This window comes from Bradyrhizobium cenepequi, assembly GCF_020329485.1.
In the GTDB taxonomy this organism is placed as follows: Bacteria; Pseudomonadota; Alphaproteobacteria; order Rhizobiales; family Xanthobacteraceae; genus Bradyrhizobium; species Bradyrhizobium cenepequi.
Genome location: NZ_JAGKJI010000044.1, coordinates 1 through 55,381 on the forward strand (window position 1 = coordinate 1; position 55,381 = coordinate 55,381).

At 63.4% G+C, this 55,381-nt stretch carries 56 protein-coding genes, 1 tRNA gene and 2 pseudogenes (1 of these 59 cut by a window edge); 28 read left to right on the top strand and 31 right to left on the bottom strand.

From position 1 onward, the window contains the following. Window positions 1-289 (top strand): annotated as a pseudogene (locus J6497_RS31615) (IS4 family transposase); the annotation flags it as partial. A gap of 133 nt (window positions 290-422) precedes the next feature. Here J6497_RS31615 and J6497_RS31620 read toward each other — a convergent pair. The 7 genes from J6497_RS31620 to rpmH form a co-directional block, all read right to left on the bottom strand. Beyond that, on the bottom strand, window positions 423-1,409 hold the full coding sequence (locus J6497_RS31620) for a DUF1036 domain-containing protein (RefSeq protein WP_225708189.1): 987 nt from the start codon (window positions 1,407-1,409) through the stop codon (window positions 423-425). A gap of 155 nt (window positions 1,410-1,564) precedes the next feature. After that, window positions 1,565-2,458: an acetylglutamate kinase gene (gene argB, locus J6497_RS31625; protein ID WP_225708138.1), complete on the bottom strand. Its 894-nt coding sequence runs from the start codon at window positions 2,456-2,458 to the stop codon at window positions 1,565-1,567. 77 nt (window positions 2,459-2,535) lie between these two features. Then, the gene (locus J6497_RS31630; RefSeq protein WP_225708139.1) at window positions 2,536-2,913 is read right to left on the bottom strand and encodes a DUF423 domain-containing protein; all 378 of its coding nucleotides are present in this window, start codon (window positions 2,911-2,913) and stop codon (window positions 2,536-2,538) included. Then, window positions 2,910-3,563, bottom strand: coding sequence for a ribosome biogenesis GTP-binding protein YihA/YsxC (gene yihA / locus J6497_RS31635; protein WP_225708140.1), 654 nt, complete (start codon window positions 3,561-3,563; stop codon window positions 2,910-2,912). Before yihA ends, J6497_RS31630 begins: the two co-directional genes overlap by 4 nt. 168 nt (window positions 3,564-3,731) lie before the next feature. Beyond that, window positions 3,732-5,588 (bottom strand): membrane protein insertase YidC, encoded by a 1,857-nt coding sequence (yidC, locus tag J6497_RS31640; protein WP_225708141.1) that lies wholly within the window; start codon window positions 5,586-5,588, stop codon window positions 3,732-3,734. A gap of 19 nt (window positions 5,589-5,607) precedes the next feature. Then, the gene (gene rnpA, locus J6497_RS31645) at window positions 5,608-5,988 is read right to left on the bottom strand and encodes a ribonuclease P protein component (RefSeq protein WP_225708142.1); all 381 of its coding nucleotides are present in this window, start codon (window positions 5,986-5,988) and stop codon (window positions 5,608-5,610) included. A gap of 26 nt (window positions 5,989-6,014) precedes the next feature. Further along, window positions 6,015-6,149: a 50S ribosomal protein L34 gene (gene rpmH, locus J6497_RS31650; RefSeq protein ID WP_008542748.1), complete on the bottom strand. Its 135-nt coding sequence runs from the start codon at window positions 6,147-6,149 to the stop codon at window positions 6,015-6,017. A 374-nt stretch (window positions 6,150-6,523) separates the two neighbouring features. On the opposite strand from rpmH, the gene J6497_RS31655 reads away from it, so the two are divergent. Both J6497_RS31655 and J6497_RS31660 read left to right on the top strand, forming a co-directional pair. Beyond that, window positions 6,524-8,002 (top strand): ATP-binding protein, encoded by a 1,479-nt coding sequence (locus J6497_RS31655; protein ID WP_225708143.1) that lies wholly within the window; start codon window positions 6,524-6,526, stop codon window positions 8,000-8,002. Window positions 8,003-8,192: 190 nt separating this feature from the next. Beyond that, window positions 8,193-8,269: transfer RNA gene (locus J6497_RS31660), tRNA-Arg, on the top strand. A 290-nt stretch (window positions 8,270-8,559) separates the two neighbouring features. Here J6497_RS31660 and J6497_RS31665 read toward each other — a convergent pair. After that, window positions 8,560-9,084: a DUF1993 domain-containing protein gene (locus tag J6497_RS31665; RefSeq protein WP_225708144.1), complete on the bottom strand. Its 525-nt coding sequence runs from the start codon at window positions 9,082-9,084 to the stop codon at window positions 8,560-8,562. 479 nt (window positions 9,085-9,563) lie between these two features. On the opposite strand from J6497_RS31665, the gene J6497_RS31670 reads away from it, so the two are divergent. Beyond that, window positions 9,564-10,202 (top strand): class I SAM-dependent methyltransferase, encoded by a 639-nt coding sequence (locus J6497_RS31670; RefSeq protein ID WP_225708145.1) that lies wholly within the window; start codon window positions 9,564-9,566, stop codon window positions 10,200-10,202. Window positions 10,203-10,272: 70 nt separating this feature from the next. On the opposite strand, the gene J6497_RS31675 is transcribed toward J6497_RS31670, so the two are convergent. Both J6497_RS31675 and J6497_RS31680 read right to left on the bottom strand, forming a co-directional pair. Beyond that, window positions 10,273-10,422, bottom strand: coding sequence for a hypothetical protein (locus J6497_RS31675; protein WP_225708146.1), 150 nt, complete (start codon window positions 10,420-10,422; stop codon window positions 10,273-10,275). Window positions 10,423-10,841: 419 nt separating this feature from the next. After that, window positions 10,842-11,078 (bottom strand): GDCCVxC domain-containing (seleno)protein, encoded by a 237-nt coding sequence (locus J6497_RS31680; protein ID WP_225708147.1) that lies wholly within the window; start codon window positions 11,076-11,078, stop codon window positions 10,842-10,844. A gap of 174 nt (window positions 11,079-11,252) precedes the next feature. Between J6497_RS31680 and J6497_RS31685 the strand changes: the two genes are divergently transcribed. Beyond that, on the top strand, window positions 11,253-11,960 hold the full coding sequence (locus tag J6497_RS31685; RefSeq protein ID WP_225708190.1) for a cytochrome c biogenesis CcdA family protein: 708 nt from the start codon (window positions 11,253-11,255) through the stop codon (window positions 11,958-11,960). Between the two features lie 270 nt (window positions 11,961-12,230). On the opposite strand, the gene J6497_RS31690 is transcribed toward J6497_RS31685, so the two are convergent. Further along, window positions 12,231-13,010 carry an alpha/beta fold hydrolase gene (locus J6497_RS31690; protein ID WP_225708148.1) on the bottom strand — a complete coding sequence of 260 codons (780 nt, stop codon included), beginning with the start codon at window positions 13,008-13,010 and terminating at the stop codon, window positions 12,231-12,233. A 213-nt stretch (window positions 13,011-13,223) separates the two neighbouring features. Here J6497_RS31690 and J6497_RS41370 point away from each other — a divergent pair, with 213 nt between their 5' ends. Continuing rightward, window positions 13,224-13,358 carry a hypothetical protein gene (locus J6497_RS41370; RefSeq protein ID WP_283845445.1) on the top strand — a complete coding sequence of 45 codons (135 nt, stop codon included), beginning with the start codon at window positions 13,224-13,226 and terminating at the stop codon, window positions 13,356-13,358. A 79-nt stretch (window positions 13,359-13,437) separates the two neighbouring features. Here J6497_RS41370 and J6497_RS31695 read toward each other — a convergent pair whose 3' ends face one another. Continuing rightward, window positions 13,438-14,502, bottom strand: coding sequence for a ketopantoate reductase family protein (locus tag J6497_RS31695; RefSeq protein ID WP_225708149.1), 1,065 nt, complete (start codon window positions 14,500-14,502; stop codon window positions 13,438-13,440). Between the two features lie 156 nt (window positions 14,503-14,658). Next, window positions 14,659-14,961 (bottom strand): BA14K family protein, encoded by a 303-nt coding sequence (locus J6497_RS31700; RefSeq protein ID WP_225708150.1) that lies wholly within the window; start codon window positions 14,959-14,961, stop codon window positions 14,659-14,661. 521 nt (window positions 14,962-15,482) lie between these two features. On the opposite strand from J6497_RS31700, the gene J6497_RS31705 reads away from it, so the two are divergent. Beyond that, the gene (locus J6497_RS31705) at window positions 15,483-15,626 is read left to right on the top strand and encodes a hypothetical protein (RefSeq protein WP_225708151.1); all 144 of its coding nucleotides are present in this window, start codon (window positions 15,483-15,485) and stop codon (window positions 15,624-15,626) included. A gap of 261 nt (window positions 15,627-15,887) precedes the next feature. On the opposite strand, the gene J6497_RS31710 is transcribed toward J6497_RS31705, so the two are convergent. From J6497_RS31710 to J6497_RS31720, 3 genes are all read right to left on the bottom strand, one after another. Next, complete coding sequence (locus J6497_RS31710; protein WP_225708152.1) at window positions 15,888-16,043, bottom strand: hypothetical protein; 156 nt, start codon at window positions 16,041-16,043, stop codon at window positions 15,888-15,890. Between the two features lie 332 nt (window positions 16,044-16,375). Further along, window positions 16,376-16,639, bottom strand: coding sequence for a hypothetical protein (locus J6497_RS31715; protein WP_225708153.1), 264 nt, complete (start codon window positions 16,637-16,639; stop codon window positions 16,376-16,378). A gap of 161 nt (window positions 16,640-16,800) precedes the next feature. Continuing rightward, the gene (locus J6497_RS31720) at window positions 16,801-17,916 is read right to left on the bottom strand and encodes an HD domain-containing phosphohydrolase (RefSeq protein ID WP_225708154.1); all 1,116 of its coding nucleotides are present in this window, start codon (window positions 17,914-17,916) and stop codon (window positions 16,801-16,803) included. Window positions 17,917-18,210: 294 nt separating this feature from the next. Here J6497_RS31720 and J6497_RS31725 point away from each other — a divergent pair, with 294 nt between their 5' ends. The 10 genes from J6497_RS31725 to J6497_RS31770 all read left to right on the top strand — a co-directional run bounded on the left by J6497_RS31725 (window position 18,211) and on the right by J6497_RS31770 (window position 29,362). Continuing rightward, complete coding sequence (locus J6497_RS31725) at window positions 18,211-18,528, top strand: STAS domain-containing protein (RefSeq protein ID WP_225708155.1); 318 nt, start codon at window positions 18,211-18,213, stop codon at window positions 18,526-18,528. Further along, complete coding sequence (locus J6497_RS31730; protein WP_225115730.1) at window positions 18,528-18,893, top strand: response regulator; 366 nt, start codon at window positions 18,528-18,530, stop codon at window positions 18,891-18,893. Before J6497_RS31725 ends, J6497_RS31730 begins: the two co-directional genes overlap by 1 nt. Next, the gene (locus tag J6497_RS31735) at window positions 18,890-20,917 is read left to right on the top strand and encodes a chemotaxis protein CheA (RefSeq protein ID WP_225708156.1); all 2,028 of its coding nucleotides are present in this window, start codon (window positions 18,890-18,892) and stop codon (window positions 20,915-20,917) included. Before J6497_RS31730 ends, J6497_RS31735 begins: the two co-directional genes overlap by 4 nt. Next, window positions 20,918-21,388, top strand: a complete 471-nt coding sequence (locus J6497_RS31740) for a chemotaxis protein CheW (protein WP_225708157.1) — start codon at window positions 20,918-20,920, stop codon at window positions 21,386-21,388. 34 nt (window positions 21,389-21,422) lie between these two features. Continuing rightward, window positions 21,423-23,123: a methyl-accepting chemotaxis protein gene (locus tag J6497_RS31745; protein ID WP_225708158.1), complete on the top strand. Its 1,701-nt coding sequence runs from the start codon at window positions 21,423-21,425 to the stop codon at window positions 23,121-23,123. An 84-nt stretch (window positions 23,124-23,207) separates the two neighbouring features. Next, window positions 23,208-25,016, top strand: a complete 1,809-nt coding sequence (locus J6497_RS31750) for a methyl-accepting chemotaxis protein (protein WP_225708159.1) — start codon at window positions 23,208-23,210, stop codon at window positions 25,014-25,016. A 62-nt stretch (window positions 25,017-25,078) separates the two neighbouring features. Beyond that, window positions 25,079-25,564 (top strand): chemotaxis protein CheW, encoded by a 486-nt coding sequence (locus tag J6497_RS31755; RefSeq protein WP_225708160.1) that lies wholly within the window; start codon window positions 25,079-25,081, stop codon window positions 25,562-25,564. Between the two features lie 17 nt (window positions 25,565-25,581). After that, window positions 25,582-26,424 (top strand): CheR family methyltransferase, encoded by an 843-nt coding sequence (locus tag J6497_RS31760; protein ID WP_225708161.1) that lies wholly within the window; start codon window positions 25,582-25,584, stop codon window positions 26,422-26,424. Between the two features lie 105 nt (window positions 26,425-26,529). After that, a complete protein-coding gene (locus tag J6497_RS31765) occupies window positions 26,530-27,621 on the top strand; it encodes a protein-glutamate methylesterase/protein-glutamine glutaminase (RefSeq protein WP_225708162.1) in 1,092 nt (363 codons plus the stop codon). Between the two features lie 4 nt (window positions 27,622-27,625). Further along, window positions 27,626-29,362 (top strand): chemotaxis protein, encoded by a 1,737-nt coding sequence (locus J6497_RS31770; protein WP_225708163.1) that lies wholly within the window; start codon window positions 27,626-27,628, stop codon window positions 29,360-29,362. Between the two features lie 14 nt (window positions 29,363-29,376). Here the strand turns inward: J6497_RS31770 and J6497_RS31775 are convergent, their stop codons facing one another. Genes J6497_RS31775 through J6497_RS31785 form a run of 3 tightly spaced genes read right to left on the bottom strand, consistent with a single transcriptional unit; the run spans window position 29,377 to window position 32,375 of the window. Continuing rightward, entirely contained in the window at window positions 29,377-30,840 is a 1,464-nt protein-coding gene (locus J6497_RS31775) for a hypothetical protein (protein ID WP_225708164.1), read from the bottom strand. 55 nt (window positions 30,841-30,895) lie between these two features. Next, a complete protein-coding gene (locus tag J6497_RS31780; protein WP_225708165.1) occupies window positions 30,896-31,537 on the bottom strand; it encodes a NeuD/PglB/VioB family sugar acetyltransferase in 642 nt (213 codons plus the stop codon). Then, window positions 31,527-32,375, bottom strand: coding sequence for a DegT/DnrJ/EryC1/StrS family aminotransferase (locus tag J6497_RS31785; RefSeq protein WP_225708166.1), 849 nt, complete (start codon window positions 32,373-32,375; stop codon window positions 31,527-31,529). The genes J6497_RS31780 and J6497_RS31785 overlap by 11 nt, the downstream gene beginning before the upstream one ends. Window positions 32,376-32,377: 2 nt before the next feature. On the opposite strand from J6497_RS31785, the pseudogene J6497_RS31790 reads away from it, so the two are divergent. Further along, window positions 32,378-34,345, top strand: a pseudogene (locus tag J6497_RS31790) (cation-translocating P-type ATPase); the annotation flags it as partial. Between the two features lie 110 nt (window positions 34,346-34,455). Here J6497_RS31790 and J6497_RS31795 read toward each other — a convergent pair. From J6497_RS31795 to J6497_RS31805, 3 genes are all read right to left on the bottom strand, one after another. Continuing rightward, window positions 34,456-34,605 carry a hypothetical protein gene (locus J6497_RS31795; protein WP_225708168.1) on the bottom strand — a complete coding sequence of 50 codons (150 nt, stop codon included), beginning with the start codon at window positions 34,603-34,605 and terminating at the stop codon, window positions 34,456-34,458. A gap of 155 nt (window positions 34,606-34,760) precedes the next feature. Next, complete coding sequence (locus tag J6497_RS31800) at window positions 34,761-35,936, bottom strand: NnrS family protein (protein ID WP_225708169.1); 1,176 nt, start codon at window positions 35,934-35,936, stop codon at window positions 34,761-34,763. 27 nt (window positions 35,937-35,963) lie between these two features. Then, window positions 35,964-36,422, bottom strand: coding sequence for a pseudoazurin (locus J6497_RS31805; RefSeq protein ID WP_225708170.1), 459 nt, complete (start codon window positions 36,420-36,422; stop codon window positions 35,964-35,966). A 185-nt stretch (window positions 36,423-36,607) separates the two neighbouring features. On the opposite strand from J6497_RS31805, the gene J6497_RS31810 reads away from it, so the two are divergent. Beyond that, window positions 36,608-37,324: a Crp/Fnr family transcriptional regulator gene (locus tag J6497_RS31810; protein WP_225708171.1), complete on the top strand. Its 717-nt coding sequence runs from the start codon at window positions 36,608-36,610 to the stop codon at window positions 37,322-37,324. A 207-nt stretch (window positions 37,325-37,531) separates the two neighbouring features. On the opposite strand, the gene J6497_RS31815 is transcribed toward J6497_RS31810, so the two are convergent. After that, window positions 37,532-37,714, bottom strand: coding sequence for a hypothetical protein (locus J6497_RS31815; RefSeq protein ID WP_225708172.1), 183 nt, complete (start codon window positions 37,712-37,714; stop codon window positions 37,532-37,534). Window positions 37,715-37,751: 37 nt separating this feature from the next. On the opposite strand from J6497_RS31815, the gene J6497_RS31820 reads away from it, so the two are divergent. Then, window positions 37,752-38,144 (top strand): hypothetical protein, encoded by a 393-nt coding sequence (locus J6497_RS31820; RefSeq protein WP_225708173.1) that lies wholly within the window; start codon window positions 37,752-37,754, stop codon window positions 38,142-38,144. A gap of 5 nt (window positions 38,145-38,149) precedes the next feature. After that, window positions 38,150-38,290, top strand: coding sequence for a hypothetical protein (locus J6497_RS31825; protein WP_225708174.1), 141 nt, complete (start codon window positions 38,150-38,152; stop codon window positions 38,288-38,290). Window positions 38,291-38,710: 420 nt separating this feature from the next. On the opposite strand, the gene J6497_RS31830 is transcribed toward J6497_RS31825, so the two are convergent. After that, window positions 38,711-39,574, bottom strand: a complete 864-nt coding sequence (locus J6497_RS31830) for a LysR substrate-binding domain-containing protein (protein ID WP_225708175.1) — start codon at window positions 39,572-39,574, stop codon at window positions 38,711-38,713. 109 nt (window positions 39,575-39,683) lie between these two features. Here J6497_RS31830 and J6497_RS31835 point away from each other — a divergent pair, with 109 nt between their 5' ends. Then, window positions 39,684-40,604 carry a DMT family transporter gene (locus J6497_RS31835; RefSeq protein WP_225708176.1) on the top strand — a complete coding sequence of 307 codons (921 nt, stop codon included), beginning with the start codon at window positions 39,684-39,686 and terminating at the stop codon, window positions 40,602-40,604. Window positions 40,605-40,696: 92 nt separating this feature from the next. Next, a complete protein-coding gene (locus J6497_RS31840; RefSeq protein WP_225708177.1) occupies window positions 40,697-42,043 on the top strand; it encodes an NRAMP family divalent metal transporter in 1,347 nt (448 codons plus the stop codon). A 5-nt stretch (window positions 42,044-42,048) separates the two neighbouring features. Here the strand turns inward: J6497_RS31840 and J6497_RS31845 are convergent, their stop codons facing one another. Next, complete coding sequence (locus J6497_RS31845; protein WP_225708178.1) at window positions 42,049-42,360, bottom strand: cysteine rich repeat-containing protein; 312 nt, start codon at window positions 42,358-42,360, stop codon at window positions 42,049-42,051. 63 nt (window positions 42,361-42,423) lie between these two features. After that, window positions 42,424-42,648 carry a hypothetical protein gene (locus J6497_RS31850; RefSeq protein WP_225708179.1) on the bottom strand — a complete coding sequence of 75 codons (225 nt, stop codon included), beginning with the start codon at window positions 42,646-42,648 and terminating at the stop codon, window positions 42,424-42,426. Window positions 42,649-42,834: 186 nt separating this feature from the next. Here J6497_RS31850 and J6497_RS31855 point away from each other — a divergent pair, with 186 nt between their 5' ends. Then, entirely contained in the window at window positions 42,835-43,557 is a 723-nt protein-coding gene (locus J6497_RS31855; protein WP_225708180.1) for a response regulator, read from the top strand. After that, window positions 43,557-44,912: a sensor histidine kinase gene (locus tag J6497_RS31860; RefSeq protein ID WP_225708181.1), complete on the top strand. Its 1,356-nt coding sequence runs from the start codon at window positions 43,557-43,559 to the stop codon at window positions 44,910-44,912. Before J6497_RS31855 ends, J6497_RS31860 begins: the two co-directional genes overlap by 1 nt. Window positions 44,913-44,924: 12 nt before the next feature. On the opposite strand, the gene J6497_RS31865 is transcribed toward J6497_RS31860, so the two are convergent. The 5 genes from J6497_RS31865 to J6497_RS31885 all read right to left on the bottom strand — a co-directional run bounded on the left by J6497_RS31865 (window position 44,925) and on the right by J6497_RS31885 (window position 51,902). Beyond that, a complete protein-coding gene (locus tag J6497_RS31865) occupies window positions 44,925-45,707 on the bottom strand; it encodes a TIGR02186 family protein (RefSeq protein ID WP_225708182.1) in 783 nt (260 codons plus the stop codon). After that, entirely contained in the window at window positions 45,704-46,633 is a 930-nt protein-coding gene (locus J6497_RS31870) for a sulfite exporter TauE/SafE family protein (RefSeq protein ID WP_225708183.1), read from the bottom strand. The genes J6497_RS31865 and J6497_RS31870 overlap by 4 nt, the downstream gene beginning before the upstream one ends. A gap of 207 nt (window positions 46,634-46,840) precedes the next feature. Next, window positions 46,841-47,635 (bottom strand): COG3904 family protein, encoded by a 795-nt coding sequence (locus J6497_RS31875; protein WP_225708184.1) that lies wholly within the window; start codon window positions 47,633-47,635, stop codon window positions 46,841-46,843. Window positions 47,636-47,751: 116 nt separating this feature from the next. Further along, complete coding sequence (locus J6497_RS31880; protein ID WP_225708185.1) at window positions 47,752-51,117, bottom strand: tetratricopeptide repeat protein; 3,366 nt, start codon at window positions 51,115-51,117, stop codon at window positions 47,752-47,754. A gap of 197 nt (window positions 51,118-51,314) precedes the next feature. Then, the gene (locus tag J6497_RS31885; protein WP_225708186.1) at window positions 51,315-51,902 is read right to left on the bottom strand and encodes a PadR family transcriptional regulator; all 588 of its coding nucleotides are present in this window, start codon (window positions 51,900-51,902) and stop codon (window positions 51,315-51,317) included. Window positions 51,903-52,053: 151 nt separating this feature from the next. Between J6497_RS31885 and J6497_RS31890 the strand changes: the two genes are divergently transcribed. The 3 genes from J6497_RS31890 to J6497_RS31900 form a co-directional block, all read left to right on the top strand. Continuing rightward, on the top strand, window positions 52,054-52,479 hold the full coding sequence (locus J6497_RS31890) for a nuclear transport factor 2 family protein (RefSeq protein WP_225708191.1): 426 nt from the start codon (window positions 52,054-52,056) through the stop codon (window positions 52,477-52,479). Window positions 52,480-52,604: 125 nt separating this feature from the next. After that, on the top strand, window positions 52,605-54,395 hold the full coding sequence (locus J6497_RS31895; protein WP_225708187.1) for an acyl-CoA dehydrogenase C-terminal domain-containing protein: 1,791 nt from the start codon (window positions 52,605-52,607) through the stop codon (window positions 54,393-54,395). A gap of 76 nt (window positions 54,396-54,471) precedes the next feature. Next, window positions 54,472-55,381, top strand: the 5' portion of a protein-coding gene (locus tag J6497_RS31900; protein ID WP_225708188.1) for an acetyl-CoA C-acetyltransferase. Its footprint extends 299 nt past the window's final position; the window shows 910 of its 1,209 coding nt (coding positions 1-910); the start codon lies at window positions 54,472-54,474; its stop codon lies off the right edge, out of view.

The following is a 55,381-nucleotide window of genomic DNA, read 5'->3' on the forward strand; positions in this document are numbered from 1 at the left end:
CGTCATCCAACTCGTTCAAGCCCGCAATGGCGGCGAAGAATTGCCGGCCGAATTTGTGTTCACGCCGGACGAGATCGAAGCCCTCAAGGCCATCAACAAAACCCTGAAAGGCCGGACCGAGCTCCAGAAGAACCACCATCGCCCCAACACTGTCGCCTGGGCGGCTTGGATCATCGCAAAGCTCGGCGGATGGACCGGCTACGCCTCGCATCGCCCACCTGGACCAATCACCTTCCACATGGGAATGGCTCGCTTCCAAATCCTCGTATACGGCCCGGCAAACGTGTAGATGCCCTAGGGCGAACGCGGGGACCCATAACCACAGGGAAGTGTTGTAGCGCGAGCAAGCGGTTACGGCTTCGCATGTCACCAAACCCTGTGGTTATTGGGTCCCGGGTCAAGCCCGGGACGACGAACTCTCATCACGGTATCGCAAAGCGCAGCGTCTTGCCGCCGCTGGTCATATCGACTGGGGCAAAGCCGATCGTGGCAAGGCCCCGGGTGGCGCAATCGCCCTGTTCGGCGATCTCGAACTTGGTTTCGCGGGTGCAGAGCTGCATCGTGCCGCCCCAGTTCAACGGCTTGTCCTTCAGGCGGATGGTGCGGTTGTCGGCATCCACGGCTTCGGCAAACGAGAATATCTGCTTTGGCCGACTGGCGACGTCGGGGTGCAGGCATTTGCCCGGATCGATGCGGTACCAGCCGCGGCTGGTGACGGCCTTACCGTCGTCGGCCGCCACCGCCGCCATGATCTTGTGCGGCGTGTCGTTGCACCAGGTCAGTCCGGTTGCGGATGGCTTCTGCACGGCATCGATCATGGTGGTGAAGAAATTTGGCGATTGCACGACGTCGCTGGAGAGGCCGCGACTCCTGAGGAACGCCGACAGCGCTCCTTGTGTCTTCGGTCCGTCGACGCCGTCGATCGGCGCGGCATCGTAGCCGGCGATGACAAGCAAGCGCTGGATGCCGGCCAGCCGTGCCTGCTCCTCGTCATATTCCGCGCCCTCGGCGAGATAGGCGACGAGATTGCCGTCCTCGGTCTGGGTCGGTGTTATCTGCGTGAATTGCGCCGGCGTCTGGCCGCTGCGGCATTGGCGGGCGGCGGCGATGACGAAATTGTCCTGCGCGACGCAGAGCGTATCGGTGCCGTTTTGCGGGATCGGCGAGGACCCGTAGACGCCGAGCGCACGCGCATTGAGAAGCACGCGGTCGGCGGAAAGCGCGCCCTGCACCACCACGCGGCAGGCGGCGGGATCGATGCGAAACCAGCCGCGCGTTGCGGTCGCCGATTTCTCGTCGATGCCGATCGCTGCCTCGACCACGTAACTCATGCGGTTGCAGAGTTTCAGGTCGGCCAGCGCCGGCTCGGAGGAAAACAAGAACGAGAGCATCGCAGCCGGCAGCGCCATCAAGACTTGCGCGAGCACCGGGCGACGCACTCGTGCCTTGTCGTGCCGGAGCCTGATCCAGGCTTGCGCGCCCTTCCCACGATCGATAGGCGGCAGGTGGATGGCCGGAACGTATCCGGCCATGACGGCCCTCGTTCGCTCGACCGCTTTCGGCATCACTTATGGATCAGCGTGCCTGTCCCCTGATTGGTAAACAGCTCCAGCAACACCGCATGCTGCGTTTTGCCGTCGATGATAACGACGCCCTGCACGCCCTGCTCCAGGGCATAGATGCAGGTCTCGACCTTCGGGATCATGCCGCCGGAAATCGTGCCGTCAGCGATCAGTTTGCGCGCGTCCTTCACCGATAGTTCCGGGATCAGCTTCTTCGACTTGTCGAGCACGCCGGGCACGTCGGTGAGCAGCAGCAGGCGCTTGGCCTTCAACGCGCCCGCGACCGCGCCGGCAAAGGTATCAGCATTGATGTTCAGCGTCTGGCCGTCCTTGGAGGTCGCCAGCGGCGCCAGCACCGGGATCAGCTCATAGCCGATGAGCTGGTTGAGCAGCGTCAGATCGACCTTCTCCGGTTCGCCGACGAAGCCGAGATCGATCGCCTTCTCGATGTTCGAACCCGGATCGATCATGGTGCGCGTCGTCTTCGACGCCTTCACCATGTTGCCGTCCTTGCCGGAGAGGCCCACCGCCTTGCCGCCGGCCTCGTTGATATAGCCGACGAGCTGCTTGTTGACGGAGCCGGCCAGCACCATCTCGACGATCTCGATCGTCGCCGCGTCGGTGATGCGAAGGCCCGCCGCGAATTCCGACTGGATGCCGAGGCGCTTGAGCATGGTCGCGATCTGCGGTCCGCCACCATGAACGACCACCGGGTTGATCGCGGTCTGCTCCAACAGCACGATGTCGCGCGCAAAGGCCTTGGCCGTATCCTCCGCGCCCATGGCGTGGCCGCCATATTTGATGACGATGGTTTCATCGTCATATTCCTGCATATGCGGCAGCGCCTCGGACAGGATGCGGGCCTGGTCGAGCGGGCTGATCTGTGTGTCGGTCATGGAGCGGGTCTCGCTATTCCGAGAGGCAGCGTCGGGCGCGGTTCTATCTGATTGGCGGGCGACGCGTAAAGCGCGTCTCACGGCTTGCCCCGCTGCGGCCATGTCGCCGCCATGGCCAGCACCAGCCAGCTCGCGATCGATAGCGTTCCGCCGATCGGGGAGGCCAGCCGAAACAGGCCGTAGCCGGCATATTGGCGCAGGCCGAGATCGCCGGCGAACAATGACGGCCCGATGACGAAGCCGACCGCGGCGATGGTCCCGATCGCGCGGTTCAGCAGGCCGCGATCACTGAGTGCGACCGTTCCCAGCACAGCACTGGCATGAAACAGTAGCATCGACGACGCGGCTGCAAGCCGAGTGGCATCAGGGAGATGAGCCGATGCCCCGGCGAGCATCACGCCACAGGCCCCCATGATGCCGGCCAGGACGAGCAGGATTCGAGGCAGGCTGGTCATCCGCGGCGCTCCTCGAGCAGGCGCACCATCGCGGCGCGCAGCTCCGGCATGCCGGTGCCGGTGCGCGAGGAGGTCGCCAATACATCCGGAAAGGCGGCCGGGTGTTTCGCCAGCGCGGCCGCGGTTTCCTCGATGCGGGTCGTGAGTTCGGAGGCTTTCACCTGGTCCGCCTTGGTCAGCACCACCTGATAGCTGACGGCCGATTTGTCGAGTGTCTTCAGGACGTCGAGATCGACATCCTTGATGCCATGGCGGGCGTCGATCAGGACATAGACCCGCGCCAGGGTGGCGCGGCCCTGCAGGAATTTATGGATCAGCGCGGTCCAGGACGCGACCTTTGCCTTGGGTGCGGAGGCATAGCCATAGCCGGGCATGTCGACCAGACGAAAACCCGCTTTCTCGGGGCCCTCGAAGAAGATCAGTTCCTGGGTGCGTCCCGGCGTGTGCGAGGTGCGCGCCAGCGCGCTGCGGCCGGTGAGCGCGTTGATCAGGCTCGACTTGCCGACGTTGGAGCGGCCGGCAAAGGCAACCTCGAGCCCTGCCATCGGCGGCAGCGTCTCGATTGACGGTGCGGCCCAGATGAAGTGCCAGTCGCCGGCGAACAATTTTCGCCCCGCTTCGATCAGCTCCGCATCGGTTTCGGCGGTCATGTGGGAAGCTCTGACAGTAGTCCCCGTAATGAGGAGGCGGCGCGATCTCTGTCCCTCATGGTGAGGAGCCGCCAGAGCGGCGTCTCGAACCATGAGGCCCCGGTGTCCGCGGCCATCCTTCGAGACGCGGCCTGAAGGCCGCTCCTCAGGATGAGGTTCGAGACATCGCTACGTCGCCTTCTTCGCGAAGGTGGCTTTGAGGTTGTCGAACAATTCCACCTTCACCCCGTTCCGATGCATGATGTAGCTCTGCTGCAGCACCGACAACAGGTTGTTCCAGGCCCAGTAGATCACGAGGCCCGCCGGGAAGCCGGCCAGCATGAAGGTGAAGATCAAGGGCATCCAGTCGAAGATCATCTTCTGCGTCGGATCCGGCGGGGTCGGATTGAGCTTCATCTGGAACCACATCGTGATGCCCATGATGATGGGCCAGATGCCGAGCCAGAGATAATGGCCGAACACTGGGATCGTGGTGGGGTCGAACGGGATCAGGCCGAACAGGGTGAACAGGTTGGTCGGATCCGGTGCCGACAGGTCCTTGATCCAGCCGAAGAACGGCGCATGCCGCATCTCGATGGTGACGAACAGGACCTTGTAGAGCGAGAAGAACACCGGAATCTGCAGCGCGATGGGAAGGCAGCCCGCGATCGGGTTGATCTTCTCCTTCTTGTAGATCTCCATCATTTCCTGCTGCTGCTTCACCCGGTCGTCCGGATAGCGCTCCTTCAGCGCGGCGAGCTGCGGCTGGATCGACTTCATCTTCGCCATCGAGGCGTAGGACTTGTTGGCGAGCGGGAAGAACAACAGCTTCACGATCACCGTCACCAGCAGGATCGAGACGCCGAAATTGCCGAACAGGCGGAAGAACCAGTCGAGCGCCAGGAACATCGGCTTGGTGATGAAGTAGAACCAGCCCCAGTCGATCAAGAGATCGAAGTGATTGAGGCCGAGCTCCTTGTTGTAGCCGCCAAAGCCCACCAGCGGGAAATTGATGCCGACCACGCCGGCTTCCTTGGCGCCGGCGAACAGCCGCGCGTTGGCGGTGACGGTGGCGCCGCCCGCGACCGTCTGCGGCTCCAGCAGATAGTCGGTCTGGTACCTCCTGATATTGTTGACAAGGTCGGAGGAATAGCTCGCCTGCAGCTTGGCGGAGGTGTCCGGCAGCAGCGCGGAAGCCCAGTATTTGTCCGTAATGCCGAGCCAGCCGTCGGTGACGTTGAAGTTCACCCTCTTGGCGTCGTCGATCTTCTTGTAGCTGTATTCCTGCAGGCCCTGGTCGCCGAGATAGCCGATCAGGCCTTCGTGCAGGATGTAGTACCCGGACACCTGCGGCGTGCCGTGGCGCGAGATCAGCGCATACGGATAGAGCGTGACCGGCGCGCTGCCGGCATTGGTCACTTCATCCTTGATGGTGAAGAGATAGTGATCGTCGATCGCAATCGTGCGGCGGAAGGTGAGCCCTTCGCCATTGTCATATTTCAGCGTGACCGGATGCGTCGGCGTCAGTTCGCCGGAGCCCTCCTGCTGCCACATCGTGGTCGCGTCGGGCATCCGCACAGTCGCGCCGGTCCCGGGCACCCAGCCGAATTCTGCGTAATAGGGCGCCGCCGTCTGTGACGGTGAGAACAGCACGATTGGCGGGGATTTCGGATCGACTGTGTCGCGGAATTTCTCCAGCGACAGGTCGTCGATACGCGCGCCCTTCAGCGAGATGCTGCCGGACAGCGTGGGCGTGTCGATCTTGACGCGCGGGCCGCCCTCGATCGCGGCTTCGCGGCTGACGACCGGCCCGGTGGACGGCGGCTGCGTGGCCGAAGGCGCCGGTGCCGATCCCGGCTGCGGCGCGGTCCCGGGGGTCGCTTGCGGCGTCGACTTCTGCGATTCCGCCTGCTTCTGCAATTCCGTCTGCGTCTGCTGCTGTGCGCGCTGCTTCTCCATCTGCGGCACGTTGTAGAAATATTGCCAGGCGATCAGCACGAGGCCGGACAGAATGACGGCGAGGATGGTGTTGCGATTGTCGGTCATCTCTTCAATGTCTCGTCATTCAATTCCGGTTGCCGCCGCTCTTTATATTAACCTGGCTGCCGCCGGTTTTGGCCGGTTGCCGGTCGAGGCGGCGGAGCGCCGCGCGGAGGTCGTCGAGCATGGCCGCGAAGTCGCGGGTGAGTGCATCCCGGCGGCCGACTAACACATAATCATGGTGTGGTCGCATCGGTATGACGTCGAGCTGCTGCACCAGCGCGCGAAGCCTGCGCCGGATGCGGTTGCGCTCGGTGGCGGTACCGTTCTTCTTGGTGACGGTGAAGCCGATGCGGATCGGTCCATCATCGTCGCGGGCGCGGCCCTGCACCACAAAGGCTGGGCTGGTCGCCCGCGCGCCATTGGCAACGGCGACGAAGTCCGCCCGCTGCCTTAGCCGATCCATCTAGAATCTCCGGAAGACGCCCGGGCTCAGGCGCTCAGACGCTTGCGGCCACGCGCGCGGCGCGCAGCGAGGACCTTCCGGCCACCGGCCGTGGCAAGACGGGCGCGGAAGCCGTGGCGGCGCTTGCGCACCAGTTTGCTGGGTTGATAAGTCCGCTTCACGGGGTAGTTCTCCGCTGAACAGGCAATCTGCCGATGAATGAGATAGGGTGTCCGGTGATGCTGGCTGACCCAGAATGAGCCACTCGCGGCCCCAAATGAGCCGCCCCGGCAGGCCGGGCCATCGCGGACAATTGGCGCGGCTTATACGGGAGCGCCTCCTTTTCGTCAATGTCGCCCGCTGCGGCAAAAGCGGTCCTTCGAAACGTCGCAATTGCCGGAAATAGTCTGGATTCTGCGGGGTTGTTGCACGTGTGGGCCGGCTTTACTCGGCTCTCATCCGGGGTTCATGGAACCGGCTTACATTAGCGATCCGTAATTTGACCGGCAATGGTGCACGGCAGCATGCTGAACATGCGCCATAGAAAGCCTATATCGTGTCAGTGACCGATGATCAGCCGACGACGGAGAAGTCTCGGGCGCAGCCGGTGCACCGGCTTGGGCTGTCCGGCAAGCTCCTACTGCTCACGATTCCCCTGGTGATGATCGCCGGGATGCTGATCTACGTACCCGCGATCGCCAACTTCCGGATGAACCGGCTGAACGACCGACTGGCGGCGGCCAACACCGCGGCGCTGGTGCTCGATGCCGCGCCGTCAGGCTACGTCCCGGAGTCGCTGGCGCGCCAGATCCTGACCAGCATCGGCGCCCGCGCGGTGGCGATCAAGATGGGCCAGCAGCGGCGGTTGCTCGCCAGCGCCGACCTGCCGGCTGCGATCGACCATGACGTCGATATGCGCGAGATGTCGGTGTGGTCGGCGATCGTCGATGCGTTCCAGATCATGCTGGAGCACGGCGACCAGACCATCCGCGTGGTCGGGGCGGCGCCGGGGCAGGCGCAGTTCATCGAGGTCGTGATCGACGAGAAGCCGCTGCGCCAGGCAATGTACCGCTTCTCGCGCAACGTCTTGATCGTCGCGCTCTTGATCGCCGGCCTTACCGCAGGGCTGGTCTATCTCGCCCTGCATTACCTGTTCGTGCGCCCGATGCGGCGGCTGACCGCCAGCCTGATCGGTTTCCATGAAAACCCCGAAAGTTCGGCGCGAATCATCGTGCCGAGCCAACGCGGCGACGAGATCGGAGTTGCCGAGCGCGAGCTCTCCGACATGCAGCGCGACCTGGTCTCGATGCTGCATCAGAAGAGCCGGCTGGCGGCGTTGGGGCTTGCCGTCTCCAAGATCAACCACGATCTGCGCAACCTGCTTGCCTCCTCGCAGCTTCTGTCCGATCAGCTCGCAAGCGTCCCCGATCCCAGGGTGCAGCGCTTCGCGCCGAAACTGCTGCGCTCGCTGGAACGCGCCATCGCCTTCTGCCAGTCGACGTTGTCGTACGGCCGTGCCCAGGAGGCCGCGCCTGACCGCCGCACGATCCTGGTCGAGCCGGTTGTCGCTGAGGTGCGTGAATCGGCGGGGCTTGCGTCCGATGCCTCGATCACCTGGATCAGCGCGATCGAACGCGGGCTCACGATCGATGCCGATCCGGACCAGCTCTTCCGTGTGCTGCTCAACCTCGTGCGTAACGCGGCGCAGGCGCTGGAGACCCGTCCGGCGACCGACGGCGGCGCCCAGCAGATCCGTATCACCGGCCGGCGCGAGGGGACGGTCGCAATCGTCGAGGTCTCCGACACCGGCCCCGGCGTTCCCCAGAAGACCCGCGATCACCTGTTCGAGGCGTTCCAGACATCCGGGCGCCCCGGCGGCAGCGGCCTCGGCCTTGCGATCGCCGCCGAGCTGATCCGCGCCCATGACGGCGAGATCAACCTCGTCGAGGGTACCATCGGCGCCACCTTCCGCATCGCCATTCCCGACCGGCCGGTGGAACTCCAGATCGTCCGCACCGAACGCGCGCGGGCGTGAGGCGCGTCTTGGAATAGCCGGAAACCCCTGACGTTCACCGTCCTGGGCGCCTTTCCGGCGTAAATCAGCCCACCAGGCCCTATCCCAGACCTTGCCAACCGGACCCGGAGCCTGTAGCTAGAGCGCTCTTTCGCTGGTGCTTCCGAGCCCTCTCGGATAGACCCCGGGCTCAAGCCCCTCACGCGAAAACGCGCCCGTAGCTCAGCTGGATAGAGCATCAGACTACGAATCTGAGGGTCGGACGTTCGAATCGTTCCGGGCGCGCCAATTCACCCCGTAAGCTGCTATCCCTACGCCATAGCCGCACCGGCTACGCCGAACGAAATCGAAATATGTTCAGCGTTGTAGGAGCGGCGGTCCTGGGCGGCGAAAAAGTTCGAATCTTTTCGGGTGGCATGGCAGGTTCGCGCCTATCCAATAGCTCTCAAATTGAATGGCTGCTTCTGCTGATCTAGCGGTATTAGTCGCTAGCAACGTTCTCCACGTAGCAGTTCGAATCCTCTCGCCCCGCCAATTGCCGCCGGGCGCCGCCACTTCCTACTCAAGAGCCGCAGCCGCTACGCCGGCCGAGTGCGCAGCCGGCCCTCATAGTCGCGCTTGCCAAGCGGCACGCCCCGCGAGCGCAGGATGTCATAGGCGGTGACGGCGTGGAAATGGAAGTTGGGCAGCGAAAACGAGAGGATGAGGGTCTCCGACGTGAAGGCGAGCCTTCGCGGGCCGATCTGAAGGTCCAGTGCCTTGCCCGTCCAGCCGTTGACCTCGTCGGGGGTGAACGCTTCCAGCGCCGTTTCCGCCTTGCCGATCATGGCCTGCAGGCCGGCGAAGGGGACCGGGCCGACCAAGGCGGGCGGGGCGAACACGCCGGTCTTCGCGGCCTCCAGCCCCCACACCGAATGGTACCACGCCGCTTCGATCTGGAAATGGAAGGGCGCCATGTCATCGAAGAGGCGCGCGTCCACGAAATCGTCGGGGTCAGTGCCCGTTTCCGCGCAATGAATGACCGCACGGTCAAGGAAGCCTCCGACGGCCTTAACGGTCTGCAAGAAGGTCGGCACGCTAAGGTCGTAAAATGATGTCGCCATCGGCTTTCCCTTGCTTGAACCGCCTTCCCGTTGGTGCCAGGCGAACCCCGCGCTGTCACGGAAGACAAAGCACGATACCCATGCCGATCCAGTAATCTCCCATCAGCGAAACTCGGGTGAGCGCTTCTTCTGTCGTTCGAGCCCATCCGATGCGTCGCCATCCGGTCAGGCAAACTCTGCCAGGAACTTGCTCGCAACCGTCCCGCTCGCTTATGAGCCCACGAGCCAGAGTGCTCCCGTCGACTCTCCTGCATCCAAGGTGCATTCGCCTATCATAGCGCTATAGCGTAGATGTAGTGCTCATCATCATCGGGCGTGGCCCGCCATTTCCCGCCGATTGCGCGAGATTCTGCGAGGTAGCTATCCAATCACCGCCGATCGCCGTACGAGCTTCTGCGGGGCTTGACTTGAGTGGGCGCGGCTTCGCCCCGACCTTCCAAATGCCGAATAGGCAACGTCACGATTCGAGGGCAGCCATTATGAGCATAGCGAGCGACGCCCGGTTCTGGGACCGGAGTTCACGGAAATACGCTAAGGGTCCGATTGCAGATCAGGCCGCATATGAGCGCACGCTGGACCGGACCCGCGCCCTGTTGGGACCAGGCGACAGGGTGTTGGAACTGGGCTGCGGAACAGGAACAACAGCGCTCCGGCTCGCGGGTGATGTTCAAGACTATCTTGCGACGGATATTTCCGTTGGAATGATCGCGATTGCCAGTGATAAACAGGCCGCCGGCCCCATCCCGGGCCTTGTCTTCCGCACCGCGACCGCAGAAGCGCTTGCGCCTGATGCGGCGCAGTTTAGCGCGGTTCTGGGATTCAACTATCTCCATCTGGTCCGCGACCTGCCTGGCACGCTGCGCCGCATCCATGCCCTCCTTACAACGGAGGGCGTATTCATCTCCAAGACACCCTGCGTTGGGGACATGAACCCACTCATCCGGCTTGCCTTGTTGCCCGCGATGCGCGCGATAGGCAAAGCACCCTATGCAGGCGTCTTTCGGGCGGCGGACTTAAGTCAGCATATACGTGCCGCGGGCTTCGACATTCTTGCCACTGAAAGCCACGCAACGAAGGGAAACGACAACCGTCCCTACATCGTGGCTCGCAAGAGGTGACGTGAACGGCCGAGGCTGCGTCGAAACCCGTCCTGTCCTGCTTTTCGACGCAAAGCCGAGGCGTTATTCGCTATGGCGTACCGGCGGGCGCGAAGCGACGGCGGCCTTCGCAGGGCAGGCCCGCTTCAAGGCTGGTCAGCACCTCCTCGATATCGGCTGCGGTGTTGGCGGGCCATCGCGTTACTTTGCGGCCGAGGTTGATCGCTCCGACCGAGATCACCTGTCGCGCGCTGTGAAGTCCGACATGACCGGTCGGTCAGCACAGCCTATCGGGGATAGCGGAGAGGTAGCTCTCACCACGTCCTGCACGGCCTAGGGAAACCGATAGTAGCGGCTTTTGTAGGTTTAGGAAGCGAACGGCGGCGTTCGCGGCCTGGCGGCTAGAATTTCATAGTGCTCCGGCGGACGAGTAGTTATCACTTTCATCTACGCTGGGGCGCCATTTCGGCCGATAGCCTTTTATAGTGCGATGTAGTCACCGATTACCGCCGATCACTGCACGACCTGAAGGGCGCTTGCCCGCGCTGCATCGGGTTGGGGAATGACCGCGCATTCACGATGAACAGGACGCGAGCGCAACCGTTGCGGCTGTAAATGCCGTTCCACGACTCAACCGACGTCGCCAATCCAGTCGTGAGCTCAATCATCTCCAGTGCAGCAAGTCGATGCTCCGCGGCTGACTTGGACCGGCGGGCATGGCACTGTTCCGTACGAACAGAATACGCAGCAATCGCCTGGCTTGGGCTTCAGGCGAGCGCCACATGCCTTGCAATCGTAGAAGACCAGGCAGGCATCTGTCGGCATGATTTCCATCTCACGATGTCCGCAATGCGGGCATGTGACGGTGGATTCAAGAATGGGTGAATTGTCTTGCATCGCCGCATCCCGCCTGAAGCAGCCGCGCTCCGGCATTAAGGCGAAAAGTATAGCGCCAATATGATTTCCGCGGGCGCACTTTCTGGGCGATCGATTGTAATGCTCTGACCCCGTCCGAGTATCGCCCCGATTTAAGCGATCGATCGGCCGCGACCAGGACGTAACCTTGGCAGCATTGCATTGGCGTTCCTGGCGGGCACCTTGTCGACACTGTCGCCCTGCGTCCTGCCACTCCTGCCGCTGGTGCTCTGTGCGGCCGTCTCCGCGCACCACTTCGGCCCTGCCGCGCTCGCGGCTGGCCTCGCCGCCTCATTCGTGGCCATGGGATTATTCGTCGCCACGATCGGATTCTCGATCGGCCTGGACAGCGGGCTGTTCCGTGTCGTCGCGGCCGCACTCCTGGCTGCCTTCGGCGTGGTGTTGATGGCGCCAAGGCTGCCGGCGCAGTTGGCAGTCGCCGCGGGGCCTTTCGGTGGTTGGGCGGACCGCCGGTTCGGCGGCTTTGCGACGAATGGGTTTCAGGGACAGTTCGCCGTCGGCCTTCTGCTTGGCGCCGTATGGAGCCCCTGTGTCGGGCCAACATTGGGAGCGGCTTCGTTGCTGGCCGCGCAAGGGAAGGACTTTTGGCACGTCGCGGCGGTGATGATCACCTTCGGCGTCGGCGCCGCCCTGCCGCTCCTTGTCCTCGACATTGTGTCGCGGGAGGCCATGATGCGGTGGCGCGACAGGCTTCATCGCAGCGGCCGGGGCGGAAAGACTCTGCTTGGCGCGATTCTGTTCGCGATCGGCCTGCTGATCCTCTCGGGCGCCGACAGGCGGCTGGAGGCGTTTCTCGTCGAGGTCTCGCCCGAATGGTTGACGCAGCTCACGACACAGTTTTGATCGCCATCAATCGATAGCCCTCGCAGTTATGCCTCGACCGGGGAGCAAGGTTCGATTCTTGCAAAAGGAGGGCCTTAGAGGGCTATAGCGTAGACATAGTTCTCATCATCACCCGGTGCGGCGCCCCAAAGTACCAACCGCCATCCCCGTGGTCACAAGGGCTAAATTAGGGCGCTCATCATCGTTCTTTGCTCCTTTCGTGTTGTGCATGCTCCGCCTCGCCAACCCCGCGGCGATGTCGGGAGCGCGGCAATTCCAAATGTATTCACCTCATGGGCGCTGGCCGGCAGCCTCCATGATCAGTTGCGTGATTTCATCGGGTTGTGAAATCAGCGACAGGTGACTCGCTTTGACCTCTATGGTCTTGGCTCCCATGCGCTTCGCCATGAAGCGCTCGAGGTCCGGATTGATGGTGCGGTCCTCGGTCGAGACGGCGTAATAGCTCGGCCTTGATCGCCAGGCCGCGTTCGTGATCTTGCCGGTGAGCAGTGCCTTGTGGAACGGCTGCTGGACCGCATAGAGCACCTTGGTCTTCGCTGTCGGCAGGTCGCCCGCGAAATCGCGCAGGAAAGCCTCCTCGGAAAGCCGTCCTTCATCGCCGTCGAACACGATGCCGGCGCTCGCCGGCGGAGTCGGATAGGTCTTGGCGAGCGCCGTGTAGTCTTCGCCGGCATCCGGCGCGCGTGCCGCCACATAGACGAGCGCCGAAACGTTCGGATGCACGCCCGCCTCGGTGACGATCATGCCGGAGAAGGAATGACCGACCAGAACCGTCGGGCCGTCCTGCCGTGCCAGAACGCGCTCGGCTGACGCGACCGCTTCAGGCAGCGTGGTCAGCGGATTTTGCACGGAGGTCACGTTGAGGCCGGCCGTCTGCAATCGCCCGATCACCTCGGACCAGCACGAGCCGTCGGCGAACAGTCCATGCACGAGCACGACGTTGCGCGCCTTCGGCGGGGTTGCGTTTGCGGCCATGCCGCGGGTGGAGATCAGCGAGGCCGCTGCGCCGGCAAGCAGAGCGGTCGAAAAAGTTCGTCTGTCCATCATCATGATGTCTGTTCCTTTGAGCGCGAGGGGATCGTCTTGAGGGCGCGGAATGGCCGCGCGGCTTCAAGCAGATCCTTGCATCAGTGCGTCGACATCGGGCGAACGCACGATGGTGACGCCGCCACGAAGGTCTCGCGGCTGTTCTCAACGCTGTAGTGGTCGTGAAGATAGTTGACCACGATGCCGAAGGCTTCCTGGATCGCACGAAGCTAAGTGTTGCCGAGCCGGTTGATCCGCTCCAGCCGCGCAATTGCCGAGGTGAAAACGCGCTACCGGCTCGATGCGATGGCCGGTCAAGCGCACGCCATTGCTTCGATCGCGAACGAGGATCGCTGGCGTGAAATCAGATGATTTCTCGTGGCGCCTGTGGCGGCCCCGACAAATCGAGCTACCACGTCAGGCTATCGAGCGATGAGGGACTCGGCGCACGTCACAGCGCGCCGGACCCGCCCTCCACGATCTTCTCGTTGAGCTTCTGATCGACGATCTGAACCGTTCGGTCGATCTCGGCATTGGGCACGCCAAGCTGATGCGAAATCAGTTTCACCAGCAGGTCGACCCGCTCGATGAAGGGCGCTCCGCTCGCCACCGCGCGGGCCGCCGATGAGGGTTTGAGAAGGCTTTCCGCCGCTTTGGCGTATTTCTCGAAAGGCACCTGATCCTGCGGGTCGGCTCCGAGACGCCGAGCGATCGCGTCGACATGCTCATAGATCGACTTCGAGAGTTTCAGATCGGCGTGCACTGCGTCGCGGATCGGCTGCGGCTCGGTCGGCGTGATGCAGCGGTAGTTGCCGGTCAACAGCATCGACCATTTGGCCAGGGGGACGAACAGCGAGTCGAACACTTTGAGCTTCACCGGAACGTCCTGGCCGTCCATCCTCACCGCGTCGATGTCCGCTTCCAGCTCACGAAGCAACTGGTTGTGAGCCTTATCCGCAAACGCCGCTGCCTTGAAGTTTGTCGGCAGGCCGACATGCAGGACATTCGCCGCCTCGTCCGGCGGGCGGAAGGCCTGCGGATCAGGCGAGCAGAGCGACACCAGTCCCGGCTTGAACCGCTCCCACACCTGCGCATTGGTATAGGCCTCTTCCAGATCCATCTCCGCCAGCGCCGGGATCCGTTTGAGGTAGGGCAAGGGCGGCATGTTCATGATCGAAAGGCAAGGCAGCTTCGCCTCGGCGATCTTGATCATCAGAACCCGGATTGTGTGGTTGGTGTATTGCGGCTCCTGCATGGCAAGACAGACCAGATCATAACGAGAAAGGTCGACGTCTGCGGGCGGGGTCGCATCCAAGGTCCCCGGCAGATCGCGCGAAAAGATCGATCGGTGCGTCGGCTCGTCACGCAGCTTGATGCGAACCTCAGTGCCGTCGCGATTGATGAGCTCTGCAGTCTTCTTCCGACAAACCAGCGTCACGTTGTGACCGGCCATCAGCAGCTTCGTCGCAAGCAATGAGCCGTATGAGGCTCCCAGGATCAGAACGTTGCGCGCCATGCTCTCTCTTCTACGGATGTGTGCTAGCGTACCTATCTACCGCTAATTGATGGACATTACAATCACACACAGCGGTTCTAGCTTTCATCCGCATGCGGCCGGCAAGATGTCCCAGCGCTCACCGGGCCGTAGTAGAAGTTTGTCCTTGAGCTCGCATCACTCGCACCGATAGCGGCGGCCGTCACGGCCAAAGAATGTACCCGTCGCGGGATTGTACGAGCGGTGGCGCTGCGCGCAGGCGCCAATGCCGCTCGCCTCTTCGTTATAGAATTGCAAAACAGCGGGCGGCTCCGACGCCAGCCTGGCCGCGGGCGTCGGTGCGCCGCCGTTCAGGATATCCGCATTGGGATGATAGAATGCATACAGTCCGGGCTCCTGGATGGCGGCCTGAGCGAATACTGGTGTTGCGGCTGTTACCGATAGCAGCAGGGCGGCCATAAGGATCTTGAATGAGGTCATCGAAATTCTCCATCGCGTCGATGCGAGAGCTCGCTTGGCGCGCGCAAGTCCGCATGACGCATCGCCAGGCGATGCGCGCTCTCAGACGCGAGCTTCTCGTGTTTGGGGTTATCCGAATGCTCGGATATTTCGATTCGAGATCTAAGGGGCCTGCGAGCGCATCCCACTAAATTACGCTTTACGATTCTCAACTCGGGGTGACGGCGGGAGCGGCGGCCAGCGCCAACGGAATCCGCGGCGCGACTATCATCACGAAGCAGCGAAACGCGAGCAAAGCGGTTTCATGCCGTGTCAGTGACCAGCGCTTCTGTGCTGGTTGTCCAGCGTCGTTAAACGCTAATTTAGTGGGAGCGCCGAGAAAGCATCCCACCTCGTCCTTTGTGTAACGTTCCTTGTGTCACCACTCGAAAGGACAAGCCATGAAAGTCGCAATGGTAGCATTGGTCGCTGCGTCCATGCTCTCAAGCACATATGCATTTGCCAAGACGTCGCATCATGAACCGCTGGTCAGGAGCTATACGATGTACAGTGATGCTGCGCCGCGGGTCGTCTTGCATCCGAACTACGGCAATCCGAACGGAGATCCGGACGGTTCGACCACGCTGAGCGGTACCGGCGATTCGCAATTCGGCGGCTCGTCGCCCGGCACCAGCGGCTACAACTAAGTGAAAGCTGCACTTGATGGGGCTTTACCAGAAAGCCATCGTGCCATTCCGGCTTAACGACGCGCGAACCTCGCGTGTCGTTAAGCGCAGCGAGACGCGCTACATCGATCTGCTGATCGATTTTTCTTTTCCGCTTCAGCGAGCCTTCAACTGTGATGCTTCCAGAAGACAGGTTGAATAGCCGGTCTGACGGACGTCGCAGCAGTGACCGCCGCGACGCATCTGATCGCCGGCCTCAAGCCGGCTGCAAGCGACGATCGTCTAATTCTTCGCAGAATCAGCGTGTGACGTCATTTCGGCCCGCCGCTCATAGCTTTCGGCAAGAACCTTGAGACGATCCGCAATCGCCGGATCGCTCATGCTTTGCGCGACCCGGCGCAAAGTCTGCGCCGTGCTTGAATACTCCTTGCTCACCATTCTTCGGCTCCGCAACTAATGGTTTCAAATAACCATGTAGGTACGCGGTGCACGATGGTGAATTCACAAAGCCGGGAGTGAGTGATTTGTATTGGAACGATACAGCCTGCGCAGGTCCGTCCGATACGCTGCCCGCTGATCGATCGTTCGTTTCGGCAATCGCCGTGCCGGCGTGAAACACGCATAGGAGAAATATCGGAAAGAGCTACCGCAAAAAAAGCGGCCGGGACCGCAGATGCGGTCCGGCCTCTTCAACTTCGATGCAGCTTCACCGACAAGATCGGAAATTCCCGATCTTGGATGTTTGACGGCGGCCTGAGACGACCGGATCGTTAATAGCCGTAACCGTAACCGTAGCCGGTGCCAGGCTCACAGGGAACGTTGCCGTTGGTCCAGGGCTGCGACGCAAACGCGCCCACGCGCGGGGCAGGAACGCAGCCCGGTCCGCCGACATATACCTGTTCGGGATATGCCTGCTCCTGTGTCACAGCAGCATTGGCGCGAGTGACGTGTCGCGTGTGTTCGCGAGCCATCGCGGGCGTCGCAAGCGTCGCCGCGGCGACCAGTGCGATCGACAGGAATTTCACTTTTGACATTGGTGTTCTCCATCAGGAAGCGAAGCCAATGATGTGTGGGCTCCACGTCGGAAGTGCGGATCGCTACACCCTGTTTAAAGAGGGAATCCTCTCACGTTCTCTCAATGGCGCGTGAGCGCGTTCGTGAGAACTCCGGCAGGAGGTGCTTGCTCGCAATGATGTTACACAGCTGAACAGCTTGATTTCAGCTGAAACGAGACGGCCGTCGAAAGCGTGCGCATTTCGGCCTGCCACGGCGCCATCGCATGTTGCGCGGTAGCGATCGTCACGATTTCGTCCCAGCGTGACAGGAAAGCATCGACGCAGGCAGGATCGAATTGGCGCGCCCTGTTGTCCTCGAGGTAACGACGCGCGTCCGCAAGTGGCATCGGATGCTTGTAGGGACGCTTCATCGTCAGCGCATCGAAGACGTCGGCGACCGCGACGACGCGGGCTGCGATCGGAATATCGGCTCCCTTGAGCCCGTTGGGATAGCCGCCGCCGTCCCAGCGCTCGTGATGAGCGGCAGCGATCTCGGCTCCAAGCTGGATCAGCTCGCAATGGCTGTCGGCAAGGATGCGTCCGCCGATCGCGGCGTGGGTGCGCATGATCGCGATCTCCTCCGCGTTCAGCCGGCCCGGCTTGAGCAGGATGCTATCGGGTATCGCCACCTTGCCGACGTCGTGCAGAGGAGCCGCAAGATAGATCTCGCGGATGAGCCGGGATGGCAGGCCGAGCTCTTCGGCAATGATGCGGCTGTATTTTGCCACGCGGAGCGTGTGCTCGCCGGTGTCGTTGTCGCGGTATTCGACGGCGAGCGCCAGACGCAGAATGATCTCCTCCTCGCGCTCCTGGAGTTTCTGCGTGGCGCTGGCGACTTCCTGGGCGAGGTCGGCAGCGCGGTCATTCAGCTGCCGAACGGCAATGCCGAGCCGGACAAGATTTCTGAGCCGAACTCTTGTCTCCAGGGTTTGTGGATGCTTCGGCAGGAAATCGGTGGCGCCGGCCTCGAGCGCCTTCATCCGCACGTCGTCCGTCTGTATCGAAGTGATCATCACGATCGGAATATTGGCGAAGTTCTCGAGCGCGCGAAGTTCACGGATGAACGTGACGCCGTCCATTCTCGGCATTTCATAGTCCACGAGCACGATGTCGTATTGGCGCTGCATCGCCGACGTCACGGCCTGGAGCGGATCGATGTACGTCGTGACCTGTACGGTGCCATCGGCTTCCAGGAGCCGCTTGAAGAAGTCGAGGACAGAACGGCTGTCGTCAACGAGAAGCACTTGTGTGAGCATCTGACGTCCGGGTACGCAACGGTCGGTTGTACGAGAAAGAGCTACCGCGCCGGCTCTTAACGCCGGCCTAAGCTCGACAATCGCCAATGGCGTAGCCTGCCCGATGCGCGCAAATGCCCGGCGTGGATCATACCAGGCTACCTCGAATCCTCGGCACCGTAATCCTACGGTCATCTTGCCTGGAATCGAGATGGTGGTTGATTAACATCTTAATCACCATCTCTGCCGATACTTCAGTCGAAAGAGATTCGCATTCGCACTCAAAGCGAATCACTGGGAATGCGGGGACGGCGAATGGCTGAAGTGACAGAGCACAAGCGGTGGCTACAACTGCCGCCGGACTGCAGCATCGCGTCGATCCGCCAGGTCTATGAGACGATCCGCGAGGCCTTCAGCCGGAATGATCGGCTCGAGATCGACTGCTCCGCTGTCGACAAGGTCGACGTCACGTCGATCCAGCTTTTGCTTTCCACCGCCGAAACCGGCAAGGCGCAAGGCCGTCCAGTCGTCCTGACTGCGTTCTCGCAAAGCCTTCGCAACACCCTTCGCCGCGCGGGTTTCTCCAGCGAGGCGATGATCGACCAGCATTTTCACAAGAAAGATGGCGCGTGATGGCTACAGTCCTGACGGTCGATGACTCCCCCAGCATCCGCCAGATGATCAAGGTCGTGCTCGAGCCGGCCGGTCACAACGTGATCGAGGCCGGCGACGGGGCGCAGGGCCTGGCGAAGGCGCAGGCGGGCAAGCTCGACCTCGTGATCACCGACCTCAACATGCCGGTCATGAACGGCCTCGAACTGATACGGGCTCTGCGCAAGCTGCCGTCGCAGGTCGGCCTGCCGATCGTCTTCCTCACCACCGAGTCCAACGACGCGCTGAAGCAGGAAGCCAAGAGCGCCGGCGCCACCGGATGGATCACCAAGCCTTTCAAGCCTGAGCAATTGCTCGCCGTGGTCAACAAGCTGGTGCGGTCATGAGCAGCATGGACCCGACGGAGGCATTCCGTCAGGAGGCGAGCGAACTTTTCGAAACCCTTGAAGGGGCTTTGCTGGATCTTGGACTGCGCCCCGATGACCGCGAGCTGGTCGACTCGGCGTTTCGCGCCCTGCACACCATCAAGGGCTCCGGCGCGATGTTCGGCTTTGATAGGGTCGCCGCATTCACCCACGAATTTGAGACCGCCTTCGAATTGGTCCGCAAGGGCGAGATCAAGCCGACCCAGGAACTGATCGCGGTTGCGCTGGCCGCAAAGGACTACATCCGTGCCCTGATCGAAGCGCCTGACAGCGCCGATTCGATCATCGGGGACGCCATCCTGGATGATCTGAAGCGCTTCGTTTCACCTACCGCGCAGGTGCTGCCGGTCGGGTCCAACGCCGACATTCCGCCGGTAAGCGAGAGCCGTCCGGCAGGCTGGCAACTTCGCCTGGAATTCGAGTCACACATTCTCCGCAACGGCTCCAATCCGATCGACCTCCTGGATGATCTCTGCAAGCTCGGCCCCTGCTTCGTCGTGCCGCTCACAGATGGCGTGCCGCTGTTGGACGAACTGGAGCCTGAGGACTGCTACCTGAAATGGGACGTCACGCTGCATGGCGCCTGCGACAAGGCCGCCATCGATGACGTCTTTATGTTCGTGCAGGACGAGATGAAACTTACGCTGGCGCAGGTCGAGCGCGCGGCGCCGGTGCTCGCAATGCCGATTGCGGACGTTGAACTGGCGGCTCCGCCGGCGCCGGCGCCGACCGCCGCTTCGGTCCCCGCTGCGGCGGAGCCGGCCGCGCCGTCGGAGCGCAAGCGCGAGGAGCCGAGGCGCACCGAAGAGCGCGGCATCGCCACGGTCCGCGTGCAGGCCGAACGGCTCGACGAGTTGATGGACCGGGTCGGCGAACTGGTCATCGCACAGGCACGGCTCAGCCAATTGGCCGCAGTCGGCTCCGATCTCTCGATCAAGATGATCGCGGAGGAGATCGAGCGGCTGGCGGCGAGCTTGCGCGACACCACCATGGGCGCCCGGATGGTCCCGATCGGCTCCTTGTTCGGGCGCTTCCGAAGACTGGTCCACGATCTGTCCCGCGACCTCGGCAAGCCGGTCGAATTCGTCACCTCGGGCGAGGATACCGAGCTCGACAAGACCATGATCGAATGTCTTGCCGATCCGCTCGTTCACCTGATCCGCAATGCGATCGATCACGGCATCGAAGACACCGAGACGCGCGCGGCGGCGGGCAAGACCGAGCAGGGGCGGATCGAGCTGCAAGCGATCCATTCCGGCGCGCAGGTCCTCGTCACCGTCAAGGACAATGGCGGCGGTCTCAATACCGCGCGCATCCGCGCCAAGGCGGAAGAGCTGATCGCGCCCGGTGCGGCGATGTCGGATCACGAGATCCATCAGTTCCTGTTCCACCCGGGGTTCTCGACCGCCCAGACCATCTCGGCGCTATCCGGCCGCGGCGTTGGCATGGATGTGGTCAAGCGCACCATCGAGAACATGCGCGGCTCGATCGATCTGTCGACGAAGGCAGGTGAGGGGACGACCGTCACGCTGCGCCTGCCGCTGACGCTCGCGATCATCGAGGGGCTGCTAATCCGGGTCGGCGAGGGACGCTACATCATTCCACTCCCGGCGGTCGAGGAGTGCGTCGAGCTCACGGCGGAGGACGAGCGCTCGCGCGGGCGCAACTTCCTCAACGTGCGCGGCAACCTTGTCCCCTTCCTGCGGCTCCGCGACATTCTCGACGTGCCGGGCGCGCCCGGGCAGCATCAGAAGACGATCATCATCTCGACCGGCGAGACGCGCGTCGGGCTGGTTGCCGACCAGATCATCGGCAATCATCAGACCGTCATCAAGTCGCTCTCGAAGCTGCATTCCGACGTCACGATCTTTTCCGGCGCGACCATCCTGGGTGACGGCACTGCGGCGCTCATTCTCGACGTGGCGCAGCTCGTCGCCCTGGCGCAGTCGCGCGCGGAAAAGCAGCAGATGAGCGAGGCGGCATAGATGGCGACAGATCAGCAGCACGGCGCCGGAGCCGTCCAGGACGGTTCGATGCAGGTGGTCATGATCGGGCTCGGCGACGAGAAGTTCGCGCTCGATGCCGGGCTGGTGCGGGAGATCATCGATCCGGTTCCGGCAACGAAAGTGGCCGGCGCGCGGTCGTTCGTGCCCAGCGTCATCAATGTGCGCGGTAACGTTATTCCGCTCGCCGACCTGCGCATCCGGTTCGGGATGCCGCAAACCGAGGACTCCGCGGACACGCGGATCGTGGTGATCGAGGTCGGCATCGACGACGAGCCGGTCCTGGTCGGCGTCACCGCCGACAAGGTCTATGAGGTCACCGAGATCTCACGGACAGACGTGCAGCACACACCGCGCGTCGGCATGCATTGGAAGCCGGAGTTCATCCGCTTCATCACCAAGTGGCGCGAAGAGTTCGTCATCGTACCGAACATGGAACGTATCCTGAATTGAGGAAGTCTCGGGGGCGAGACTTGAGGGGCTGAAAATGAGATTTACTGTCAAGGCCAAGCTGGCCACGGCGTTCGGCTTGATCATCGTCCTGTCCGCGATCGCCGGAGGCGTCGCCTATATGAAGCTCGGCGACATGATGGCGACCGCCGACAGCATGGTGCTGCGCGCCATGCGGATGGAGAAGGCGACTCAGATCGAGAAGGACATCCTGCTCCAGCTTCGAGCAGAGAAGAATGCGATTCTGGGGACGGAAGCTGATGCCGAGCAGTTTGCCGCTGAGGCGGCGAAGACTCGTGAGACGGCGCTGAAGACCAGGGACGAAGTCTATGCGCTGGCAAGCGAGGCCGGCAAGAAGCTGCTCGACGCGTTCGCGGCAGCCTACACCAGGATGAATGCGTTCCAGGAAGATACCTTCAAGCTGGCGAAGACCGACAAGGCCAAGGCCACGGAGCGTTCGATGCACGAGGGACGCAAGGTCGTCGCCGATGCACTCGAGGCGATGGGCGCCTATGTCACGAACACGAAGAAGCAGATGGCCGAACAGGCGGTTCAATCGAAGGAGGCTGGCCACCAGGCGCAACTGATGTTGATGATCCTGATTGGTGTCTCGCTTGCGGTTGCGATCGCGGCGGCGCTCTGGATTTCGATCAGCATCAGCCGTTCACTGGGACGCGCGGTCGGTCTTGCAGGCGCAGTTGCCGACGGCGATCTCAGCCGGACCATTCCCGTCGCCAGCAACGACGAGATCGGCGATCTCGTCAAGTCGCTGAACGCAATGGTCGAAAAGCTCCGGCAGATCGTGTCGGAAGCCCTGACCGCGGCGCAGAACGTCTCGGCCGGAAGCCAGGAGCTTTCCGCCAGTGCGGAGCAATTGTCGCAGGGCGCGACCGAGCAGGCGTCTTCGGCCGAGGAAGCCTCCTCCTCCATGGAGGAGATGGCCTCCAATGTGAAGCAGAACGCTGACAACGCCAATCAGACCGAGAAGATCGCGGCGCAATCGGCCAAGGATGCCGAAGCCAGCGGCGCCGCCGTCGGGCGGGCTGTCGAAGCGATGCAAACGATTGCGGAAAAGATCACCATCGTGCAGGAGATCGCGCGGCAGACCGATCTCTTGGCCCTGAATGCGGCGGTCGAGGCCGCGCGCGCCGGCGAGCACGGCAAAGGCTTTGCGGTGGTCGCCTCCGAAGTGCGCAAGCTCGCCGAGCGCAGCCAGGCGGCCGCCGCCGAGATTGGCACGCTGTCGACCGAAAGCGTAAAGGTCGCGCAAGAGGCGGGCAGCATGCTTGCGAAGCTCGTGCCCGACATCAAGAAGACCGCCGACCTCGTCCAGGAGATCACCGCGGCCTGCCGCGAGCAGGATGTCGGATCGGCGCAGATCAACCAGGCGATCCAGCAGCTCGACAAGGTCGGGCAGCAGAACGCTAGCGCATCCGAGCAGGTCTCCTCGACGTCCGAAGAGCTCGCCTCCCAGGCCGAGCAGTTGCAGTCGACGATCGCCTTCTTCCGCATCGACCATGGCCGCAAGGCCGCCACCACCGCGCCGATCGACAAGGCGGTCAGCCAACTGCGCGCGAAGGCTGCGACAATGGCGGCCGCCGATCGCGGCATCAAGAAACCGCCGGCTGCCGCGGCCAAGCCGCAGGGCCGTCGCACACTCAAGGTTGCCAATGGCGGCGGTTTCGCTTTCGCACTGGATGAAGATGAGGACGATCGCGACGCCGACTTTCAGCGCTGAGGGGCGAAGCGTTAGTTGGTGGGTTAACAGGTCGGATTGTTTGCAATCCGACCGACGATTCGAGCATTTCTTTTGGGGGCTGAAATGAGACTTACCGTCAAAGCAAAGCTGGCCGGCGCCTTTGGCCTTGTCATCCTGTTGTCCATGGTCGCGGGCGCGATGGGTTACATGAAGCTCGGCGACATGGTCAACACCGCCGAGAGTCTCGTTTCGCGGGCCGGACGCATGGATAAGGCCGCCGAGCTCGAAAAGGGCATCCTGCTTCAGGTGCGCGCGGAGAAGAACGCCATCATCGCTTCGGAAAAGGACTATGATCAGTTCGTCGCCGATTTGGCGAAGATTCGCGAGCCGCTGCTCAAGACCAGAGACGAGATCTATGCCGGAGCGACCGACAGAGGCAAAAAGCTGGTAGATGGCTTTTCGGCCGCCTACGTCAAGATGAATGCCTATCAGGACGAGACGGTTCGCCTCGCCAGGGTCGACAAGCCGGCGGCGATCGACCGTTCGATGAACGATGGCCGCAAGGTCGTGGCTGACGCACTGGCGGCCGCAAATGCCTACATCTCTCTTGTAAAGCAGGCCATGGCCGAGCAAACCGAGCAGGCAAGGCAGGACGGCGCGCGGGCAGAGATGCTGTTGATCATCCTGGTGATCACCTCCTTCTTGATCGCGGTGGTGGCGGCGACCTGGATTGCGCTCAATATCAGCCGCGGGCTCAGCCGTGCAGTAAATCTTGCCGATGCGGTCGCGATCGGCGATCTCAGCCAGAAGATCGACGTCGTCAGCAATGACGAGATCGGCGATCTCGTCAAGTCGCTGAATACGATGACCGTGAATCTGAATGGAACGGCTGGTATCGCCAACGAGATCGCGCAGGGCAATCTCACCGTCGACGCCAAGCGGCTGTCGGACAAGGATACGCTCGGCATGGCGCTGGAGCGCATGGTCGAGAAGCTCCGCATGATCGTCGCGGAAGCGCTGACAGCGGCGCAGAACGTCTCGGCCGGAAGCCAGGAGCTGTCGGCCAGCGCCGAACAGCTCTCGCAAGGCGCGACCGAGCAGGCGTCCTCGGCCGAAGAAGCGTCTTCGTCGATGGAGGAAATGGCGGCGAACGTGAAGCAGAATGCCGAGAACGCCAACCAGACCGAGAAGATCGCGGGACAATCGGCGAAGGATGCAGAAGCCAGCGGCGCCGCGGTCGGCCGCGCCGTTGAGGCGATGCAGACGATCGCGGAGAAGATCACCATCGTGCAGGAGATCGCCCGCCAGACCGATCTTTTGGCGCTGAACGCCGCGGTCGAGGCGGCGCGTGCCGGCGAGCACGGCAAAGGCTTTGCGGTGGTTGCTTCCGAAGTGCGCAAGCTCGCTGAGCGCAGCCAGGCGGCCGCGGCCGAGATCGGCACGCTGTCGGCGGAAAGCGTTAAGGTCGCACAGGAAGCGGGCAGCATGCTGGCCAAGCTGGTGCCGGATATCAAGAAGACGGCGGAGCTGGTGGAGGAGATCACGGCGGCCTGCCGCGAACAGGATGTCGGCTCGGCCCAGATCAACCAGGCGATCCAGCAGCTGGACAAGGTCGGCCAGCAGAACGCCAGCGCATCCGAGCAGGTCTCCTCGACATCGGAAGAGCTCGCCTCCCAGGCCGAACAGTTGCAGTCGACCATCGCCTATTTCCGTATCGACCAGGCAAAGGACAAGCCCGCGGCAGCGATGCCGATCGACAAGGCGGTCGGCCAGCTTCGCGCGAAAGCCGCAAGCATGGCGGCTGCCGACCGCAGCGCCAAGAAGCCTGCCGCCAAGCCGGTGCGTGCGCTCAAGACGGCTGCCGGCGGCGGTGGTTTCGCCTTCGCGATGGAAGACGGCGAGGACGATCGCGACGCTGATTTTCAGCGCTAGCAACACGCGGGGCCAGTCTTTACAAGGCCAGCCCCCGCGATCTCTGACCGGAAGGACGCAACATGGCCGGCACGGCTCAATATCTGACGCTTGGTCTCGCCGGGGAGACCTTCGGCATCAGCATCTGCAACGTTCGCGAAATCCTCGACATGCGCCCGATTTCGCGTCTGCCGCACGCGCCGCATTTCATGCTTGGCATGATCGACGTGCGTGGGAGTGGCTATCCGATCGTCGACCTCAGGCTGAAGCTCGATCTGCCGAGCGTGCCGGCAACGGAGGCGACGCGCATCATCATCCTGGACGTGCCGATGAACGACCGCCTGGTCGGCGTCGGCTTCGTGGCGGACTGTGTCTTCGAGGTCACCGACATCGACGAGGATTCGATCGGTCCCGTGCCCTCGGTCGGCGGACGCTGGCAATCCGACTACATCGCCGGCATCGGACGCAAGGGGGAAAGGTTCGTCATCATCTTCGATCTCGCACGATTGATGGCCGATGCCGAAGTGCCCGCCGACGAAGCCCGGGTCGACGCATCAGCCGCAGCCTAGACTTTGCGAAATCGGCGATGCTGGGGGCCGGGGTACATCTATCCGATCGTCAATTCCGCACGATCGCTCAAATGATCGAAGGGCAGGTGGGCATCAAGCTGCCGGCCGGAAAGCGCCTGATGCTGGAAGGGCGGCTGCACAAGCGTGTCCGCGCGCTCAACTATTCCGGGCTCAACGAATATGTCGAGCATCTGTTCGACAAAGCGCTGCCCGACGACGAGCTCATCCATCTGATCGATGTGGTCACGACCAACAAGACGGACTTCTTCCGCGAGCCGGCGCATTTCACTTTCTTGAAGGAGGTCGCGGTGCCGGCGCTCCTGAAGCAGCGCGGCCGTGGATCGCACGGCCTGAAGATATGGAGCGCGGCCTGCTCGACCGGCATGGAGGCCTATACGACCGCGATGGTTCTCGACGACATGACGAGGTCCGGCGCCAGGTTCCAGTTTCGTATCCTCGGAACGGATATTTCGACCGCGGTGCTGCGGCTTGCCAAGGCCGCCATCTATACGCGCGACGTCATCGCGCCGGTCCCTTCCGAGTTCATGAAGCGCTACTTCCTGTCGTCGAAAGACCGCTCGTGCAACGAGGTGCGCGTGGTGCCGGAACTACGGCGACGGACGAACTTCATGCGGATGAATTTGATGGATTCCAGCTATCCCGTGGACCGCGACGTCGACATCATCTTTTGCCGGAACGTCCTGATCTATTTCGACAGGCAGACGCAGCGCAAGGTCGTCGATCAGCTTTGCGCGCATCTGCGGCCAGGAGGTTATCTGATGGTGGGGCATTCCGAATCGATGATCCACAACACGGTGCCGACATTGAAGCAGGTTCAGCCGACGATTTTTAGAGGCTAGAGCATGATCCGGGAAAGTGGGAACCGGCTTTCCTCGCGACAAACGCTAAGCGTTTGCGCGGGAGATCATGCTCAAAGAAAAGAGAGCAACGAGGAGCGCACGGCAATGCCCAGGCAGAAAGTTCGCGTGCTGATCGTGGACGATTCGGCGTCGGTGCGCCAAATTCTCACGACCATCCTGAGCGAGGATCCCGATATCGAGGTGATGGCGACCGCGTCCGATCCGTTCGCCGCGGCGCGGCGGTTGCAGAACGAATTGCCCGACGTAATCGTCCTCGACATTGAGATGCCGCGCATGGATGGAATCACGTTCCTGCGCAAGATCATGGCGCAGCGCCCGATCCCGGTGATCATCTGCTCCTCGCTCACCGAAGAGGGCTCCGATCAGATGTTTGAAGCCTTCGAAGCCGGCGCGGTCGATATCGTTCCCAAGCCGCGGGTCGATACGCGGCAGGCGCTCCTGGAATGCTCGAGCCGGCTGCGCGAAGCCGTGAAGTCGGCCGCCCGTGCACGCGTACGCCCACGTCAGCAGCGGCGCATCATCGAGAAGAAGCTGACCGCGGATGCCATCATGCCGCCGCCGATCCAGGGGCGTTCACGGCCGACCACCGAACGCATCGTCTGCATCGGCGTCTCGACCGGCGGCACCGAGGCGCTGCTCGACGTGCTGGAAGCGCTGCCGACGAATTGTCCCGGAATCCTGATCGTCCAGCATATGCCGCAGGGCTTCACCGCGGCATTCGCGAGGCGTCTCAACGCTGCCTGCCAGATCACGGTGAAGGAGGCGGAGGATGGCGAGCCGGTGCAGCCGGGCTGCGCCTATATCGCGCCCGGCGCTCGCCACATGCTGCTGCAGCGGACCGGCCTGCGTTACAGCATCGCGATCAAGGACGGTCCGCCGGTGTCGCGGCATCGGCCCTCGGCCGACGTCCTGTTCCGTTCGGCGGCTCAATATGCCGGCCGCAATGCGCTCGGGATCATCATGACGGGGATGGGCGACGACGGCGCCAGGGGCTTGTTGGAGATGCGCAGGCTTGGTGCTGCAACGTGCGCGCAGGACGAAGAGAGTTGCGTGGTGTTCGGCATGCCGAAAGAGGCAATTGCGCACGGCGCCGTGGAGAAGGTGGTCTCGCTCGGCCAGATTTCCCGGGAAATCATGCTCTGGCACCAGGCCGGACAACCTACCCTGACGGAGTGATGCCATGATCTCTCCCAACGACCAGACCGATACGGTTGCTGCGGCGCTCGCGTCCGTCGAGGATGTGTCGTCCCGCATTGAGGATAGTTTCGCCAAGGTCGGCAAGCATCTCGGTCGCGGCCACGCTCTGTTCAAGGAGCTGGAGGGCGCGCTCACCGAGCTCTCGCGCGAAATGTCGGGCGCGGAAATCGAAGGCACCTCGACGGCGCTTCAGGATATTGCCGGCCGGCTGAACGCGCTCGCCGAGGCGCTGCCGGCGGAAAGCGCGTTTCTCGGCCGGATCGGCGAGGATGCCGAAGCGGCGTCAGCGCAGATCGCTCCGCTCTTCAAGCATATCCAGATGATCTCAATCATCGCGCGGAGCGCGCGAATCGAGGCGGCTTCGCTCGACGGCGACCGCGACAGCTTCCTTGATTTCACGAAGGAGGCGTTCGAGCTCGGGCAATCTGTCCAGCATTCGATCGAGGGCTGCGCGCGCGATCAGAAGTTGTTGTCGATAGCGGTTGAGACTGCGCTCAATCGGCAGAAGGAATTCGAGAAACTCTATCGAGAGCAGCTTCTCGCGGCGAGTGCCGGGCTGATTTCTGCCTATGCAGGGATGCGCGAGCAGCAGGACAAGAGCGTTAACCTCGTCGAGCTGGCGGGCAGGAGCACCAAGAAGATCGCCGATGCCGTCGGCAGCGCGATCATCTCGTTGCAGTCGGGCGACAGCACGCGGCAACGCCTGGAGCATGTCTGCGACAGGTTGCAGCGTGCTGCTGCTCCGGCAGTAAGCATCGTTCCGGTGATTGATACGGATAGCGGCGCGCAGGGAGCCCAAATCATCCGCCAGCTCCAGGCTGCGCAGCTGAAGGATGCGGAGCGTGAGTTCGGCGATAATATCGGCGCGATCATTCGTTCGCTGAACGCCATTCTTGCCGATGCAACCGGCGTCGTCGCACAAGGCCGCGCGGTGTATGGCGGCCGGGATGGCGGGGCACCATCGTTCCTTGCCGTCATCAAGCAAACCTTGGCGCAGGCCTCGGAACTGATTGCGACCTGCGAGAGTTCGGGCAGATCGGTCGATGCGGCCCTCTCGGTCGTGGAGGACACGCTCGGCAAGTTTCGTCTCGCGATCGCGGGTCTTGGCGAGGCCGTCGTCGACATCATCCTGATCGGCATGAATGCCAGCCTCAAGGCCGGCCATCTGGGCGTGAAGGGCAATGCGTTCGTCGTGATCGCCAACGAGCTCAAGGCGACCGCGGATCAGGTCTCCGCCGGTGCTTCCAGATTGAAGCCGGTCCTCGATCGCATCGAACGCGCTGCCGGCGATCTCAAGGAGCTGCGCGATCATGGAAATCCCGCGCAACTGACCAGGCTGGAGCCATCGATCCTGCAAACGCTGCAGGAGATCGAGGCCGGCAACGGGCGGCTCGGTCGGCTGATGGACCGGCTCGTCCACGAGGGCGCCGAGTTCGAGGCCTTGATAGGAGGGGCCCGCGATCTGATCACCGCACTCGGCGAAGCGTCGGCGTCGCTTCCGGCCGCTGCTGCGCGCCTCGAGGCGTCGAGCGCAATCGCCGGAAGGCTGTCGCTGACTTCGAGCGATGAGGCAGTGCTGGACGATCTATTCGCGCACTACACGATGGAACGGGAGCGGCAGGTCCATCGGGATGTCCTGCAGCGCCTCGGCTTGATGTCAAAGTCCGCGCCGCACCGGCCTGAACCGGAGGTGCATGATGATGGCGTGCTGCTGTTCTGAGATGGTGCAAGAAGTCATTGGCGAAGAAACTTGAAGAAATCGACCCAGTTCTCGAACGCGACGACGCGGCCATCGACGATAGCGTCTATGACGCCGTCGCGGCGGCAGTGAACAGGCACCCCCTCCACGATACAATCGGCACGAAAATCCGCCGCTGAGCGGTTGGGCTGTTCCGAGTAATAGCGCTTCTCGTCTTGCTCACCGGGGCAGAGGTACCAGAGAAGGAACAGCAGGAACAGTCCATTGCTGAGCAGGGTTGTGCTCAGGGGAACGTTGAGCAGCGCCAGCAGGGCAAGTGGGGATGATGTTGCGATCATCAAAGGCGAGAGATGCCGCGAGCAGCTGTTGCCGATGGAGAGCATCAGTCCGCACATGAACATGACCAATGGCAGCCAGATCAAGCCCGTCGAGGCGATACCCTCGGTCGCGAACAATGAAGCATTCAGGTTTCCGACACCGTATCGACCGGCGAAAATGACACTGAGCTGCTCTGAATAAGGACAGCCGAAGATCATTCGGATGACATTGATCTGACAGAAATGGGTCTTCGGATGAACAGCGAAGAAATCAGCATAGTAGTCGATCGCGATCGAAGGGATCGCAAACATTCGCTCATTCGCGTAGCCGAACACGGAATGCGCAATCGGGTTTCCCGCAGGCAGGGTCGCATGGAGGAGTAATCCGAGCGCGAGTGGAGCGCCCAGGGAGATGACGGTCGCCTGCTTCGGCTCGAAGGATCGAAAGGTCAGGAAGATGAAGGGAAGCCATATCGCAGCGAACAGAACCGTCTTGTTCAGCAGCGCCGGATAGAAACATGGTATCAATAGCAGACTGGCCGCGGCCAAAAGGCGTGATCCGCGCTGCGCGTAGAACGCAAATGCAAAGGGCAGCACGGCGTAGATGACGTTGTTCGTCGTATAGCTCAGAAAGGTCGGTTGCGCGATGCCGCTGCGCAGTTGCGCTGCCGCTTGCAGCCCGACAAGAGCAAAACCGTAGCGGTAATTCAGCAGAAGAAGCAGGACTGCGACGACAAGCAGAGCCTTGACGCAGATATCCATCGTCTTCGTCTTGATTCTGAACATTCGTGGCGCGCGCCAGTTCTGAACGAGAATCGGCACCAGGAATGCCAACAGAGAGGCAAGGGTGGACCACCGCACGATCGCGGGATCATATCGCGACGAGGTGAAGTAGCTGAGCCAGACAAACCCAACAACCATCCCGGTGAACGCCACGCCCACCAAGTATCCGAAGCCGAAGTTGGCGAAGGCGAACAGCGGCAGCAGGCACAGCGAGACTGCCGTACCAAGCATGGCACTCCACGAGGGGTGAAGAGCTATCCCCGCAGCAAGCTCCACTGCGGTCAACGAGGCCACGACCAGCGCCAAATAGAATGCAAGCAGCACTTGAGCAGCCAGTTCGCTGGATCCGGTCAGCTCAAGATGCCATCGATGCGGAAAGGACCGGTCGGCGTACTGCATGTGATGCCCAAGATCGCGATAAAGCCTGCTCGTGTCTGCGTCCTCAAGTCAAAGTTCAGTGAACGGCGCGACCGGCCCTCGAGAGAGGCTTTGCCGGGCAGCCGACATAGGTCCCAGGTATGTCCAGGGATTCGACCACCGCCGCGCCGGCACCGATCGTGATGTTGTCGCCGACGCGGACGCCATCGATCACCGTCGCGCCTGTCCCGAGGAAAACAAAGCTGCCGATGCGGCTTCGTCCTGCCACCACTGAATTCACAGAGACATGCGAAAAATCGCCGACCGCAGATTCGTGCTCGACAATTGCGCCGGTGTTGATGATGCAGCCTCGTCCCACTCGCGCCAAAGGGCCAATGTGGGCGTGATGTCCCACAAAACACCCGGGCGATATGGATGCGTTCACATCCACCGTTGCATGGCTCGAGATGACGTTTGCCAAATCCCAACCTGCCGATTGCGCGAATTCGATTTGCTGCTTTCGCTTGGCGTTGTCTCCAACCCCTGGGATGCACGACCATCCCGGCGGGATGCTCTCAAGGAGTTCACGCCTTACCGGAAAGCCCAGAAAGGACTCACCGTCCCTTGCATTCTCGTCCACGAACAGGAGCGACCGCACACCATTCGCGATCGCCACCGCGGCAACGCTTCGGGCGTGTCCTCCGAATCCCAGTATCAGGAGCCCGCCGTCACCTTTCATTGGCTCCTGACCGGAAGAAGGAACGGATCACAGTGCAGACCGTCGTGACGCCCTCCAGCGAGAGTTCTGGAAAGCTCGGAAGGTTCAAGCCTCTTGCACTTAGCGATTGAGCAACCGGATGTGTCTCGTCTGCCTTGCAGTGCGGAAGCGTGTGACATGGGTAGAACAAGGGGCGCGTCTCGATATTCGCCGCCTTCAACCAATCTCTGAGCGGCTGTCGAATATTGGGATCGTCGACAACGATCGAACACATCCAATATGAGTTCGTTGTGTCGGGATATTCTCCCAGCAATCTCAATGGAAGTCCCTCGAGGCCTTGCTGGTACCACGCCGCGATCTGGCGCTTCTTTTCCAGAATCGGGCTCGCATTTTCCAACTGAGCCAAGCCGATCGCTGCACAAATGTTGGTCATCCGATAATTGTATCCAACCGCGTCATGCCAGTATTCGCGGTCTGGCGAAACAGCTTGAGTCTTGAGGTGATACGCCCGGTCCAGGAGATCCTTGTCCCTTGCGACCACCATGCCGCCTTCGCCCGTTGTGATGGTCTTGTTTCCAAAGAAACTGAAGGTCGCGAAATCTCCGAAGGTTCCGACGTGCCGACCCTTGTAGTAAGTGCCGAAAGCTTCGGCACAGTCCTCGATCAGCCACAGATCGAATTCTTTACATATGTTAACCAGCGCGTCCATTTCGCAGGCGTGTCCATACAAATGGACAGCCATCAGAGCCTTTGTCCGCGGGGTAATCTTGCGGCGAACATCCTCGGGATCGATCTGCCAGGTATCCTCGCGTGAATCCACGAACACCGGCGTCGCACCGGCCTGGATGATCGTGTTCACCGTTCGCGGTGCTGCTGCTCGGCGTGGCGCTGGCGGTCGCGGCGGTTCCGGAAGGATTGCCGGCGGTGGTCACCGCCGTGCTGTCGATCGGCATGCAGCGGATGGCGAGGAAGAACGCCATCATCCGCCGCCTCGCCGCGGTAGAAGCGCTCGGCTCGGCGACCGTCATCGCATCCGACAAGACCGGCACCTTGACCCGGAACGAGATGACCGTGCGCCGGGTCGTGACGGCGAGCGGCTGCACCAATCTCTCCGGTACCGGCTACGCGCCGGAGGGAGAGGTGCATCTTGTTGGCGATGCATCGGACAAGGGCGCATTGCAGTTCGAGCTCGAGCGCACGCTGACGGCGGCCGAACGCGCCAACAACGCGATACTTGAAGAACGCGACGGCACCTGGATCGTGCAGGGCGATCCGACCGAAGGCGCGTTGATCGTCGCCGCATGCAAGGCCGGCCTGCACCCTGACGCGCTCGATCACCGCTTTGCCCGGATCGGCGAGATTCCGTTCTCGTCCGAGCGCAAATTGATGAGCACGGTGCATACGGATGCGGAGCGGCGCGATCGCCTGATTGCGGTGACCAAGGGCGCGCCCGATATCCTGCTCGCGCGCTGTAGCCACGAACTCGTCGGACAGGACGCGGTCGCGCTCACCGACGCGCGTAAGTCGGAGATCATGGTGAGCAATGATGCGCTGGCCGAGGAAGCACTGCGGACGCTTGGTGTTGCGTTACGCTCGCTGCCGGCGGATCGAAAGCCGCCCGATGCATTCGACGAAGACGTGGAGCAGCACCTCGTCTTTCTCGGCCTGATCGGCATGATCGATCCGCCGCGCCGGGAAGCCCGCGATGCAGTTGCCCGCAGCCGGGCAGCGGGAATCCGCCCGATCATGATTACCGGCGATCATCCCAGGACCGCGGCGATCATCGCCGCTGAACTCGGCATCATCACCTCCGGTCAGCGCGCCATTTCCGGCGCCGAGCTCGAAGCCATGACGGAGCAAGACCTCGATCGCACCGTACAGGAAGTCTCGGTTTATGCCCGCGTCAATCCCAGTCACAAGCTCCGTATCGTGAAGGCATTGCAGCGGGCAGGGGAAACCGTGGCGATGACCGGCGACGGCGTCAATGATGCCCCGGCGCTGAAGGCGGCCGACATTGGCGTCGCGATGGGCATCGCCGGCACCGATGTCTCCAAGGAGGCCGCCGACATGGTCCTGGCCGACGACAACTTCGCTACCATCGTCGCCGCCGTCGAGGAGGGACGCGCGATCTTCGCCAATATCCGGAAATTCCTGCGTTACCTGCTGTCGTCGAATATCGGCGAGGTGATGACGATGTTCTTCGGCGTCGTGCTGGCGGATGCAATCGGACTTTCCGCCGCCGGCGGTGTCGTCGTGCTTCCGCTGCTGGCGACGCAGATCCTCTGGATCAACCTGGTGACTGACGGTACGCCCGCGCTCGCCGTCGCCGTCGACCCGGCGGACCCGGCCATCATGCAGCGCCCGCCACGCCCGCGCGATGAGGGTGTCATGACGCGTCAGATGTGGGGCGGGATTTTCCTGGTCGGGATCATCATGGCATCAGGCACATTGCTGGTGCTGGACGCCTCGGTTCCAGGCGGCCTGATCGAAGGTTCGGGCACGATTGCCTATGGGCGGACCATGGCTTTCACGACGCTGGTGCTGTTTCAACTGTTCAACGTTTTCAATGCACGTTCCGACGAAGTCAGCGCATTTCATAGTCTGTTCACCAATGGCTGGCTCTGGGCGGCGGTGGTGCTTTCGCTCGTGCTGCACGCGTTCGTGATCTATGCGCCTTTCCTCCAGGAAGCGTTTTCGACCGTCATCTTGAGCGCGGGCGACTGGCTGCTCTGCGCGGTGGTCGCAAGCTCGGTCTTGTGGCTGCGTCAACTGAGCAAGATCGTGATGCGGGGGATCGGCCTTTCGAGCGTCCGTTTGACGCGCGCATAACCGCCAAACACGCAATGCCACCGCAGTAAGCGGCTCTATGGAGTCCGGTCAAATCAATTTGCGGCCGCGACTGCCAGACGTGCCTTCAGTGCTGGAGCCGAGCTGAACTCTCACGCTGCGCGGATATTGGCGAGGAAGCCGTCGACCTTGCTTCGCAGCATCGCCGTCTGCAGGCCGACAAAGGCCACCGTGACGATCCCGAGCACGGAAACGCCGACCATGATCATCAGCTTGGAGGAAATCCTGAGATTGCCGAACATCGCACACCTGTTCTGGAGCTTTCGGCGGCTTCGGCCGCCGATGGTTCCGAAAGGATTAACGCGAATTGGTGAAATTGCCCCTAAATAGGGGCGGCAGCAGTCCCGTCGGACGCAGTCGATCACCACTTCAGGCACCGCAAATCCGCGTCGAAAGGTCACGCCTTTCGCGGCGAGCACAGCGCCGGACCGTAGAGCGCGACGAAGCCGATGAAGGCGATCGCCCAGGCGGCGCCGGCGACCGTGAGCAGCGGGATCATGTGCGCGGGTTCGAGCGAGGCGCAGATGCGTGCGAGTGCAGCGGTGACGATCGCAGCATAGATCACCTGCGTGCCCGCAGAGGCTTGCAGCGCGCGGCCGGTATGGCCGAGCGTGGCGCGGGTCATCACCGCAAGCGTCATCGCGCCGATGGCGCCGCCGGTCCAGGCATGGATTCCGGCTCCCACCGGAACGAGGTCGATGGCGGCGAGGCCGGTCAGGATGAAGCCCACCGGTATGAAAGCGTAGGCCAGATGCAGGATCAGCACCAGGCGGTCGGACAGGGTCCGGTATCCAGCCCAGCGGCCAAGCCGGATCAGGTGGAGGACGCCGGCGGTCAATAGCAGCACCGCGGGGAGTCGACCTGAGGGCATCGCGACCCACGAGAAGAGCGCGATGGCGCCGATCGCGGCCGTGATGCTGTCGAAGCGGCCGAACGGTGTCGGCATATGGCCGGCGGATTGGCGCGCCAGCCAGTTGCGCGTGAAGCTCGGAACGATGCGGCCGCCGATCAGCGTGACCAGCATGATCACCAGCGCGATCGCAAACCGCGTCGAATATTCGGCAAGCCCATTGAAATGCGCCTCGAGGTGGAAGGCCACATTGGCCAGCGAGAGCAGTGAAACGATCGCCACGACCGGGATGTTGTTCCACTTGCGTCCCGCCACGATCTCGCGTGCCGCGGCCATCGCGAGCAGCGTGAGGAACGCAACGTCGATCACGGCGGTCGCCGCCCATCCGATCGATGCCGAGAGGAGAATCGCGAGCCGCCCGGCGATCCAGGTCGAAACCAGTATTGCGAGCGCATTGCCTTGCAGCGGCAATCGTCCGGTCCAGTTCGGCACCGCCGTCAACAGGAAGCCGCCGATCACGGCGCTGACATAGCCGAACAGCATCTCATGCACATGCCAGTCGCGTGGCGAGAATGCCATGGTCAGCGCCAGATGACCTGCATACACCGGCAGCCAGATCAGGATGATGGCGCCGGCATAGGCCGCGCCGAGCAGGAAGAACGGACGGAAGCCGTAGGATAGCACGGCCGGCCCTTGATAATCGCGCAATCTTGGGATCGACATCGCTGGCATCCGTCCGTCTGCTTGTTTCTACTTTCCCGCCTCGGCGGTCTTGCCGGCATCGAGCTTCGCGAACAGCGTCGCGAACACCTGCTTCGCCTTGCCGGTCTGCGGCACGGCCTTCGCCTGGTCTAGATTGCCGGGCGTGCCCACCACGACCATCGCGACCATGCCCATGCCGTAATGCGGCAAGCACTTGATGCCGTAGACGCCGGGCTGCTCGAATTTGACGCTGACGTCCTCGCCGTTCTTGCCGGCAAAGGCGGTGGCGCCATCGGGCAGCATGCCCTTGATGGTCTCGGCGTTGTGGCCCTTGTCGGTGGCGACGAACTTGACGGTGTCGCCCGGCTCGGCCCTGACCAGGGCCGGCTCGAACACCATTACCCCTTCAGTGCCCCTGTTGAGCATCTTGACCTCGATCTCGGCAGCGGCGGCGAGGCTGGTCATGGCCAGCATGGCGGCTGCCGCCAGAGGTATCGTTCTGCGCATATTAAACTCCTCGAAACCTTATTAATGTGGGTGTATTGAGCCTTAGCGTTCCGGGGCCTTGCGCGATTTGCGTCAGGACAACGTTCTGGAGGATTATCGTTTTGGCCTCCGGTTCCGCCCGTAGTTGCCTCGAGGAGGCCGCGGCTTTAGGTTCCGCGCCGCCGGTTTCGTACGAAGAGAGCACCATGCCGCCTGTGGACCGATCTGTCGTGGCTGACCTCGCGCTGTTCGCCGGGCTTGGCCCGGCGGAACTCGACGAAGTGCTGCGGGAAGCGCGCTCCATCCGGTATCCAAAGGACAGCGCGGTCTTTCACCAGGGCGCCGAGGCCGATGCCTTCTTCGTGCTATTGCACGGCCATCTCCGCGTGGAGAAGACCACGCCGCAGGGACAGCAGATCGTCGTCCGCTACGTTTCGCCCGGCGAGATTTTCGGCGTGGCGCAGGCGCTGGCGCTAAAGCACTATCCGGCAACCGCGGTGGCCGCGGTCGACAGCATCGCGCTGTGCTGGCCATCGGCAGCGTGGCCGCGCTTGACCTCGAAGTTCCCGAGCCTCGCGGCGAACGCGCTGCAGACGGTCGGCAGCCGGCTGCAGGATACGCAGGCCCGCGTCATCGAGATGTCGAGCGAGCAGGTCGAGCAGCGCGTCGCGCATGCGCTGCTGCGGCTGGCGAATCAGGCAGGCCGCAAGATCGAGACCGGTGTCGAGATCGATTTTCCGATCAGTCGGCAGGACGTCGCCGAGATGACCGGCACGACGCTGCATACGGTGAGCCGTATCTTGAGCGCATGGGAGCAGCGGGGCCTCGTTGAAGGCGGCCGCCAGCGCATCGTGCTGCGTGATCCTCACAAATTGTTCGCGCTGGCCGAAGGCCGCGTGCCCTCCGAAAGATCCGGTGGCTGACGGACGCCACACGGCGCGCACTGGACCTGGATGACCGATTTCATCCAACGAACTGAACCGGAGGTTGTGTCGTCGGCGTGTCACCCGCGAACCTCGGATTCCGCCTCGTCGTCGAACGGCGGTCCGTCCGCGTTTGCTATTGCTGACAGCCTTGGCGGTCGGTGCGCCGGGCAGGTTGATCTGGCCTGCCCAGCGTGTGGTGGTCGGCTACTCGCCGGTCTTGTTGAGATTCGGCGCGGCCAGTGCCGAATCCAGTCCGAGCAGCCGGGCGCGATCCTTCCGTTCTTCGGCCAGAAGGTCAAGTTCGCGCTCAAGCGAACGGGCCACCTCTTCCTGTGCCGATTTGCGACGTTGGCTGCTTTCGAGAAGTTTTGGCGATTTGGTAGTCACACAAGGTCCCCGTGTCATCGGTCTGTCATGCACAGTGATGGCATGGACGATTGCGCCATCTAAAATCAAATACTTTTTAGTGGCTAAGTTTGTGCGCCGTCCCAATGCCGACAAAGTATTCGTGCAGCAGAAGTCGCTTACAAACGAAAATCCAGTCGGTATTTTAGAGCAGGTTCGGATGTCGCCGGTTCTCAGCGAATGTCGCAATTCTGTGACGCCGTTTCATCCGTCCACAGCCGACCAAACAATGGCGCTCGCGACGACGCTATTTTCGCGCAGCGCCGAAGATTTCCAGAAACCGTCGCCCGCTACCGTCGTTGTTGTCAAACAACCGGGTTCGATCATGCGGGGCGATCGCGTCAGCCTGACCCATCAACCGTCACGCCGGTCGAGCCAGCTCGGCATGCATACGCGCCCACTCGCCGGATAAGACGAATGAAAAACAGAAGCCCGAACGCTGCCCCCTACATCCTGACCGCACTCGCGATCGCCGCCGTGATCTGGACCGCCCTCGGTTCGCCGCATAGCGAACGGCCGGTCACGAAGCAATTCGCCCGCAGCACCGTGGCGCCGTGATCGAGCCTGGCTATCAACAAGCCTAAGTTCGCCGCGCTGGAATGTGCCTGCCGTCATTGCGAGCCACCGGGCGGCGCTACGCGCCGACCCGGTGGCTCGCAATGACGACAATGGGGAGAGTGCGCGACACGACGCTTTCCCGGTGCCGATCAATGCGCCCATTGTGGGAGAGGGCAGCTCCGGCGCCGGCCACGAACTCGCTTGGGTGAGGGATCTCTCTCCACGAGCGCCGTCGCCCGCGGAGACAACCCCTCATCCGTCGCGCATTTCATGCGCGCCACCTTCTCCCACAAGGGAAGAAGCGACGAGGTAGGGTGGGTAAAGCGAAGCGTGCCCACCATCAGGAGCGGAGTGCTGGTGGTGGGCACGGCGCTAATGCGCCTTTGCCCACCCTACGGCTCCGTGCTCGACAACGCAAAACTACGCCGCCTTCGCCTGCACGGTGTCGCAGAATTCGGCGAGTCTGTCGGCAAGCCGCAGTGTGGCGGGGCTGGCGGCGGGGCAGGCGAGCAGGGCGAGTTCGGTCTTGTCGATCGGCGCAAAGCCGTCCTTGGTCGTGAGCATGCGGTGATCGGCCTGGATCGCGATCTCCGAAAGAATGCTCAGGCCCATGCCGGCGGCGACCGCCGCCTGGATGCCCGACAGGCTCGAGGACGTATAGGCCATGTGCCAGGAGCGGCCTGCGCTCTCCAGCGCATGAATCGCGCCGGCCCGGTAGAGACAGCCGGCAGGAAAGCCGATCAGCGGCACCGAGCCGGTGCGAGTGTCGCGCGGATGCGTCTTGCCGGTGACCCAATGCACCCGTTCCGGCCACGCCGCGATCGCGCCTTTCTCGCCGGCGCTGCGCTTGAGCAGCGCAAGATCGAGCTCGCCGCGATTGAGATCGCGCTGCAGGTTCATGCTCTGGTCGGCGCGCACGTCGAGCCGGAGCGTCGGATGCGAACGCGAGAAGGCGCCGAGCAGCTTTGTCAGCCGATAGGCGGCGAAATCCTCGGGGATGCCTAGCCGGATCGCCCCCTGATATGTCGGCCGCGTCACGACATCGCGCGCCTCTTCGGCGAGCGCGAGCAGCCGCCGCGCATAGGACAGCAGCCGCTCGCCGGCTTCGGTCGGGGTGACGTCCTTGCCGTTGCGGACCAGGAGCGGCTGGCCGACATCCTCCTCGAGCCGCTTGATCTGCTGGCTGACGGTGGATTGCGTGCGGTGGACGCGCTCGCCGGCACGGGTGAAGCCTCCGGCATCGACCACCGAGACGAAACTGCGCAGCAGCTCCAAATCGAACATGGCGGCACCTATTCAGAAATCTACTGGATGTCAGTCTACCATTTAATTTCCAAATGTGAAGGCGAGGGCCTACGTGGAAGGGCAAAGAGAATTCCCGAAGGACACCTCAATGTCGCTCGCGCCCCCGGTCGCGGTTTCCCGTCCCGGCTTCAATCCGCTGCCGCTCCTGATCGCCCTGTTCTGCCTGCTCTGGAGTTACGCCTTCATTGCCGGCAAGATCGGCGTCACCAATTGCCCGCCGCTGATCCTGCTGACTGCGCGATTTTCGCTCGCCGGCACCCTGATCCTCGGCTTTCTCGCCCTGCGCGGCGAGGCGTGGCAGTTCTCCTGGCGCGATGTTGCGGTCTACTCGGTGCTCGGCGTTGCCAACAACGCGCTCTATCTCGGGCTCGGCTATACCGGGCTGAAGACGGTCTCCGCCGGGATCGGCGGGCTGATCGTCTCGGCCAATCCGGTGTTCACGGCGGTGCTGGCGGCGCTATTTCTCGGGGAGGCCCTGACCTGGCGCAAGGTCGCAGGGCTGATGCTCGGCGTTGCCGGCGTCGCCTTCATCGTCTGGCATCGGATCTCCGTCGGCAGCGAGCATGTGGAAGGCATAGTGTTCACGCTGGCCTCGCTCGCCTCCATCGTCACCGGCACCATCCTGTTCAAGCTGCTCGCACCCAAGGGCAGCCTGTGGATCGGCAACGGCATCCAGAATCTCGCCGGCGGCCTTGCGCTCTTGCCGTTCGCGTTCACGCTCTCCAGCGTCTCCGAGATCGTGCCGAGTGCGCGGCTGCTCGGCGCATTCGTCTTCCTGGTGTTCGGCGGTTCGATCCTGGCTTACGCGCTGTGGTTTCATCTGTTGAAAGTGTGTGGCGCCACCTCCGCCAGCGCCTACCACTTCCTGATGCCGCCGCTCGGCATGTTGTTCGCATTCCTCGTGCTCGGCGAGCATGTCGAGTCCCGCGATCTGCTCGGCATCATCCCGGTCGCGCTCGGCATCTATCTCGTGACCCGTCCCACCGCCGCGCCTGCATCGCGCGCCTGACGACATGTCTTGCTTGTGACACAGGGACCAGCCAGATACAGCGCCGGGAACCGAACCATGTTCGGTTCGTTGTCGCAGCGGCTGGACCAGGCATGGCGCAACACAAGGCATCGACTGGCAATCACAGCAAGCCCGGCAATAAGCCGGCCCCCAAGGCCAAGCCGCGCCAGCCCTTCGATCTCAAGCGCTTCCTGAAATCGCTCGGTCCCGGACTGATCACCGGCGCCTCCGACGATGACCCGTCCGGGATCGGCACCTACAGCCAGGCCGGCGCACAGCTCGGTTACGGCATCGGCTGGACCCTGCTGTTCACGTTCCCGCTAATGGCGGCGATCCAGGAGATTTCGGCCCGCGTCGGCCGCGTCACCGGGCACGGCATCTCGGGTAGCGTGCGCCGGCACTATCCGCTGTGGCTGCTCAACATCGTGGTCGCGCTATTGTTCATCGCCAACACGATCAACATCGCGGCCGATCTCGGCGCCATGGCGGATGCAGCGACGCTCCTGGTCGGCGGGCACTCCATCCTCTACGTGCTGTTTTTCGGGGTGACGTCGGTGGCGGCCCAGATTTTCCTTGATTACAAGCGCTATGTCGCGGTGCTGAAATGGCTGACACTGAGCCTGTTCGCCTATGTCGCGGCCCTCGCCTTCGCGCGCATCTCGTGGGGCGAGGCGCTCGCCGGCATTTTCATTCCAAGGCTCACTTGGAGCGAGAGCTATTTCACGACCATCGTCGCGATCTTCGGCACCACGATCTCGCCTTACCTGTTTTTCTGGCAGGCTTCGCAGGAAGCCGAAGACCAGCGCGTCGATAGCAGGAAGCACCCGCTGATCGAGAAGCACTATGGTGCGCGGAAGGAGTTTTCCCGCATTCGCGCCGATACGATTATCGGTATGGCGTTCTCGAACCTGATCGCACTCTCGATCATCGTCACGGTGGCTGCGACCCTGCACGTGGCCGGGAAGACCGACATCCAGACCTCGGCGCAGGCGGCAGAGGCGCTGCGTCCCATCGCCGGCCCGTTCGCGGAAGTCATCTTCGCACTCGGCATCGTCGGCACCGGACTGCTCGCCATTCCCGTGCTCGCGGGCTCGGCCGCCTATGCCGTCGGTGAGGGACGTCAGTGGCCGGTGGGACTGGCGCGCAAGCCGAAGGCGGCCGCCGCATTTTATGCCGTGCTGGCGCTGTCGGCCGGCTTCGGCATCGCGCTGAATTTTTCCTCGATCAACCCGATCTCGGCCCTGTACTGGAGCGCGGTCATCAACGGCGTGCTCGCCGTTCCCGTGATGGCGCTGCTGATGGTGATGGCGCGCCGCCGTGACGTGATGGACCGCTATGTCATCACCGGCCCGCTCTATTGGCTCGGGTGGCTGTCGACTGTGGCGATGCTGCTGAGCGTGGTTGCGATGGGCGCGGGATGGCTCCTTGGCGCGGTGTAGCTCGGCTATTTCGGCGTTGCGCCGGCGCCGCCGCCATCCTTGGATGCCTGTGTTCGCGTCAACGCCTGCGCGCAGCCCGAGCTGAGCTCACGTGCATGGCTTTGCAGGCAGGCCATGATACGGCCGCCTCCGGGCGACACATTGCTGCACAGGCGACTGTAGTCGCCGCGGCAGGTCTGCATCGTGGTCCTCGCCTCGCTGCGCAATTGCGTCGGGATCAGGGTTTCGCCTCTCGATGCTCTCGCTGTCACGGTTGCTACGAGCGCCAGTACGGACAAGATGCGAAGGGGCGTCAGGATGGTGGAAGAAAGGGACATGCTGTTCTCCTGATGTCGAGATGTCGTGGAACGACTGCCCGATGCCTCGGGCAGTCGCAGCGCTCACCAGCGCGAGACGGTGGTCCGGCGGACGTAGCTGTTGCCATACGGGCCGGTGCGCACCGCGGTGCGCGAGCAATACCCGTAGCCACAGCCGCCGGTCACGCGCACGGTCGATACCCCGCGCGGGCCGTAGAAGGTGCCATAACGGGTCCAGGCGCTGGCCTCGGCGACGGTGGCGATCGAGAGCAGGCCGGCGAGCGTGGACATGGCGAGAAGCTTCTTCATGGTCGCGGTCTCCTTGATGGATAACGGCTGCCGTTGCGGCAGCCATGCGTGGAGACTGGATGCGGCGTGTCAGCGCGATATTGCTGGGGCGCAACGGCCGGTATCGCTTTGTCGATGCCGTGTAACAGTATGTAACAACGCGGGCCGCAGCCTTGCGCCGAGCACAACCTTGTTCAAAATGCGGCGATGACAGCGCCTCAAGCTTCGCTTCTGATCGTGGAGGACGATCCCGAGATCAGCCGGCTTGTTGCCGACCTCCTGCGGCGGGAAGGATTCGCGGTCGAGTGCGCCGACAGCGGCAAGGCGATGGACGCGGTGCTGCAACGCGTGCGTCCGGACCTGATCGTGCTGGACCTGATGCTGCCGGGCGAGGATGGGCTGTCGATCTGCCGGCGGCTGCGCGTGGACGCCGATATCCCGATCCTGATGCTGACGGCCAAGAGCGATGAGATCGACCGCGTGGTCGGTCTCGAGATGGGCGCCGACGATTACCTGTCAAAGCCGTTCGCGCCGCGCGAATTGCTGGCGCGCGTGCGCGCCATCCTTCGCCGTGTCAAGGCGGCGCCGGCGAAGCTTCCGGTCCGTCGCTATGCATTCGACCGGTTTGTGATCGACCTGGATTCGCGCAGCATCCAGTTCGGCGAAGCGGCCGAAGCCGCGCTGTCGCTCACCAGCGCAGAGTTCGATCTGCTGGGCTGCTTCGTACAGCGGCCGCGCCGGGTCCTGACCCGCGACCAGATCCTCGATTGGACGCGCGGCCGGTCCGCCGAGCCGTTCGATCGCACGGTCGACATGCTGATCTCGCGATTGCGCAAGAAGCTCGATGCTGCAAGCCCCGGCTCGAACCTGATCACCACCGTGCGCAACGGCGGCTATCTGTTCACCGCGATCGTCAAGCAGGTGTCGTGATGCTGCGGATAACGCTCGCAACACGCCTGGCCCTGATCGCGATCGTCGCGCTGTTCGCCATCAGCCTCTTGATCACCACCGCCTTCTATCTCACTTCGGTGCGGGAAGGCGAATTTGCGCGGCCCTCTCCACTGCGGCTCTCGGCGATTGCCGAGTTGATCGAACGCTCGGCGCCGGACAAGCGCCGGTTGATCCTGCAGGCCGTGTCATCTCCGCAATTTGCCGTGCGCCTTGATGCTTCCGGCGCGACACTGGACCCGCAGCCCGGCTCGCAGGATACGCATGTGCGGCTGCGTGAGCTCTACGCCAATGCGCTGCCCGGACGCGACGTCAGCGTCGCACCGGCGCCCGCTGCGAGCAATGGCCGGCGGTTTCCGCGGTTGGGCAGGGTGATATCGAATGCCGTCGAGTTGAGGGTTGGATTGCGTACCGGGGAGACGCTGGTAGTCGATGCATCCACGCGCCTGCCGGTGACGCGTCTCGGCTTGCCGGTTGGTCTCGGTGCGGGATTGATCGGGACCATCATCGGGCTGATCGCCTTGCTGATCATGCAGCGCGAGACCAGGCCGCTGGCGCGTCTTGCTGCCGCCGTCGATCGGGTGGACCTGTCCGCTGATCCGCCGTCGCTTCCCGAAGCGCGTCGCAGCGCGCCGGAGATCCGCGCGGTGATCGCAGCGTTCAATCGGCTGCAGGCGCGCTTGGGCGAGATGATGCGCGCGCGCATGACGCTGGTCGGGGGCATCGCGCACGATGTCAGGACGTTTGCGACGCGGCTCCGTCTGCGCGTCGACAAGATCCCTGATGCCGCCGAGCAGCAGCGCGCCATCGCCGATATCGACGACATGATCCGGTTGCTTGATGATGCATTGCTGTCGAGCCGCGTCGGCGCCGGGCAGCTTTCCCAAGAGATGGTCGAATTCGAAGCCGTCGTCATCGCCGAAGCCGACGACCGGCGCGCCCAAGGCGGTCGCGTTGATGTTGCGATCGATGATGCGGCCAAGGGTGCGATCGTGCTCGGCGACCGGCTCGCGTTGCGACGTATCGTGGCGAACATCATCGACAACGCGTTGAAATATGGTCACGTCGCGCATGTGCGGATGAAGCTCGATCAGGCCTCCGCCATTCTCACCGTCGATGATGAGGGGCCGGGCATTCCCGCCGACCGACGACAAGCCATGCTGGAGCCGTTCAATCGGCTCGAAACCTCGCGCAATCGTGCGACCGGTGGCGCGGGATTGGGGCTCGCGGTCGTGCGCAGCCTGATGGAAGCCCATGACGGCACGATCGAGATGGCCGACGCCCCGGACGGCGGCACGCGGGTGCGGGTCGCGCTGCCGGTGTTTCTGCCGACGTGATCGCGGGCCGGCTCAATCGCGCCGGAATACGATCGAGGCCATCCAGCCCGTCATCAGCGCCATGGCGGCGGTCACGAAGCCATAGGCAAGGCCGTTCTGCCGCGCAGTGTTGGCGACGAATTGCTCGAAACCGACCTTGACGATCTCGAAGGCGGTGTCGGCCTTGGTCACCAGCGCACCGTCGGTGAACAATTTGATCTCGACATTGTAGGTGCCGATCGGCACCTCCGCCGGCAGCGGAATGGTGGAGCGGAACAGGGTCGGGGTGAGGAACGTCACCGCCGAGGTCTCCTGGCGATACAGCCCGCGCTCGGAGCGCAGCCGCACGAAGGCGCTGCGGAAGACGTCGTCGGGAACGACGTCGGCATAGTCAGGGCCGACACGCTGCATCAGCAGCACATTGTTGAGCCCGAGCTGCTGGCGCCGCTGCACCTCCGGCGAGGCGATCTGGTCGAAGGGGCGGTTGGAGAACAGCGCGAGATAGGTCGGCACCTGCAGGAACTGCCGGTAATCGCTGTTGATCCAGATGCCGACTCTGCGCTCCTTGCGCCGCGTCACCATGTCGGCGCGCGGTCCGATCACGGTCACCACGAGGTCGTAATTGGTGCGGCCGAGTGGCGTGTCGGCATCCCTCTCGACCGAGCCGAACAGCACCAGCTCCTCGCCGGAATAATTCGGCGTCACCGTGACACGGTGGTTCGAGACCGAGACAATCAGCCGCTCCGCACGGGCAGGGCTCGCGGCGAAGATCGCGACGAGCAGGCTGGCGAGAACGAGAAGCGCGCGCGCGGTCATGGCGCACCTCCGCCGGTTTCGCGGATGGTGAAGAGATCGGTGGGGCGGATCACGAGTTCCACCGCAAAGCGGATGCCGACCGCGAGCACCAGGAGCCCGAGCAACAGCCGCAGATGCTCGCCGCGGATCTTCTGCCCCGCCCGCGCGCCGAACTGCGCCCCGGTAACGCCGCCGACCATCAGGATCAACGCCAGCACAGCATCGACCAGGTGGTTGGTCACCGCGTGCAGCATGGTCGCGAAGATCATCGTCACCAGCGTCAGCACCATCGAGGTGCCGATCACGGTCGAGGTCGGTACTCGCAGCAGGTAGATCATCAAGGGGACGAGGATAAAACCGCCGCCGATGCCCATGATGGCGCCGATGAAGCCGATCACGAGGCCGACAAAGATGACGGGAATGATTGAGAGATAGATCTTCGAGCGCTTGAAGCGCATCTTCAGCGGCAGGCCATGGATCCAGCCATGGCTGCCCGGGCGGCGCAGCGTGACAGCGCCGCCGCGGCGGGTGCGCAGCATCGCGCGCAGGCCCTCATAGGCCATCGCCCCGCCAACCGAGGTGAGCAGCACGACATAGGACAGCCCGATCATCAGGTCGAGCTGGCCGAGCGAGCGCAGATAGGTGAAGGTCCATACCCCGAGCGCGGTGCCGATCGTGCCGCCGCTCAACAGGATCAACGCCAGCGTCGGGTCGATGGCGCGGCGGCGCCAATAGGAGATCGCGCCGGAGAAGGAGGAGGCCGCGATGTGGCTTGCGACGGAGGCGACCGCAACCGCTGGCGCGATGCCGACGAAGATCAGGAGCGGCGTCATCAGGAAGCCGCCGCCGATGCCGAACATGCCGGAGACGAAACCGACCGCCGCGCCCATCGCCAGCACGAGGAAGACATTGACGGGAATATCGGCGATCGGGAGGTAGAGCTGCACGCGCGGTCGCTTCTTATAATGCCGCGGGGCTGGCGCACGGCCATTCCACGGCGCGGTTTTCTGATCGGGCTTGCGGGCAGCGGAATCCGACGCGGGACGCGGGCGCGGATCGGTTGCCGCGTCCCTGCATAACCGAAATCGCCGCGGTGAGGGACTATAGAATCCACCAATGCGGACTTTTTTGTCGCACCTCGGCCGGGCCTCGCCTCACGGCCGGCCGATCGGATCGGTGATCAGGTTCATTGCCTTGGCCTCCTTGGTGCCGAGCCAGCGGATGTCCCTGGTTTGTGACATCGCCTCGATGACGGTGGAGGACACGCCCATTCGGGTCATGTAGTGCAGGACGGTCCCGGTGACGCGCTGGGTGTCGGCGACGGGGTCGGCAACCGGCGTCGTCGTGACGAACCGGTGGACGCCCAGCGTCGAGCCCGCGATGCCGTAGCGAGTGGTGCCGCCGGCATAGGCGAGGACGCAGGCGCTGGCGCAATAGGCGGGCCGGACCCGGCCCGAAGCATCAGCGACGCCGACGGCCGTTGTCAGCCCGCGGGACCTGATGATTTCGCCGATGATAAGCGCTTGGTTCAAATCGCCGCCCGGAGATGACAGAAGGACGACATCGCCGGGCGCGAGATGTGCTTCGTCCAGCCTGTCGCGGAACCAGTTCGCGGCGGCCGGACCGAACTCTCCTCGGATGGCCAAGGCGGGCCGAGAACCGACCGCCCCGCCAAGATCGGCCCTGGCGATCAGTCGCGAACGGAGGCTCGGCGAAAAATACTGGTCTTTCCAATACGCCCAGGCGTCGGGCCGCGACAGGTCCCGATAGGCGCGGATGCCGATGCTCGAGATCAGGAGGACGAATATGACAACCGACCACATCGACCACCTCCAGGCGCCCCGATGAGACGGCCGCGCCTTCGGCAGAGCGCTGAGCTGGCGAGGCGGTGCGACGCGGGGCCCGGTTGGCGGGCTTCGGCGGTGGCCTTCCTGGTTTTCGGCTGACAAGTTCGTCCTCTCGGCGCTGGCAGCTTCCCGCACGGGGGCGCGGTCTTTCTACACAGCTTCAGCGCTGAGATACATATGGCGACGCCGCGCCGCGGCGTCGTGCGCCTGTCATAATTTTAATGAGCGACCGAGGCGGTCCGCTTCGGCGATGTTGCTCTAGCCGCAGGCTTAGCCGCATTGGGCTTTACGGTCGCCGAGTCCCACCCGCCCGGCGGGGTCGCGGCGTTGACGGCGTTGTCGGGCTGCGGCTCGGCGGTGAAGGTCTGGATCGCGAGCTTGGCCGCTGCGAGCGATTGTGCGTCGAGGCGCTTGGCAACATCGTCACGCTTGCGGCCGGCGTCCGCGTCGCCCTGGGCTGCCGCGAGGCTGAACCACTTGAAGGACTCGGCCAGGTTCTGTTCGACACCGATGCCGCGTGCATAGAGGATGCCGAGATTGAACTGGCTGTCGGCGACGCCGTGGTCGGCGGCCTTGCGGAACCACTGGGCCGCGCTCTTGTAGTCGGCGCCTTTGCCGCCGCCATCGGCATCGAGCACCGCGAGATTGTGCATAGCCTTGGCATTGCCGCGCTCGGCGGCCTGCACGTAATAGCGCCGCGCGGTGTCGACGTCCTTCTTCACGCTGAGTCCCTTCTCGTAGAAGGTCCCGAGCCGGAAGATCGCGGGCACCACGCCGGCCTGCGCGGCGCGCTCGTACCACTTTGCGGCCTCGTCATAATTGGTCGGAACGCCCTTGCCTTCGGCGAAGCGCACGCCGACCTCGTAGGCCGCGGCCGGATCGCCCCTCAGCGCCGCAGCGCGCAGCACAGGGCCGCCGATGGCGTCAGGCAGCCGCTCGCTCGGCGGCACCTGCACCATCCTCAGCCTGCTGCCCATCGGTGCGGGGATCGAGCCGGTGATGTCATTGCTCGCAACAGGAGATGGGGACGGCGCGGGCCCCGGCGGGATCGCCACCTGCGTGCCGTCGAGCGTGTTTGGCGCCGTGCTGTTGTTGGATTGCCGGCCGAGCGGGGTCGGCGAGGTCATCAATGGCGCCGCGGGTGCCGGCGCGGGCACAGGTGCGACGGCCGCACTGTCGGCTGGCGGCTGTGCCGCTGCGGGGGCATCGCTCGACCTTTCCATCGGCGGCATCTGCGACCCGGTGCCGCTATCGAGCAGGATCATCGTCACCTTGAAGGCGCCGAGCACGATGACCACCACACTCGCACCAACCAGCAGCGAGCGGATCTTTGACGTGATGGTCGAGGGCTCCTTGCCCTCGGACTTGCCTTGGGCCTTGTCGGCCGGCTTGGCCCTCGTTGCCGCCTTGGCTCCACTGCGCCCGCCCTTCTCGGTGGCGGCCTGGGCGGCCGCGGCCTGGGCGGCGCGGCGTGCGGCGGCGATGAAGCTCGACGTGGAGACCGGCTCTTTCTTGGCAGGCGAAATCTCGCTGATCGCGCTTTCCGACGCGGCGATGCGTTCGGTGGGCGTCGACACCCGTCCGCTCGGGCGCGTACCCGGCTCGAGCGGATGATCGGGCGGCAGGTCCGGCGCGAGCGCGGCGCGGACCGCGGCATGCGGCTCCAGGATCTCGCTGATGGCGCGCGGTGGCAGCGGCGGCGGAACGAGGGCTTCCTCGGCCGGCGTGGCCGCATGGAAGTCGCGCGGCGCCGCCGCGAAGTGTTCCTCCGCCGTGAAGCGCTGCTGAGCCGCGGGATTCGGCAGTTCGGGCTTCGGCTGCGGCACCATGGCCTGCGGCATGGCGGCGCGCGGCGGCTCGGGCGACGGTGCCGGCGCGGCAGGCACGGAGCGCACCGTGCGCAGATCGTTCTCGATCATCGCAAGGCGATCGACCACATGGCCGAGCGTATTGTGCACCGTCTCGAGCGAATCCTGCGTGCGGCGATCGGTTTCGGATTGGCTGAAGCGGATATCCGACAACTCGCGCTTGACCAAGTCGACGATGTCAGGGTCGAGCGACTGCGGCGCCGGCGCGCCGACGATGCGATTTGCCTCGGCCAGCGACACGAGATTGGCGTGCTGGCGTTCGAGATGGCGCAGGATGTCCTGCAGCCCTTCCTCGACGCGGCTGAAATTGCCAGACTGCGGATTGGAAGAAGTTTCCAGGCGCTCGAGCAGGTACGAGACGCGCTGCTCGAGATGGGCGAATGCGGACGCGCTATCGTTGCCGACCTGCATGCGGTCGATGCGCTCCGACAGCGCACGCACGGCCTCTTCGAGATGTTGCGAGTGTTCGGTTGGCGCCGGCCGCTCGCGGCTTTCCAGGGTCGAGGCCAACGCGGCGATCCGCTGTTCGAGGACTGCAAACGCATCGCCGTGGTTGCCGGCGCGCGCGAGCTCGTCGACCTTGGCCGACAGCGTCTGCACGTCCTCGGTGAGCCGCGCCAGTGCGTCGTTGGAGGCGATGTTGGAGACGATGGTGCGGAGCGCGCCGATTGCGCTCTCGAGCTGCTGCACTGTCGAGGGATCGTCGTTGGTGCGCAGGATCAAATCGAGCTTGGCGCCGAGATTGCGGATCGCCTCGTCATAGCCCGCAAGCTGCTCGGCGGGGGTGAGCGAGCGCAGCACCTCGCGGATTTCGGACAGCGCGCGCTCGATGCCGGTGAGCGCCTGGCTGTCGGCACCGTTCTGCCGGTTGTCGTCGATGCGGCGCGACAGCGAGCGGATCTCGCTTTCGAGCGACTCGATCGCGCGGCGCGGCAGCGCCTCGGTGATCGCCGCGCGGATTTCCGCAAGCTCGCTGCGGAAGGCGGCGATCGACTGCTCGACATGATCGGGCCGTTGCAGCGCCTCGATCTGGCTCGTGATCTTGACCAGATAACGCTCCAGCGAGGAGAAATCCGGGCCGGCCGGTGCCGGCGCAGCGGGTGGCGGTGCGACGGGCGGGGCATGCGCGGCCATCGGCGGAACGCCCGAGTCCATCGGCTGCGCGTGGCGCGGCGGCATTGGCCGCTGCGGCGGACCGTCGAGCTCGTTCTGGCGTGCGGCGATCTCCGCGATCGCGGAATCGAAGGAGGCGGGACTTAAGGGCGGCGACGGACGGTAGACCTTCGCGGCGGCGCGCTCGACAGCTTCCGCCTGGCGTTGCCGGTCCGGTACCTGGGGCTGGCGCACCGCGGCCGGATTTGAGATCTGCGAAAGCCGCGCATCGAGCCGGGAGATCGCGTCGTTGAGCTGGCGCGCAACGTTGGATTGGCCACGCGCGGTGTCGCTGCGCGGGGCATCATTTCGCGGCGCGGGCTGCGAGAGCCGATCGATCTGTTGGGTGATCGCGTCGAGCCGCTGATGAATGTCGGCGACGCTTGCCTGGCTCGATACCGCCGGCCGCGAGGGAGCAGTGCGGGAATCCGGCGGCGCCGGCTCGCCGATGGTGGAATTGAGCCAGTCGTTCAGCGTCATGCCCGCGCGGCGAGCCGCATCCTCGGCTCTTTCGCGGACGGATGGATCGATGCCGTCAACACTCCACGATGCACGCGAATTCATGATTCCGTCCGGTCCCGACTAAGGCGTCCACACCCACGCCTGCAGCCTCCCCGTACGTCCCGATTGAACAGACAATCGAATTCCGCGCGGGGCGTCTGCCTCAGCTGTCGACTTTTTCGCGTTAGGGTAAAGAACGGGTTAAGGAATGGCCCACGGGGCTCTAAAGTTACCTCTGCGTGGAACCTGCCGGCGCCAGACTAGGCTTTATCGTCACCTTGGCCCGCCTTGAGCGGCTGAACGGCCGCCCGGTTGACCAGAGCGGAGAGGGCCTCAATGGCCTCTTCACACCATTCGGCCACGACGCGCTCGTGGCGAAGGCCGATACGAAGCCCGAGCAGCTTGCCCATATCGGCGGGCGAGGCGACCCCTTGCGGGAAGCGCTTGTTGAGCAGGCGCTCGTAGCGCTCGTAGCGGTCGCGGTGGTGTTCCAGGCGCGCCATCAGGTCGGTGCGCAGCGGTTCGATGTCGACGCTGTCCAGCGCGTAGAGCCGCACCAGCAGATCGTCCTTGACCGATGCCGGCACGCTCGGACGTGCCGCCCAGTGCCGCAGCGCGGCCTTGCCCTCAGTCGTCAGCGTGTAGACGAGCTTGTTGGGCTTGCCCGATTGGACGACCTCGCGGGCCTGGACATGGCCGCGGTCGCGCAGCTTGGAAAGCTCGCGATAGATCTGCTGATGGTCGGCCTTCCAGAAGAAGCCGATGGAAGCGTCGAACGTCTTGGCGAGCTCGTAGCCCGTCATCGGACGTTCGGTCAGGCATGCGAGGATCGCGTCACCCAGCGCCACTGGTCGCCACTCCTTTTCTACCTCCTCGACCATCCTTGACTTTATGCATATAGGCGCATATGCGTCAATGTGCATATTGACGGTCAGGACCAAACGGGCTCGCCATTGGTCGGGCCATTGCACGTTCCGCCAAGAGGAGACGTCTTTGACAATGACCGGTCTCGACAAGTGGTACGCCTACATGAAATCCCACGATCGCGCCGCGCTCTGGGATCTGCTTCACCCCGACGCCGTGTTCGAAAGCCCGGTGGTACATACGCCGCAGCGCGGGCGCGACATCACCTTCAAATATCTATCGAGCGCGGAAAAGGTGCTGGGCGGCCCCGGTTTCGCCTATCGCGGCGAATGGCGCAGCGATAGCGGCGCGGTGCTCGAATTCGAGAACGAGATCGAGGGCATCAAGATCAACGGGGTCGACATCATCACCTTCGATGCGGAGGGACGGATCGCGCATTTCAAGGTGATGGTGCGCCCGCTGAAGGCGATCAACCTGCTGCATCGCCTGATGGGAGAAGAACTGGTGCGGCAGGCTGGCGAGGCCAGCGCCGCCAAGTCGCAGCCTAAGTCGCAGTCCTGATCTCGATAATCGCTTCCCCGGAACACCGAAAGGTCTAAGGTCGGTTTCGGGAACCTTTAGTGGTCGCGACGTTGCGAGCATTTGCCCGCGACGCCAAATTCAAAAACTGCCTGCCGGAGCACACCATGCCGATCTACAAAGCCCCAGTCGAAGATGTGAGCTTCCTGCTCAACGATGTCTTCCAGATCGACCGCTATGACAACCTGCCGGGTTTCACCGATGCATCGGCCGATGTGCGCGAAGCAATCCTGGGCGAGGCGGCGAAGCTCTCCGAGGAAGTCTTGCAGCCGCTCAACCGTGTCGGCGACCTCGAAGGCTGCAAGCGCCATGACGACGGCTCGGTGACGACGCCGAAGGGTTTCAAGGAAGCCTTCAAGCAGGTGGCCGAAGGCGGCTGGCTCGGACTCTCGGCGCCGACCGAATATGGCGGGCAGGGCCTGCCGGTGACGCTGAGCCAGGCGGTCAACGAATTCCAGATCTCGGCCAACATGGCGTTCTCCATGTATGGCGGGCTGACCATGGGCGCGACGGCGGCGCTGCTGGTGCACGGCACGGACGAGCAGAAGAAGACCTATGTTCCGAAGATGGCGGCGGGCGAATGGACCGGCACCATGAATCTCACCGAGCCGCATTGCGGCACTGATCTCGGACTGTTGCGAACCAAGGCCGTGCGCCAGCCCGACGGCAGTTTCAAGATATCAGGCACCAAGATCTTCATCTCGGCCGGCGAGCACGACCTCACTGCGAACATCATCCATCTCGTGCTCGCGCGCATCGAAGGCGCGCCGGCCGGCATCAAGGGCGTGTCGCTGTTCGTGGTGCCGAAATTCCTGGTCAATGCCGACGGCTCGCTCGGCGCGCGCAATGGCGTCGCCTGCGGCTCGATCGAGCACAAGATGGGCATTCACGGCAATTCCACCTGTGTGATGAATTACGACAATGCCACCGGCTGGCTGATCGGCCAGGAGAACAAGGGCATGCAGGGCATGTTCGTGATGATGAATGAGGCCCGGCTCGGTGTCGCCGTGCAGGGGCTCGCGCAGTCCGAGGTCGCCTACCAGAACGCAGTGGCGTACGCGCGTGAGCGCCTGCAGGGCCGTTCGCTGACTGGCACGAAGGAGCCGGACAAGCCGGCCGACCCGATCATCGTACATCCCGACGTTCGCCGCACGCTGCTGACGATCCGCGCCTTCAACGAAGCGGCGCGCGCCATGGTGCTCTGGACCGCGCTGAAGAGCGACGTCGCCCACCGCTCCAACGATCCCAAGGATCGCCGGGAGGCCGACGACCATATGGGGCTGATGACGCCGGTCCTGAAAGGCGTGCTCACCGATACCGGCTTCGCTAACGCCGTACTGGCGCAGCAGATGTATGGTGGCCACGGCTACATCGCCGAGCAGGGCATGGAGCAGTTCGTGCGCGATGCCCGCATCTCCATGATCTATGAGGGCGCCAATGGCATCCAGGCGCTCGATCTCGTCGGCCGCAAGCTGCCACGGGACGGCGGCCGCGCGGTGATGGCATTCTTCGGCGAGGTCGGCGCTTACGCCAAAGAGCATGGTGCGGACGAGGCCATGAAGCCGTTCGTGACCCCGCTCTCGGCCGCGCTCGGCCATCTGCAGCAGGCGACCGGCTGGCTGATGCAGAACGCGATGACCAAGCCGGACAATGCCGGCACTGCTGCGACCGACTACATGAAATTGTTCGGCCTGGTCGCGCTCGCCTATATGTGGGCGCGGATGGCGAAGGTGGTGCAGGACAAGATCGCCGCCGGCGGCGCAACGCCTTACCTCTCGACCAAGCTCGTCACCGGCCGCTTCTTCATGGAGAAGCTGCTGCCGGAGACCGCCGTGCATCTTGCGCGCATCCAGAGCGGCAGTGACACCACGATGGAACTGGCCGCGGAGGCTTTCTGAACAAACTTCCATGGCCAGCTCGCGATTTCGGCGCGGTTCGGCTATAATATTATGATCCTCATATAAGGAGGGCGTCATGCCTGAGGCATATATCTACGATCACGTTCGTACCCCGCGCGGCCGCGGCAAGCCCGATGGCGCGCTGCATGAAGTCACGGCGCTGTCGCTCGCCACCGTGCCGCTCAAGGCGCTGAAGGAACGCAACAATCTGGCCGAAGACGTTGTCGACGACGTCGTTCTCGGCATCGTCGATCCCGTCGGCGAGGCCGGCTCCGACATGGCTCGTTTCGCGGCGCTCAAGTCCGGCTTGGGTGAGAAGGTGCCGGGCGTGCAGATCAGCCGCTTCTGCGCTTCGGGGCTTGATGCCGTGAACTTTGCCGCGGCTCAGGTCATGAGTGGGCAGCATGAGCTCGTGATCGGCGGCGGCGCGGAGTCGATGAGCCGCGTCGGCATCGGCGCGTCCGGCGGCGCCTGGCCGATGGACCCCTCGATGGCGGTGCCGGCCTATTTCATGCCGCAGGGCGTCTCGGCCGACCTGATCGCGACCAAATATGGCTTTTCGCGCGACGACGTCGACGCCTACGCGGTGCAGAGCCAGCAGCGCGCGGCGACGGCCTGGGACGAGGGCCGGTTCGACAAATCGGTCGTGCCGGTGAAGGACGTCAATGGCCTCACCATCCTCGCCAAGGACGAGCACATGCGGCCTTCGACGACGATGCAGTCGCTGGCGCAATTGCAGCCCTCCTTTGCGGCAATGGCCGCGATGGCGGGGTTCGATGCGGTGGCGGTGCAGTCGCATCCGGAGATCGAGAAGGTCAACTATGTGCACCACGCCGGCAATTCCTCCGGCATTGTCGACGGCGCCGGCGCGGTGCTGCTCGGCAGCAAGGAAGCGGGCGCGAAACACGGCCTCAAGCCGCGGGCAAAAATCCGGGCCTTCGCCAATATCGGCTCGGAGCCCGCGATGATGCTGACCGGACCGGTCG

Bases quoted from the DNA above. Each gene is read 5' to 3' on its own strand.
- J6497_RS31620 (WP_225708189.1), bottom strand. From the start codon at position 1,409: ATGGCGCTGCCGGCTGCGATGCTCTCGTTCTTGTTTTCCTCCGAGCCG.
- argB (WP_225708138.1), bottom strand. From the start codon at position 2,458: ATGACCGACACACAGATCAGCCCGCTCGACCAGGCCCGCATCCTGTCC.
- J6497_RS31630 (WP_225708139.1), bottom strand. From the start codon at position 2,913: ATGACCAGCCTGCCTCGAATCCTGCTCGTCCTGGCCGGCATCATGGGG.
- yihA (WP_225708140.1), bottom strand. From the start codon at position 3,563: ATGACCGCCGAAACCGATGCGGAGCTGATCGAAGCGGGGCGAAAATTG.
- yidC (WP_225708141.1), bottom strand. From the start codon at position 5,588: ATGACCGACAATCGCAACACCATCCTCGCCGTCATTCTGTCCGGCCTC.
- rnpA (WP_225708142.1), bottom strand. From the start codon at position 5,988: ATGGATCGGCTAAGGCAGCGGGCGGACTTCGTCGCCGTTGCCAATGGC.
- J6497_RS31665 (WP_225708144.1), bottom strand. From the start codon at position 9,084: ATGGCGACATCATTTTACGACCTTAGCGTGCCGACCTTCTTGCAGACC.
- J6497_RS31670 (WP_225708145.1), top strand. From the start codon at position 9,564: ATGAGCATAGCGAGCGACGCCCGGTTCTGGGACCGGAGTTCACGGAAA.
- J6497_RS31680 (WP_225708147.1), bottom strand. From the start codon at position 11,078: ATGCAAGACAATTCACCCATTCTTGAATCCACCGTCACATGCCCGCAT.
- J6497_RS31690 (WP_225708148.1), bottom strand. From the start codon at position 13,010: ATGATGATGGACAGACGAACTTTTTCGACCGCTCTGCTTGCCGGCGCA.
- J6497_RS31695 (WP_225708149.1), bottom strand. From the start codon at position 14,502: ATGGCGCGCAACGTTCTGATCCTGGGAGCCTCATACGGCTCATTGCTT.
- J6497_RS31700 (WP_225708150.1), bottom strand. From the start codon at position 14,961: ATGACCTCATTCAAGATCCTTATGGCCGCCCTGCTGCTATCGGTAACA.
- J6497_RS31705 (WP_225708151.1), top strand. From the start codon at position 15,483: ATGTACAGTGATGCTGCGCCGCGGGTCGTCTTGCATCCGAACTACGGC.
- J6497_RS31710 (WP_225708152.1), bottom strand. From the start codon at position 16,043: ATGGTGAGCAAGGAGTATTCAAGCACGGCGCAGACTTTGCGCCGGGTC.
- J6497_RS31715 (WP_225708153.1), bottom strand. From the start codon at position 16,639: ATGTCAAAAGTGAAATTCCTGTCGATCGCACTGGTCGCCGCGGCGACG.
- J6497_RS31720 (WP_225708154.1), bottom strand. From the start codon at position 17,916: ATGCTCACACAAGTGCTTCTCGTTGACGACAGCCGTTCTGTCCTCGAC.
- J6497_RS31725 (WP_225708155.1), top strand. From the start codon at position 18,211: ATGGCTGAAGTGACAGAGCACAAGCGGTGGCTACAACTGCCGCCGGAC.
- J6497_RS31730 (WP_225115730.1), top strand. From the start codon at position 18,528: ATGGCTACAGTCCTGACGGTCGATGACTCCCCCAGCATCCGCCAGATG.
- J6497_RS31735 (WP_225708156.1), top strand. From the start codon at position 18,890: ATGAGCAGCATGGACCCGACGGAGGCATTCCGTCAGGAGGCGAGCGAA.
- J6497_RS31740 (WP_225708157.1), top strand. From the start codon at position 20,918: ATGGCGACAGATCAGCAGCACGGCGCCGGAGCCGTCCAGGACGGTTCG.
- J6497_RS31745 (WP_225708158.1), top strand. From the start codon at position 21,423: ATGAGATTTACTGTCAAGGCCAAGCTGGCCACGGCGTTCGGCTTGATC.
- J6497_RS31750 (WP_225708159.1), top strand. From the start codon at position 23,208: ATGAGACTTACCGTCAAAGCAAAGCTGGCCGGCGCCTTTGGCCTTGTC.
- J6497_RS31755 (WP_225708160.1), top strand. From the start codon at position 25,079: ATGGCCGGCACGGCTCAATATCTGACGCTTGGTCTCGCCGGGGAGACC.
- J6497_RS31760 (WP_225708161.1), top strand. From the start codon at position 25,582: ATGCTGGGGGCCGGGGTACATCTATCCGATCGTCAATTCCGCACGATC.
- J6497_RS31765 (WP_225708162.1), top strand. From the start codon at position 26,530: ATGCCCAGGCAGAAAGTTCGCGTGCTGATCGTGGACGATTCGGCGTCG.
- J6497_RS31770 (WP_225708163.1), top strand. From the start codon at position 27,626: ATGATCTCTCCCAACGACCAGACCGATACGGTTGCTGCGGCGCTCGCG.
- J6497_RS31775 (WP_225708164.1), bottom strand. From the start codon at position 30,840: ATGCAGTACGCCGACCGGTCCTTTCCGCATCGATGGCATCTTGAGCTG.
- J6497_RS31780 (WP_225708165.1), bottom strand. From the start codon at position 31,537: ATGAAAGGTGACGGCGGGCTCCTGATACTGGGATTCGGAGGACACGCC.
- J6497_RS31795 (WP_225708168.1), bottom strand. From the start codon at position 34,605: ATGTTCGGCAATCTCAGGATTTCCTCCAAGCTGATGATCATGGTCGGC.
- J6497_RS31800 (WP_225708169.1), bottom strand. From the start codon at position 35,936: ATGTCGATCCCAAGATTGCGCGATTATCAAGGGCCGGCCGTGCTATCC.
- J6497_RS31805 (WP_225708170.1), bottom strand. From the start codon at position 36,422: ATGCGCAGAACGATACCTCTGGCGGCAGCCGCCATGCTGGCCATGACC.
- J6497_RS31810 (WP_225708171.1), top strand. From the start codon at position 36,608: ATGCCGCCTGTGGACCGATCTGTCGTGGCTGACCTCGCGCTGTTCGCC.
- J6497_RS31820 (WP_225708173.1), top strand. From the start codon at position 37,752: ATGGCATGGACGATTGCGCCATCTAAAATCAAATACTTTTTAGTGGCT.
- J6497_RS31825 (WP_225708174.1), top strand. From the start codon at position 38,150: ATGAAAAACAGAAGCCCGAACGCTGCCCCCTACATCCTGACCGCACTC.
- J6497_RS31830 (WP_225708175.1), bottom strand. From the start codon at position 39,574: ATGTTCGATTTGGAGCTGCTGCGCAGTTTCGTCTCGGTGGTCGATGCC.
- J6497_RS31835 (WP_225708176.1), top strand. From the start codon at position 39,684: ATGTCGCTCGCGCCCCCGGTCGCGGTTTCCCGTCCCGGCTTCAATCCG.
- J6497_RS31840 (WP_225708177.1), top strand. From the start codon at position 40,697: ATGGCGCAACACAAGGCATCGACTGGCAATCACAGCAAGCCCGGCAAT.
- J6497_RS31845 (WP_225708178.1), bottom strand. From the start codon at position 42,360: ATGTCCCTTTCTTCCACCATCCTGACGCCCCTTCGCATCTTGTCCGTA.
- J6497_RS31850 (WP_225708179.1), bottom strand. From the start codon at position 42,648: ATGAAGAAGCTTCTCGCCATGTCCACGCTCGCCGGCCTGCTCTCGATC.
- J6497_RS31855 (WP_225708180.1), top strand. From the start codon at position 42,835: ATGACAGCGCCTCAAGCTTCGCTTCTGATCGTGGAGGACGATCCCGAG.
- J6497_RS31860 (WP_225708181.1), top strand. From the start codon at position 43,557: ATGCTGCGGATAACGCTCGCAACACGCCTGGCCCTGATCGCGATCGTC.
- J6497_RS31865 (WP_225708182.1), bottom strand. From the start codon at position 45,707: ATGACCGCGCGCGCGCTTCTCGTTCTCGCCAGCCTGCTCGTCGCGATC.
- J6497_RS31880 (WP_225708185.1), bottom strand. From the start codon at position 51,117: ATGAATTCGCGTGCATCGTGGAGTGTTGACGGCATCGATCCATCCGTC.
- J6497_RS31890 (WP_225708191.1), top strand. From the start codon at position 52,054: ATGACCGGTCTCGACAAGTGGTACGCCTACATGAAATCCCACGATCGC.
- J6497_RS31895 (WP_225708187.1), top strand. From the start codon at position 52,605: ATGCCGATCTACAAAGCCCCAGTCGAAGATGTGAGCTTCCTGCTCAAC.